Annotated in this window: 44 protein-coding genes and 1 pseudogene (1 of these 45 running past the window's edge); 24 read left to right on the plus strand and 21 right to left on the minus strand. The window is 72.2% G+C overall.

Features of this window, described 5'->3' with window-relative positions; genetic code table 11:
* The 7 genes and pseudogenes from IE255_RS34240 to IE255_RS34270 form a co-directional block, all read right to left on the minus strand.
* Window positions 1-236 (minus strand): ATP-binding cassette domain-containing protein (locus tag IE255_RS34240; RefSeq protein ID WP_373309671.1); only part of this gene is annotated, 236 nt, incomplete at its 3' end.
* Window positions 229-1,320 (minus strand): polyamine ABC transporter substrate-binding protein, encoded by a 1,092-nt coding sequence (locus IE255_RS34245; protein ID WP_190054311.1) that lies wholly within the window; start codon window positions 1,318-1,320, stop codon window positions 229-231. The genes IE255_RS34240 and IE255_RS34245, both read right to left, overlap by 8 nt.
* Window positions 1,321-1,667: 347 nt before the next feature.
* Entirely contained in the window at window positions 1,668-2,348 is a 681-nt protein-coding gene (locus IE255_RS34250) for a haloacid dehalogenase type II (protein WP_190054312.1), read from the minus strand.
* Window positions 2,349-2,402: 54 nt separating this feature from the next.
* Window positions 2,403-3,482 carry a phosphotransferase gene (locus tag IE255_RS34255; RefSeq protein ID WP_229906714.1) on the minus strand — a complete coding sequence of 360 codons (1,080 nt, stop codon included), beginning with the start codon at window positions 3,480-3,482 and terminating at the stop codon, window positions 2,403-2,405.
* A 23-nt stretch (window positions 3,483-3,505) separates the two neighbouring features.
* Entirely contained in the window at window positions 3,506-4,855 is a 1,350-nt protein-coding gene (locus tag IE255_RS34260; RefSeq protein ID WP_190054313.1) for an aspartate aminotransferase family protein, read from the minus strand.
* A gap of 435 nt (window positions 4,856-5,290) precedes the next feature.
* Window positions 5,291-5,661 (minus strand): annotated as a pseudogene (locus tag IE255_RS34265) (FAD-binding oxidoreductase); the annotation flags it as partial.
* A gap of 96 nt (window positions 5,662-5,757) precedes the next feature.
* Complete coding sequence (locus IE255_RS34270) at window positions 5,758-7,035, minus strand: NAD(P)/FAD-dependent oxidoreductase (RefSeq protein ID WP_190054314.1); 1,278 nt, start codon at window positions 7,033-7,035, stop codon at window positions 5,758-5,760.
* 603 nt (window positions 7,036-7,638) lie between these two features.
* Between IE255_RS34270 and IE255_RS34275 the strand changes: the two genes are divergently transcribed.
* From IE255_RS34275 to IE255_RS34285, 4 genes are all read left to right on the plus strand, one after another.
* A complete protein-coding gene (locus IE255_RS34275) occupies window positions 7,639-8,808 on the plus strand; it encodes an ROK family transcriptional regulator (protein WP_190054315.1) in 1,170 nt (389 codons plus the stop codon).
* Window positions 8,809-8,961: 153 nt separating this feature from the next.
* A complete protein-coding gene (locus IE255_RS34280) occupies window positions 8,962-9,621 on the plus strand; it encodes an MFS transporter (protein ID WP_229906715.1) in 660 nt (219 codons plus the stop codon).
* Window positions 9,621-9,971 (plus strand): MFS transporter, encoded by a 351-nt coding sequence (locus IE255_RS39600; RefSeq protein WP_229906716.1) that lies wholly within the window; start codon window positions 9,621-9,623, stop codon window positions 9,969-9,971. The genes IE255_RS34280 and IE255_RS39600 overlap by 1 nt, the downstream gene beginning before the upstream one ends.
* Window positions 9,972-10,010: 39 nt before the next feature.
* On the plus strand, window positions 10,011-10,502 hold the full coding sequence (locus IE255_RS34285) for a hypothetical protein (protein ID WP_190054316.1): 492 nt from the start codon (window positions 10,011-10,013) through the stop codon (window positions 10,500-10,502).
* Between the two features lie 11 nt (window positions 10,503-10,513).
* Here IE255_RS34285 and IE255_RS34290 read toward each other — a convergent pair whose 3' ends face one another.
* Complete coding sequence (locus IE255_RS34290) at window positions 10,514-11,368, minus strand: class I SAM-dependent methyltransferase (protein WP_190054317.1); 855 nt, start codon at window positions 11,366-11,368, stop codon at window positions 10,514-10,516.
* A 105-nt stretch (window positions 11,369-11,473) separates the two neighbouring features.
* Entirely contained in the window at window positions 11,474-12,673 is a 1,200-nt protein-coding gene (locus tag IE255_RS34295; protein ID WP_190054318.1) for a hypothetical protein, read from the minus strand.
* A 93-nt stretch (window positions 12,674-12,766) separates the two neighbouring features.
* On the opposite strand from IE255_RS34295, the gene IE255_RS34300 reads away from it, so the two are divergent.
* The 11 genes from IE255_RS34300 (at window position 12,767) to IE255_RS34345 (ending at window position 25,270) form a co-directional block, all read left to right on the plus strand.
* Window positions 12,767-13,747: an ABC transporter substrate-binding protein gene (locus IE255_RS34300; RefSeq protein ID WP_190054319.1), complete on the plus strand. Its 981-nt coding sequence runs from the start codon at window positions 12,767-12,769 to the stop codon at window positions 13,745-13,747.
* A 92-nt stretch (window positions 13,748-13,839) separates the two neighbouring features.
* Window positions 13,840-14,916, plus strand: coding sequence for a FecCD family ABC transporter permease (locus tag IE255_RS34305; protein ID WP_229906717.1), 1,077 nt, complete (start codon window positions 13,840-13,842; stop codon window positions 14,914-14,916).
* Window positions 14,913-15,920: a FecCD family ABC transporter permease gene (locus IE255_RS34310; RefSeq protein ID WP_190054320.1), complete on the plus strand. Its 1,008-nt coding sequence runs from the start codon at window positions 14,913-14,915 to the stop codon at window positions 15,918-15,920. Before IE255_RS34305 ends, IE255_RS34310 begins: the two co-directional genes overlap by 4 nt.
* Before the next feature lie 17 nt (window positions 15,921-15,937).
* Window positions 15,938-16,759: an ABC transporter ATP-binding protein gene (locus tag IE255_RS34315; protein WP_190054321.1), complete on the plus strand. Its 822-nt coding sequence runs from the start codon at window positions 15,938-15,940 to the stop codon at window positions 16,757-16,759.
* Between the two features lie 59 nt (window positions 16,760-16,818).
* On the plus strand, window positions 16,819-16,932 hold the full coding sequence (amiA, locus tag IE255_RS40050) for a streptamidine family RiPP (protein ID WP_267975460.1): 114 nt from the start codon (window positions 16,819-16,821) through the stop codon (window positions 16,930-16,932).
* A 94-nt stretch (window positions 16,933-17,026) separates the two neighbouring features.
* Window positions 17,027-17,848, plus strand: a complete 822-nt coding sequence (locus IE255_RS34320) for a hypothetical protein (protein WP_190054322.1) — start codon at window positions 17,027-17,029, stop codon at window positions 17,846-17,848.
* A complete protein-coding gene (locus IE255_RS34325; RefSeq protein WP_190054323.1) occupies window positions 17,845-19,326 on the plus strand; it encodes a CocE/NonD family hydrolase in 1,482 nt (493 codons plus the stop codon). Before IE255_RS34320 ends, IE255_RS34325 begins: the two co-directional genes overlap by 4 nt.
* The gene (locus IE255_RS34330; RefSeq protein ID WP_190054324.1) at window positions 19,323-20,702 is read left to right on the plus strand and encodes a YcaO-like family protein; all 1,380 of its coding nucleotides are present in this window, start codon (window positions 19,323-19,325) and stop codon (window positions 20,700-20,702) included. Before IE255_RS34325 ends, IE255_RS34330 begins: the two co-directional genes overlap by 4 nt.
* Window positions 20,703-20,709: 7 nt before the next feature.
* A complete protein-coding gene (locus IE255_RS34335; RefSeq protein ID WP_190054325.1) occupies window positions 20,710-21,795 on the plus strand; it encodes a nitroreductase family protein in 1,086 nt (361 codons plus the stop codon).
* Window positions 21,792-23,531 (plus strand): ABC transporter ATP-binding protein/permease, encoded by a 1,740-nt coding sequence (locus IE255_RS34340; protein ID WP_190054326.1) that lies wholly within the window; start codon window positions 21,792-21,794, stop codon window positions 23,529-23,531. Before IE255_RS34335 ends, IE255_RS34340 begins: the two co-directional genes overlap by 4 nt.
* The gene (locus tag IE255_RS34345) at window positions 23,528-25,270 is read left to right on the plus strand and encodes an ABC transporter ATP-binding protein (protein WP_190054327.1); all 1,743 of its coding nucleotides are present in this window, start codon (window positions 23,528-23,530) and stop codon (window positions 25,268-25,270) included. Before IE255_RS34340 ends, IE255_RS34345 begins: the two co-directional genes overlap by 4 nt.
* A gap of 34 nt (window positions 25,271-25,304) precedes the next feature.
* On the opposite strand, the gene IE255_RS34350 is transcribed toward IE255_RS34345, so the two are convergent.
* The 3 genes from IE255_RS34350 to icmF all read right to left on the minus strand — a co-directional run bounded on the left by IE255_RS34350 (window position 25,305) and on the right by icmF (window position 30,741).
* Window positions 25,305-26,534: a PP2C family protein-serine/threonine phosphatase gene (locus IE255_RS34350; protein ID WP_308280919.1), complete on the minus strand. Its 1,230-nt coding sequence runs from the start codon at window positions 26,532-26,534 to the stop codon at window positions 25,305-25,307.
* 125 nt (window positions 26,535-26,659) lie between these two features.
* Window positions 26,660-27,283 (minus strand): ferredoxin reductase domain-containing protein, encoded by a 624-nt coding sequence (locus tag IE255_RS34355; protein ID WP_229906718.1) that lies wholly within the window; start codon window positions 27,281-27,283, stop codon window positions 26,660-26,662.
* 227 nt (window positions 27,284-27,510) lie between these two features.
* On the minus strand, window positions 27,511-30,741 hold the full coding sequence (icmF, locus tag IE255_RS34360; RefSeq protein WP_190054328.1) for a fused isobutyryl-CoA mutase/GTPase IcmF: 3,231 nt from the start codon (window positions 30,739-30,741) through the stop codon (window positions 27,511-27,513).
* A gap of 168 nt (window positions 30,742-30,909) precedes the next feature.
* Between icmF and IE255_RS34365 the strand changes: the two genes are divergently transcribed.
* Both IE255_RS34365 and IE255_RS34370 read left to right on the plus strand, forming a co-directional pair.
* Window positions 30,910-31,944, plus strand: coding sequence for a type II toxin-antitoxin system Phd/YefM family antitoxin (locus IE255_RS34365; protein ID WP_229906719.1), 1,035 nt, complete (start codon window positions 30,910-30,912; stop codon window positions 31,942-31,944).
* 41 nt (window positions 31,945-31,985) lie between these two features.
* Window positions 31,986-32,534, plus strand: coding sequence for a GNAT family N-acetyltransferase (locus IE255_RS34370; protein WP_190054330.1), 549 nt, complete (start codon window positions 31,986-31,988; stop codon window positions 32,532-32,534).
* Window positions 32,535-32,577: 43 nt separating this feature from the next.
* Here the strand turns inward: IE255_RS34370 and IE255_RS34375 are convergent, their stop codons facing one another.
* The 6 genes from IE255_RS34375 to IE255_RS34400 form a co-directional block, all read right to left on the minus strand.
* A complete protein-coding gene (locus IE255_RS34375) occupies window positions 32,578-35,079 on the minus strand; it encodes a transglycosylase domain-containing protein (RefSeq protein ID WP_229906720.1) in 2,502 nt (833 codons plus the stop codon).
* Window positions 35,080-35,223: 144 nt separating this feature from the next.
* On the minus strand, window positions 35,224-36,378 hold the full coding sequence (locus tag IE255_RS34380) for an NAD(P)/FAD-dependent oxidoreductase (protein WP_190054331.1): 1,155 nt from the start codon (window positions 36,376-36,378) through the stop codon (window positions 35,224-35,226).
* Window positions 36,375-36,620, minus strand: a complete 246-nt coding sequence (locus tag IE255_RS34385) for a helix-turn-helix domain-containing protein (RefSeq protein ID WP_190054332.1) — start codon at window positions 36,618-36,620, stop codon at window positions 36,375-36,377. Before IE255_RS34385 ends, IE255_RS34380 begins: the two co-directional genes overlap by 4 nt.
* Window positions 36,620-37,111, minus strand: coding sequence for a DUF2975 domain-containing protein (locus tag IE255_RS34390; RefSeq protein ID WP_190054333.1), 492 nt, complete (start codon window positions 37,109-37,111; stop codon window positions 36,620-36,622). The genes IE255_RS34385 and IE255_RS34390 overlap by 1 nt, the downstream gene beginning before the upstream one ends.
* Window positions 37,112-37,181: 70 nt before the next feature.
* On the minus strand, window positions 37,182-38,684 hold the full coding sequence (locus tag IE255_RS34395; RefSeq protein WP_190054334.1) for a SulP family inorganic anion transporter: 1,503 nt from the start codon (window positions 38,682-38,684) through the stop codon (window positions 37,182-37,184).
* Between the two features lie 366 nt (window positions 38,685-39,050).
* Window positions 39,051-39,473 carry an arsenate reductase ArsC gene (locus tag IE255_RS34400; RefSeq protein ID WP_190054335.1) on the minus strand — a complete coding sequence of 141 codons (423 nt, stop codon included), beginning with the start codon at window positions 39,471-39,473 and terminating at the stop codon, window positions 39,051-39,053.
* A gap of 68 nt (window positions 39,474-39,541) precedes the next feature.
* On the opposite strand from IE255_RS34400, the gene IE255_RS34405 reads away from it, so the two are divergent.
* The 3 genes from IE255_RS34405 to IE255_RS34415 all read left to right on the plus strand — a co-directional run bounded on the left by IE255_RS34405 (window position 39,542) and on the right by IE255_RS34415 (window position 41,371).
* A complete protein-coding gene (locus IE255_RS34405) occupies window positions 39,542-39,850 on the plus strand; it encodes an ArsR/SmtB family transcription factor (protein ID WP_190054336.1) in 309 nt (102 codons plus the stop codon).
* Window positions 39,847-40,968, plus strand: coding sequence for an ACR3 family arsenite efflux transporter (gene arsB, locus IE255_RS34410; protein WP_190054337.1), 1,122 nt, complete (start codon window positions 39,847-39,849; stop codon window positions 40,966-40,968). The genes IE255_RS34405 and arsB overlap by 4 nt, the downstream gene beginning before the upstream one ends.
* A gap of 100 nt (window positions 40,969-41,068) precedes the next feature.
* Window positions 41,069-41,371: an Rv3488 family transcriptional regulator gene (locus tag IE255_RS34415; protein WP_190054338.1), complete on the plus strand. Its 303-nt coding sequence runs from the start codon at window positions 41,069-41,071 to the stop codon at window positions 41,369-41,371.
* Between the two features lie 20 nt (window positions 41,372-41,391).
* Here IE255_RS34415 and IE255_RS34420 read toward each other — a convergent pair whose 3' ends face one another.
* The gene (locus tag IE255_RS34420; protein ID WP_190054339.1) at window positions 41,392-42,669 is read right to left on the minus strand and encodes an APC family permease; all 1,278 of its coding nucleotides are present in this window, start codon (window positions 42,667-42,669) and stop codon (window positions 41,392-41,394) included.
* A 128-nt stretch (window positions 42,670-42,797) separates the two neighbouring features.
* Window positions 42,798-43,193: an ArsR/SmtB family transcription factor gene (locus IE255_RS34425; RefSeq protein ID WP_190054340.1), complete on the minus strand. Its 396-nt coding sequence runs from the start codon at window positions 43,191-43,193 to the stop codon at window positions 42,798-42,800.
* 140 nt (window positions 43,194-43,333) lie between these two features.
* Here IE255_RS34425 and IE255_RS34430 point away from each other — a divergent pair, with 140 nt between their 5' ends.
* Window positions 43,334-44,704 carry an NAD(P)-binding domain-containing protein gene (locus IE255_RS34430; RefSeq protein WP_229906721.1) on the plus strand — a complete coding sequence of 457 codons (1,371 nt, stop codon included), beginning with the start codon at window positions 43,334-43,336 and terminating at the stop codon, window positions 44,702-44,704.
* Window positions 44,705-44,756: 52 nt separating this feature from the next.
* Here IE255_RS34430 and IE255_RS34435 read toward each other — a convergent pair whose 3' ends face one another.
* Complete coding sequence (locus IE255_RS34435; RefSeq protein WP_190054342.1) at window positions 44,757-52,823, minus strand: type I polyketide synthase; 8,067 nt, start codon at window positions 52,821-52,823, stop codon at window positions 44,757-44,759.
* 198 nt (window positions 52,824-53,021) lie between these two features.
* Between IE255_RS34435 and IE255_RS34440 the strand changes: the two genes are divergently transcribed.
* The 3 genes from IE255_RS34440 to IE255_RS34450 all read left to right on the plus strand — a co-directional run.
* On the plus strand, window positions 53,022-54,008 hold the full coding sequence (locus IE255_RS34440) for a hypothetical protein (RefSeq protein WP_190054343.1): 987 nt from the start codon (window positions 53,022-53,024) through the stop codon (window positions 54,006-54,008).
* A 78-nt stretch (window positions 54,009-54,086) separates the two neighbouring features.
* A complete protein-coding gene (locus IE255_RS34445) occupies window positions 54,087-55,943 on the plus strand; it encodes an HSP90 family protein (protein ID WP_190054344.1) in 1,857 nt (618 codons plus the stop codon).
* A 2-nt stretch (window positions 55,944-55,945) separates the two neighbouring features.
* Window positions 55,946-57,671: the 5' portion of a hypothetical protein gene (locus IE255_RS34450; RefSeq protein WP_190054345.1), read on the plus strand. 1,223 nt of this gene lie beyond the right edge of the window; 1,726 of the gene's 2,949 nt are visible here — the first part of the coding sequence; its start codon is at window positions 55,946-55,948; its stop codon lies beyond the right edge, outside the window.

The following is a 57,671-nucleotide window of genomic DNA, read 5'->3' on the forward strand; positions in this document are numbered from 1 at the left end:
AGCATCATCAGCGTGGTGGTCTTGCCCGAACCGGAGGAGCCGAGGAAGGTGACGAACTCACCCGCCGCGATCTCCATGTCCACGCCGTCGACGACCGTCGTGCCGCTGTAGGACTTCCGCAGGCCCGTCACCGACAGCGACTTACCCGTCAGTGAGGACGACCGTGGAGCCAGCGCAGCGGCGAGATCGTCGGCCGACAGCTTCCCGGCGGTAAGACTCGTGGTCCGCTCAGGCATCGGCCCACTCCTGCCAGCGCTTGATGACGGCGTCACGGTTCTTGTCCCACCACGCGACATCGGCGTCGAACCCGGTCTTCAGGTTCTGCGGCGAGGTCGGCTGGTTGACCAGATCGTCCTCGGAGAGCAGCTTGACGGCCGCCGGGACGACCGGGCTGCCCGAGTACAGCTTGGCGAACGCGGCCTGCACCTCCGGGCGCAGGGAGAAGTCGATCAGCTGGTAGGCGGCGTCCGTGTTGCCCGCGCCCTTCGGGATGCCCCAGCCGTTGGTCATCCGGCGAGCGCCGTTCCACTGGTAGGCGACCGGCTGCCCCTGCTTGATCAGCTCATCCGCGCGGCCTCCCCACAGGCTGGTCGCCACGACCTCCTTACGGCCCAGCAGGACCGCCGGCAGGGCGCCGGTGTTCCAGAACTTCTTCACATCGCCGCGGATCCGCGACATCGACGCGAACGCCCGGTCCACATCCAGCGGGTACAGCTTGTCCAGCGGCACCCCGTCGGCCAGCAGCGCGAACTCCAGCTCCGGCATGTCGGCGTCCGCGCTCTGCAGCGAGCGCGGACCGGGGAAGGCGTCCGGGTTCCAGAAGTCGGCCCAGCTCTTCGGGGCGCGCTTGAGGCTGTCCGTGCGGTAGGCCATCAGGCTGGCCCACACGTTCTTGCCGACCGCGTGCTGCGGCAGCTGAACCTCCGGGATGCCGGAGCCCTTGACGTTCTTCAGCCGGTCGTAGTCCACCGGCTCCAGACACTCCAGGCGCGCCATCTTCTGGAAGATCAGCAGCGAGTTGTCCATCAGGTCGACCTGCGGACGGCCCTGCTTGACCTGGGCGATGACCTGCGCCGACTGGTAGTTGACCGTGGTGACCGTGATGCCGGTCTCCTTGGTGAACGGCTCGTAGATCGCCTTGGTCAACGCGTCGCTGTAGGCGCCACCACTGTTGCTGACGACAAGTCTCTTCTTGCCGCCGCCACTCGACGAGCCGCGGCTTTCGCCGGAACTCGTGCCGCAGCCGGCCAGCGCAGTGGTAGCGGCCAGAGCGCCCGCGGTGCGGAGTACGGTTCTGCGTCCTATCCGGTTGCCTTCCATGGCAGGGCCTCCTGGAAATCGCTGGGGATACGGGGAATCCGTGATGCGGGGACCTGCTGGTCCCGGCGGAGGGGGTTGGAACGCCGTAATGACGGACGGAAACGCGCGGCTCAGGCCGCCGAGCGAGACCGGGGGAAGAGAAGAAAGGAAATGAAACGCGCGGTGGTGCGGCACGCTATCGCCACAGCGGCACTATCACGACGGTGTATTTTCTATCGTTTGATTACCGTTGGGACCGCAGTGCATCAGTGGAATGGGTGCGGGAGGCACCGGATTCGTCCCGCACGGCAGCACAAGCCGTGGGAAAAGCTCGGGTGTCTGCCGTGCGGGACTGGTGTTGCCTCGGGTCAGATGCCGAGCATGGTGTTGAGGTCGTCCAGGGACTTCACGGTCACATAGTCGTAGCCGTGGGTCACCGGGTCGTAGCCGCGGTCCAGCAGGACCAGGTTGCGGAAGCCCATGTCGTGCATCGACTGGTGGTCGTAACGGGTGTGCGAGGCGACGTGCACGAAGTCCTCGGGGGACGCGTCGAGCTTCTCGAGCATGTACTCGAACGCGGCGTACCGGGGCTTGTAGTAGCCGGCCTGCTCAGCGGTGAGGACCGCGTGGAAGTCCGCCCCGAGCTTGGGCACGCTCTCCGCGAGGAAGGAGTCGTCGGCGTTGGAGAGGATGACCAGCTTGTAGTGCTCGGCCATCTTCTTGAGCGGCTCCACCACGTCCGGGTGGGGTCCCCAGCTGCGCACGCCGTCGGCGAAGCGCTTGCCCGCGTCCGGGGCCGCCTTCACGCCCCATTTGCGGCAGACCCGCTCGAAGGAGTCCTGGAGCACCTGCTCGTAGGGGTAGTACTCGCCGCGGACCTGGTCGTAGCGGTAGCCGCGGAACTCCCGGACGAACTGGTCCCACTTCTCGGCGGGGATCTGGTCGCCGACGAGGTCGTACGTGATGGGGGTGATCGGGTACTCGATCAGCGTGCCGTAGCAGTCGAACGAGACGTACTTCGGACGGAACTGCAACGAGGGAATGGCCATGAAGATGCTCCAATCTTTATCTGATGGAAACTGCACAGGGTCGGAACTACCTCTTCAGGAATGCCCGTCATGGGCTTCCGCGAGATGCGCAATGACGTCGTCCAGGTTCACCGTCAAGGAACGCTCGATATTGATCCAGTCGTCCTTGGCGTGATCGAGGAGATACTCGCGCCGTTCGGGGGCGCGCTCCGCTCGCCAGTTGGTGAGCAGCGCGCGCAGGGTGAGTCGTGCCAGCGCGGCGACCGGGAGCAGCGGGAGTTCCGAGGCCTTGATCGGCCGCTCCCGTTGGTAGCCGGCGGCGAAGGCGCAGGCTTCCTGCCAGGGCTGATCCGGCGTCCTGCCGAGCAGGTTCGCCATGGGGACGGCGGGGTCGAAGATCACCGCACTGCGCATGGTGTCGCCGAAGTCGATGACACCGGTGACGAAGCGATCGCTCTTCGGATCCACCACCACGTTGTAGGGACTGAAGTCGCCGTGGATCACTTGCGTTTCGAGATCGCTCAGCCTCGGGACGACGGCTTCCTCGAAGAGCTGGAAGACCGCTCGCGCCAACTGGCGGTGCTCGGGGACCGGCGTGTGCTCGACCAGTTCGGTCAGCTGGTGGAAGTGCCGGATGTCCCATGCCAGACCTCGCCGGTCCGCCGGATGCGTGAACGTCCTGAGCGCCACGTCGATCAGGCCCAGCATCTCGCCCACCTTGGCGAGCTGCTCCGCGTCCGGGTTCGTCCGGGCCAGGACCGGGCCGTCGACGAAGTCGAACACCCTCAGGACCCGAGTCCTGCCGTCCTTGAGCGTGAGCGTGACATTGTCGTCTCCGTCGGCAGTCAGCTTCACCCGCTGGACGGGCAACTGCGGAGCGGTACTTTCGAGGTAGCGCATGGCGGCGGTCTGGAGATCGACGACCGCCTCCGCCTCGTCGGGTGGTGAGACCTTCACGAGGTGGTTGCCCGAGTCGGTGCTGAGCCTGAACGTGTCGTCCTTCTCGGTCGCCAGTCGCTCCAGGCGCCCGCCGAGGTGGTAGTGGTCCTCAAGGAGGATGCTCACCAGCATCAGGTAGATGGGCTCGTGAGACGAGGTCAGGCCGCTCTCCTCGAGCAGCCGTTGCACAAAGTTCGGAGCTGGTGAGGTGCTCACGGTCAGTCCCTTCGGCCGGCCTGCTACAGACGGTTCTTCGCGACCTCGGCGAAGGTCTCCAGGAATCGGGTCACATCGGCGGAGTCGAAGGCCAGCGGAGGGCGGATCTTCAGCGTGTTCGCCGACTCGCCCGTGCCGTTGATGAGGATGCGGCGATCGCGCATGTCGTTGATGACATCCTCGGTCAGTGCGCGGTCGGGCTCGAGGGTCTCCCGGTCCTTGACGATCTCGACGCCGACGAAGAGACCGGCGCCGCGGACTTCGGCGACGTAGGGGGAGTCCTTGGTGATCTCCCGCAGCCCCGCGCGCAGAGCGTTGCCGCTTTCCAGGACGCGCTGCTGCACGTTCTCCTTCTCGAAGACGTCCAGCACCGCGGCGCCGGCGGCCACGGGGATCGAGCTGCCGCCGAAGGTGTTGAAGTAGCGGACGTTCTGTCCGAACTCCTCGCTCACCTCGGGGCGGAACACCACCCCCGAGATCGGCAGGCCGTTGCCCATCGGCTTGCCCATGGTGACGATGTCCGGCAGCACGCCGTGGCGGCTGAAGCCCCACATCGACTCCCCGAGCCGGGCGAATCCCGACTGGACCTCGTCCGCGATGTAGACACCGCCGGCCGCGTGCACCTCCTCCACCATGGCCTGCATGTAGCCGGGCGGGTCGGTGAAGATGCCGTCGCTGCTGTAGGCGCAGTCGGTGATCAGCGCCGCGAGCCGGTAGCCGTGGCGCTCCAGGTCGGCGATCGCGCCGCGCACCTGCTGCCGCATGTGCTCGTCGAGCGTGGATCCGGGCGCGACGAGGCGAGGGTCGGGGGCGTCGATGAGCCGGACGTTCGGGCCCAGCGGGGAGCCCGCGCCCAGGGTCGGCGAGAAGCTCGCCACCTCACGGGTGATGCCGTGGTAGGCCCAGCGGGTGACGATGATGCCCTCGCCGCCCGTGTGGAACCTCGCCACACGCATCGCCAGGTCGTTCGCCTCCGAGCCGCTGCACGCGATGCTCAGCTTGGACAGCTCCTCGGGGAAGGTCGCGAGAAGCCGCTCCGCGTAGTCGACCAGTGCTTCCTGGACGTAGCGCGTGTTGGTGTTCACGGCCGCCATCTGGCGGGAGACGGCCTCGGCCACGTGCGGGTGGGCATGCCCGACGCACGGAACGTTGTTGTAGGCGTCGAGGTAGTCGTTGCCGTCCCGGTCGATCAGGTGGGCCCCGTGACCGGAGACGAACTCGACCGGCTCCTTGTAGATGAGCGTGTAGCCAGGACCCAGCACCTTGTTACGGCGCCGGATGGTCTCCTGGAGATGTTCGGGGAGCTCGCTCAGCACCCCCGGGTCGAACCGGTTGGGGTAGTGGGCAATCGCTCGACTCAGCGTGGAAGTCATCGCAGGCGCACCTTCAGTCTTTTTACGGGTTGCTCGCTGCTGTGGCTGAAACCATACCATCGTTTGTTCCAGTTCCAACCTGAAACTAGAAACTTTTTGGGCGGACTCTGCTACCAGCGCAGTAGCGCTGTCGGGGGTGCGGTGAGGGGCTGTCCAAGGGCTGCTCGACGGCCGCTGAGGCCACTGACAGGCCAATGCCCCGCGCCCGGCCTGGGGGAGGGGGGCCGGACGCGGGGCGGTCCGCGCGGTGCGGGCTGAGGCGTGTGTCAGGGCACGAACGCCGTCGTCGCACGGGCACCGCGGCGTACTGGTACTTCGGGAACTCGTCGATCCCAGTGACGGGCGGACCAGTGACCATGTCGAGGCCCTGGAGATCGTGAAGGCTGACGGCGTGCGGGCCGTTGCCGACCGCTCCGGGCCGCACTCGGTGGATCAGGCGGTCGCCCTGCGCAGCGCGTCCAGGACGACACCCGCCTCCACCCGTGCGGTACGCGCCTGCGAGTCGATATCCAGGTTCCGGTTCGTGTACCGGGGAAGTCCAGGACCACACCGAGCCCGACCGCGTTGCCGGCCATGCTCGTGCCACCGCCCCGGGCCGTGACCGGGACACCCGCCTCCCGGCAGGCCCGCAGCACCGCGACCACGTCGTCAGCGGTACGCGGGAAGGCCACGCCCGCCGGTGGCACACGGTAGTTGGAGGCGTCGTAGGCATACGGGCCCGTCGCCCCAGGGCGGGGGATCTTCACCCGCAGACCGGGCGCGAACTCGGCGAGCCGCACGACCAGGGACGTGACGGCGGCCGTCATCGATGCGCCGCCCTTGATATACCAGCTGCATGCGGCGCGGCGGCACGGAGAACCTCACGGTGCTCCACACATGTGCTGAGCATCTCTGTCCAGCGCCTACTTGATGACGTCGAGGAACTTGTAGAAGCCGCCCGCGAAGGGCAGGAACCAGGGCGGGCCGAAGTGGCCCGGTATCCGCTTGAAGGGCAGGTCGCTCCAGGGGTTGGCGCCCGAGTCGCCGTTCATGTACTCGGCCATCTGCTTGCCCATGTGGGTCGCCATCTGGACGCCGTGGCCGGAGTAGCCGAGCGAGTAGAACAGCCCGTCGTGCTCACCGGCGTGCACCATCCGGTCCATGCTCATGTCGACCAGACCACCCCAGCAGTAGTCCACGCGCGCGTGCGTGAGCTGCGGAAAGACCTCGGTCATCGCCTTGTGCAGGATGCGCCCGCTCTTCGCGTCCGACTGCTGGTTGGACATGGCGAACCGGGCGCGGCCGCCGAACAGCAGCCGCTGGTCGGGAGTGATGCGGAAGTAGTTCAGCAGGTTCAGGGACGTCGATGCCATCCGCCGGTTCGGCAGCAGCAGGTCGCAGACGTCCTTGCCCAGTGGCTCGGTCACGATGATGAAGCTGCCGACGGGCGCGATCCGCACCTGCTGCCAGCGGAACGGCCGGCGGGTGTAGCCGCTGGTCGCGACGAGCACCTGGTCGGCGCGGACGGTGCCGCGCGGGGTGACCAGCTCATGTCGCGTGCCACCCAGCCGCTTGACCTTCTCGACCGGTGCCTTCTCGTGGATGGTGACGCCGATCCGCGCGGCGGCCTCGGCCAGCCCCTTGGTGAACTTGCCGACGTGCAGTCCGGCGCTCCTGGCGTCGACCATCCCGCCGTGGTAGAGGTCGGAGCCGATCTCGGTGTGGAGCTCGCTCTTGGAAATCAGACGGGTCTCGATCCCGAGCCGGCCGGACATGATCTCGTGGGTCTTGCGCAGACCCTCGAAGTGGGCCGGTTTGGACGCCAGGTTCAGCTTGCCCGTGCGGGCGAAGTCGCAGTCGATGCCCTCTTCCTTGACGAGGTTCTCGATCGTGTCGACCGCGTCGTGGTAGGCCAGCAGGTACTGCTTCGCGGTGTCGAAGCCGTACCGGGAGATCGCGGAGCGGAATCCGATCGACATGCCGAGGGTGGCCATGCCGCCGTTGCGCCCCGACGCGCCGAAGCCGACCGTCTCCTTCTCGAAGACGTGCACGTTGGCGCCCTTGCGCGCCAGGTGAAGTGCCGCCGAGAGGCCGGTCAGGCCGGCTCCGATGATCGCCACGTCGACGCGCCCGCCGATGTCGGTCCTGGATCTGTCCGGACCCTGGGGAGCGGTGTCGAGCCAGTAGGGGGTGAACTTCATGTCGCTGCTCTCTCCTGCCAGTGCCGTCAGCCGCTCTGAACGACGTGAGTCAGGCCGTTCGAGGTCCGCCGAGACCAGTTGCTCGCTGCTGCGTTCAGATCATACCATTCTTAGTTCCAGTTCCAATCTGAAACTAAAAACTTCTTGGGGAGGTGCCCCGCCGTAGTGCGCTGACGTCGGCGGAAAGGCGCTGAATGCGAGTGGTACGCTCGCCGACATGCGGTCAAGTCGTCCTGCACACAGGGCGATCCGCCCGGCGACGTCAACGGCGTTGCGGCGGCTGACCGCAGAGGGGTCCACCGTCTGATCGATGCTCGCTGCCGACAATCAGTTGGTCATCGACCCCCCCAGCGTCCTGGCCTGCGCCGCCGTGCGGCGATGCTGCCCAGGAGTGCTCCGGGGACCCTTCGGAGTGCATGACAGATGAGCCGAGATCCTTCCGGCACGGCGAACGGCGTGGACAGGGACCCGCCCCAGCCCGCCCGGGTGAGAACCACGGGCGCACGGGAACAGCCTCGCGTCACCGAGTCGAAGCCCACCACCATCATCACGCCCAAGCCGGTCCCAGCCCGATCGGCATACCGGGCTCGCTATGGTCATCATGTGACCACCAACCCCACCTCTCGCGACTACAACAAGGCGTCGGTCCTCGACGTGCTCCTCTCCCACGCGCCCCTGACACGGAACAAGCTCATCGAGCTGACGGGCCTGAGCAAGGCCACGGTGTCCAGAGCGGTGGAGGAACTGCGGGCCGACGGCTTCGTCGTCGACGGCGGGGTCGACGAGGTCACCGGCCGCGGCCGCCGGTCCACCTATCTGGATCTGCCCGGCACGACCGGGCACGTCGTCGGGATCAGTTTCGGCGCACAGACCACCGGTGTCCTGGTGACCGACCTGAGGGGCCGCGAGATCCACCGCGTGACGGTTCCCACCGCCGAGCACCAGGAGGTCGGGGACGCAGCACGATGGCTGGTCGACCTGGTCGAGCAGACCGCGGCGTCCGCGCAGGGCCCCCTGCGTCAGATCGTCGCCGCCGTGCCCGGCCGGGTCCGGGGCGGCACGGAGATCTTCGGCCCCGCGGAACCCATGCGGATCTTCGCGGGCTCTGACCTCCACCGAGCCATCGAGGACCTGGTCGAGGCCCCCGTGCTCCTCGACAGCGATGCCAACGCGTCCCTGCTCGGGATCCTCACGAACGACGCCACCGTCACCAACGCCGCGCTCTTCAGCGTCAGCACCATACTCAACTTCGCCAGCTGCACCGATCACGAGCTCGCCCGCGGGAACACGCCCACCTTCGGCGACATCGGGGTGCTCTCCTCCGGAGCCGGCGACGAGGTCCTCGACGAGCTGCTGAGCACCCGAGGTCTCCTCCGGTTCGCCCGCAAGCGGGGGCTCGACCTGGAGCGCATCGAGGATCTCTGGCAGGAACCGCACGACGAGGCAGCGCGCGCCGACGTGCTGGAGGCGTTCACCACGGCGATCGTCACCGCCGTCAGCGTCGTCGCCGTGACGCTGGACCCCGAGTCCGTCTATTTCGTGGGCCGCCTGCGTCCGCTCGTCGACGAAGTGCTTCCCGAGGTGCGCAGGCGACTCGACCAGAGCCTTCCGGCGGTGCCGGAGATCAGGACGGGTCCGCACCTGATCGGTCTGTCGACGGCCCAAGGAGCGGTCTACGCGTGCCTGACGATGGCTCAGGAACGGCTGCGCGACGCCATACTCGGAGCGCGGCGCCAGAGCCAGGCCGCCGAGCATTCCGCACCGGCCTTCTGAAGGCAAGGCAGGCCGGACAAGGCAGGTGCTCAGAGTCGGTCGCGGCGTTTGAAGACGGCGTACAGGCCGATGCAGACGGCGGCCATCAGGCCGGCGGCGAAGGGGTGGTCGAGGATCCAGCTTCCGCCAAGGCCGGTACCGGGTGTTCATGGGATGGCCCACGCGCCAGTCCCGTCGCCGGCCGGCCAGACCACCGCCGAACAGGAGCGATGCACCCCGGGCGTCCGCGGGATCGGCACCGCGAGTTTCCTGGCCGACGTCGGCCACGAGATCCCGACCGCCCTGCTGCCGTCGCTGCTGACCTCCACCCTCGGCGCCCCGGCCGCGGCCCTCGCCGGAGCGGCCCGCTTCGGCGGCGGAATGCTCGCCGACGACCCGGCCCGCCGCCGCGCGGTCGCCGTCGGCGGCTACACCACGACCGCCGTCCTGGGCGCCGCGACCGCCGCGGCCGCCGCGGCCACCGCCGTGTGGCAGGTCGGCGTCCTGCGCGCCGCCGCCTGGACCGCGCGCGGCCTGCGCGTCCCCGCGCGCAACGCGCTGCTCGCCGACATCGTCCCGGCCAAGGCCTACGGCCGCGCCTACGGCTTCGAGCGCATGATGGACAACCTCGGCGCCATCTTCGGCCCGCTCCTGGCGCCGGCCCAGGTCGCCTGGCTCGGCGTGAAGTGGGCGATCGGGCTGTCCGTCTCCCCGGAGTGCTCGCCGCCGCGATCATCTACGCGATCCGCCACACTCCCCGGCCCACCAGCCGCGACAAGGTGCCACTGCGCATCCGTATCCGGCCGGTCCTACGCGGCGACCTCGGCACACTGATGGCGTCGGTTGCCGCCTTCGACGCCGGCAACGTCGCCGCGACCCTGCTGATCCTGCGGGCCACCGATCTGCTCGCGCCCGGCCACGGCACACAGACCGCGACCACGATGGCACTGGGCCTCTACACCGCTTACAACGGGGCCGCCACGATCGCCTCGGTCCCCGCCGGGCGACTCGCCGACCGGCTCGGCAGCCGCGGACCAGTGCTCGTTCCGGCGGGCGGCGTCGCGGCGTTCGCCATCGCCTACGGCCTGCTCCGGACTGCCGTGTCCCCGGCCGTCGCCTTCACCTATCTGGCCGTCTGGATGTCCCTGGCCCTCGGCGGTCTCCTGCTCTCCCTCCGAGATTGAACGCCCGCAACTCGGCGTACTCATGGGCAAGATGAGCACATGGTCAACGACGAGAACGCAGGCTTCACTCTTCCGCGGGGAGCGTCGGGCTTCTCCCGCCCGAAGGACGGCCCGCTTCCCGAGACCGACCTCTCGACCTTTCGCACCGCGCTGTACGCAGCCGCCCGGGCTGCCGGAGGCAAGGTGGGTGAGCTGGAGAAGCAGGCGTACCCGCGCACGTTTCACGCCGCGACGGTGTTCGAAGGCACAGGCGAGTGCGTCATCCTGTGTCACGCCCACCACCCTTGGATCGCGTTCGCTCAGGAACGCCGGAACTGGTACACCGAGGAGTTCTCGGCAGTGCCACCTTGGGCCCCCGCCTTCGGCGACCTGGGATTCACAGTGCTCAATCGCGCGCAGCTCACCATGCCTCTCTCAGATGTCGACACCTCGGTCCTGACCCGGGGCGAGTGGCGCGCAGTTCGCTCCTATCGCATCACCACGTTGGGCGGAGTGCTCTTCAACTCTTGGGAGATTTTGGACGGCCGTTGATAACTGAAGCTCTATCGACGCCGCTCAGGACGGGGCAGTTGGACGAGGGTCAGCCGGTACTCCTCGACCTGCGGCAGCCGCTGTTCGGCGAGGCCGGAGAGCATCTCCCGGTAGGTGGTCGGCAGTTCGTCGTACATCTGCGGTGGCAGGCTGGTGAGTGTGTGGGAGGCCAGAACCCGCGTCCCCGGCTGCCAGTCCGCGAGGAGGGCCGGGTCGGCGCAGGCCCACCGCATCTTGGCCTCGACCTTGCTCAGCGCGTCGTGTTCGTCCTGGTGGGAGATGATCCAGGGGCCGGCGGTGTCCAGTGCGAGCAGCGCGCCGGGGAAGCGCTCGGCGAGCAGGTCGACGACGTGCCGTACGTCCGGTTCGGCGAGGTACGGCAGGACCGCTTCGGCGGCGAAGAGGTACGGGCCGTCGCTCTCGGCGGCCACGGCGTCGGCCCACGTCTCGTCGGTCACCGAGGCGGTGACCATCGTCCGGCGCGATGTGTCGTCGAAGAAGGTGCGGCGCAGCTCGATGACGTCGGGCAGGTCGAGGTCGAACCAGCGGGTCCGGCCGTTGTCGACGCGGTCGTAGCGCGCGTTGAGGCCGGTGCCGATCTCCACCACGGTGCCGTCGGGGTGCTCGGCGAGGAACTCCGCCACCCATCGGTCCAACAGGCTGGTGCGCAGTACGGCGCCGATGAGGCTGGGCAGGTTGTCGAAACGGCCGAAGTCGTAGTCGATCGAGGCGACGATCTCCTCGGCCCGTGGGTCGCGCAGGACGGCGTCCTGCTTTCGGTTCTCCACTGCCCGGCCGTACAGCGGTATCAGCAGGGTCTCCTGGACGGTTCCCAGACGTACGCCGTGCTCCGTGCTCTCCGTCATGGCGGTCCCCCTCGCTCGTCCAACGCTACATGAAAATGGATCCCATAACTAACAGTGTGTCAGGCTACCGTGCGTGCGGCCTCGCTGTCCGTTGCGGATGCGCTGTCACCGGCCCAGAGGGTCGCTTTCGGCCCTGTCGGTCCGCGTGCGCAGCATCGCGTGGCCGCCGTGGTGCAAGGGCGTGTCCAGGGTGAAGCGGGCCGTCTCGCTGCCCGTTCGGGCGTCGAAGAGGTGCACCTCGCCGTGGCCGCCGCGGGTGACGGCAACCCAGTCCGCGCCCGGTGAGGCCGCCACCGCCCGGCGCTGGACGCCGTCCCAGGGGGTGCCGCCGCGGCGGGGCGCGCCGTCCATGGCCGGGAGGGGGACGCGGTGGGCGGTCTTGCCGTCGGCGTCCAGCAGGATCAGTTCGTCCCCGTCCGGGTGGACGCGGGTGAAGGCGGTGTGGTCCTGGGCGAGGGCCAGCCGGAAGACGAGTCCCGGGCCGAGCTCTGTCAGGGTCGTGCGGTCGGCGTCCAGGTCGTGGCACCACGCCTGGTTCGTCCACTCCGGCCAGCGCAGGGGGTCCGCCGGGCCGCCCCGCAGCGTCGACCACAGTGCCGGCCGCCGCGGGTCGAGCCGCAGATACCAGCCCCGGGCGGGGGAACCCCACGGGATCACCGGCTCCGCCACGAGTGCGTCTCCTGCACGGCGCGCCCGGTGCACCCCCTCGCCGGTGGCCGCGAAGACCTGGCTGCCGTCAGGGGATTGGGCGTCTCCGTGTCCGTCGTCCGGCAGCGGGAGGTGGGCGTGCGGTGCTGCCGTCGGGCAGCCGGGCGGCGCGCCGAGCAGGTCGGCGAACCGGTGGACCGCCAGGGAGCCGGGCTCCCTGTGCCGCAGGACGACGAGGGGGTCCCCGCCGCCCAGTACGATCACTCCCGGCTCGCCCACGCGGGTGCGCACCCGGGCCGCGTCCCCCGTGGTGAGGTCGACGACCGTCAGCAGATCCGACCACGGCTCGCCGTTCTCGCCCAGGCCCGTCGTGATGGCCGCCCACCGGCCGGAGGGGTCGACGGCGAGGTGCTCGGCGGGCACGGCGACCGGAATCGCGGCCTCGACCAGCTCCTGGCCGAACGGGTCGAGCACCAGCAGCTCGCCCCTGCGGTCGTCGACGCAAGCCGCCCGCCCACCCGGCAGCGCCAGGAATCCGGCGTGCTCGGAGAGGTGGCGGCCCGTCAGGCGGCCCCTCTCGGTGCCGCCGGGCACGGTCAGTACATGGAGGTGCCCCGCCACGTGGTCGGAGACGAGCAGCAGTGGAGCCGTGGTCATCGGTCCCTCCATCGCAGAAAAGGGTCAACTGAAAACGATTATCAGGTATGTTTACCGGGTCTGGGGACCAACAAGGAAGAAGCGAGGGCATCGATGCTGCGCTCACCGTCGAGATTCGTCCGAAGCTGCGTCGCCGCAGCGGTAGTGGGGTCGGTCCTGGTCGGATGCGGCGCGTCCACCGAACCCGCGAGCGAGCAGCGCGCTGCCGCGGCCGGGCCCAAGACCGACGTCACCGTCGAACCCATCGAGGCCACGCGGGAGGTGACGGACGCGAACGGCGTCAAGATCTCCCTGAAGAAGGAACCGGAGCGCATCGTCTGCCTCTTCGCGCTCTGCGACGACATCCTGACCGAGCTGGGCATCGTCCCCACGGCCACGAACAGCGCTCTTCTCGCACATCCCGACTTCCTGGGCGAGGAGAAGGCGAAGCAAGTCGCCGTCATTCCCGGCGGGTTCATCGCTCCCGAGGTGGAGGCGATCCTCTCCCACAAGCCCGATCTGGTGATCGGCCTGGAGGACACCCACGGCAAGCTCGCCCCGGCGCTGAAGGGCGCGACCACGTTCTGGCCCATGCAGCCGGAGACCTGGCAGGACAGCGTGGGTTACCTGCGTGATACCGCCGCGCTCACCGGCCGTGCCGCCGAGGGCGAGAAGGCCGAGAAGACCTTCCGCACCAAGCTCGCCAAGGCCGAGCAGACCAGGAGCGACAAGACCGCGATCGTCATCTACGGCAGTGACGAGAACTTCGGCGTGGCCACCCCGGAGACGGACGTGGCCGCCAGCCTGTTCCCCAAGCTGGCCGACTACCCCTGGAAGTCGCGTGGTGTGGAGGGGAGTTACAGCCTCGAAGAGATCCTCGCGGCGGACGTCGACGTGATCTTCTCCGAGACGATCAGCTTCGGCGAGACGGACGGCAAACTGTCTCAGAAGCTGGCCAAGAACCCGCTGTGGGGGAAGATCCCGGCCGTGAAGAACGGGGACGTTCACGAGGTCGACTCCGAGGTGTGGGCCAAGGGGCGCGGCACCCGCTCGCTGGGGATCGTGCTCGACGAGGCCACGGCCGCCCTGCGGTGAGCGCACCCCCTGCGACCAAGGCCGCAGCGGGTGACGTGACCACGCGGGGGCGAAGCGCTGTGCCGTGGCAACTGCCCTTGCTGGTCTCACTGGTGGCCCTTGCCTCCGGCTGCGCACTGACCCTCGGCACGCCCTATGTGCCGCTGTACCAGCTGCCCAGCGCGCTGCGGGACGCCGACGCCACCCTCGCCGGGATCGTCGTCACCGAACTGCGCGTGCCCCGGCTGGTGCTGGCGTTGGCCGCCGGGGCCTGCCTGGGTGCCGCGGGGCTCGTGCTGCAGGAGGCGCTGCGCAATCCCCTGGCCATCCCCGAGATGCTGGGGGTGTCGTCGGGAGCCGCGTTCGGGGTCGCCGCACCGTTGGTGCTGGCGGTGTCCATCCCCGCCGCCGTCCAGCCGCTGCTGGCGATCGGCGGGGCCGTGCTCGGCGGCGGACTCACGCTGCTCGCGGCCGGGTTGGGACGCAGCCCGTCCGCCGTGCTGCTCACGGGTGCCGCGGTCGCCGCCGCGTTGCAGGCCGCGCTGCTCGTGCTCATGGTGATGGCCGACCAGCTCGACCTTCAGCTGATCTACCGTTACCTGCTCGGCTCCCTCTCCGCCCGTACCTGGGACGACGTCACCGGGCTGTGGCCCTGGCTGCTCGTCGCGGCACCCGCGCTCGTGCTGTGCGCGCCGGTGCTCTCGGTGCTGCGGCTGGGGGACGAGGACGCCGAGGCGCTGGGCGTCCGGGCGCAGCGGGCCCGGTTGGCCGCGCTGGCCATCGCCATCGTGCTGATCGCGCCCGTGACGGCCGTGTGCGGGCCGGTCGCGTGGGTCGGGTTCCTCGCCCCGCATCTGGCGCGACGGCTCAACCCGACTGCGGACGCGGTGCGTTGGCTGCCCTGGTCGGCGGCGTGGGGCGCGGTCGTGGTGGTCGTCGCCGACATTCCGGCCCGGCTGGCCCTGGCGCCCGTCGAGACACCGGTCGGTGCCTGGACGGCTCTGCTCGGTGTGCCGGCCGGAGTCGCCCTGCTCCGGTCGGGCCACCGGAGGCCGGCTGCCCGGCGACGGGCGGAGGGTTCCGATGCCGTTCGCTCGGAGCCGTCGGACAAGGGCCCTTCCCCGGAGACCCGTGGGCAGGGCCATGAGCAAGAGTCCGATGAGGCAGCCGCAGCAGGGGAGGCCCGATGAACCGGCGTTTCTGGGCGCTCGCCGCGCTCGTCGTCGTGTGCGCCTGCGCCGAACTGCTGGCGGGGCGGGGCCTGTCCCCGGCCGTGGTCTGGGACGTTCTCGGCGGAGGCGGCGACGCGACGGAACGGCACGTCTTTTTCCAACTCCGGCTACCCCGGCTGCTGGTGGCCCTCGGCGCGGGAGCGTGCCTGGGCGTCGCGGGCCTGGTCCTGCAGTCCGCGCTGCGCAACCCCCTGGCCGGACCCGAGGTCACGGGTGTGACGCCGGGCGCGGTGCTCGGGGCCGTCACCGCGACCGCCCTCGGCCTCGCCGGCTGGGAGTCGCCCCTCGCCGTGGTCGTCGCCGCCTGTGCGGGCGGCTGCGCCGGGGCCGCCCTGCTGTGGCTGCTCGCCGGACGCGGCCGGGGCGACCCGGAACAGACCGCTCTGCACGGGGTCCTCGTATCGGCGGTGCTCGGCGGACTCACCGCCATGGTGCTGCTGGTCGCGCCGGGTGAGCTGGGCAGCGTCGTGCAGTGGCTCGTCGGCACGACCGAGGGCAGGGTGTGGCAGCACTGGCACCTGCTGTGGCCCTGGGCGCTGGCCTGGGGCGCCGCGGCCTGGCTGCTCGCCGGGCCCCTGACGCTGTTGCGCTGCGGGGACGAACTCGCCACCGCCGCAGGGCTGTCCACGCGACGGGCCCGGACCTCGGCCCTGCTGTGCGCGGTGGCGCTGACGGCGGGTGCGGTGGCCGCCGTGGGGGCGCTGGGGTTCGTCGGTCTGCTCGTGCCGCATGTCGCCGTGGCCGTGTTCGGCTCTGACCTGCGGGTGTCGCTGCCCGGTGCCGCCCTGGTGGGGGCGGCCGTGGTGTGCGGGTCGGACGCGGCGGCGCAGCTGCTGTCACGGCTGCTGGCGGCCGCCCTGGACTTCGGGCGGCTCACCTTGCCGGTCGGGGCACTCACCACCTGCCTCGGGGCCGCGCTGCTGCTGGTCGTCGTGCGCCGCGCGCCGAGCCGTACGTTCTGATGCCGACGGAGGGAAACATGACCGAGCCCGTGGGGATCCGCGTCGAGGGGGTCCGCTTCGGCTACCCCGGCCGACCCGTGCTGCGCGGCGTCGACATGAGCGTCGAACCGGGGGAGCTGACCGCCCTCATCGGGCTCAACGGGTGTGGAAAATCCACCCTGTTGCGGATTGCCGCGGGGCTGCTGCGGCCGGACGAGGGGCGCGTCCTGCTCGGCGGGGACGACCTCGCCCGGCTCTCCCGGCGCGCCACCGCCCGGCGGGTCGCGCTGCTGCACCAGTCGGCCCCGGCCGTCCCCGGCATGACCGTACGGCAGCTCGTCCGGCAGGGGCGGTACGCGGCCCGGGGCCCGCTCGGCATGCTGCGTGAGGGCGACGACCCCGTGGTGCGGCGGGCCCTGCGCGACGTCGGCGTGGCGGACTGGGCCGAGCGCGACGTCGACGCGCTGTCCGGGGGCGAGCGGCAGCGGGTGCGGCTCGCGATGGCACTCGCCCAGGACACCCGCGTCCTGCTGCTCGACGAGCCGACCACCTACCTGGACCTGCATCACCAGCTGGATGTGCTGCAGACCGTGGTGCGGCTGCGCGAGGAGCGCGGTCTCACCGTCGTGCTGGTGCTGCACGACCTGGCGCACGCCGCCCGGTTCGCCGAGCGGATCGTGGCGCTGCGGGACGGCCGCGTGGTGGCCGACGGGCCGCCGAAGGAGGTGGTCACGCCCGGACTGCTGGCGGATGTCCTCCGGGTGGCGGGCCGGGTGGGCCAGGACCCCGAGGGCGGCTGGCCGGTGTGTTACCCGGATCACCCTCTCCAAGGGCTAGCAAATGATAATCGTATTCATTAAGTTCTGCTTGTGGCGTTCACCGGAACGCCGCGCACTTCCCTTGCGAACAAGGAGAGTTCATGGAGAACGAGCAGGTCTTCGCGCCGATCGCCGACCCGGGTCAGCTGGCCCACGCCTCGGCCACCCACTCCAACGCGCTCGTCGAGAACCCCTTCGACGACAACGAGGAGTGAGCAAGGGCTAGTCGCTCTTGACCGTGGGCCCGCCCGCTGCCTTCCGGGCGGGCCCACACCCACCTCCACGGCCCTTCCCGACAGGAGAACCGACGTGTCCCGCAGCCAGCTCGCACCCGGAGTCGAGGTCGTCGCCGTGCCCGGGCGGGGTCTCGCCGTCCGAACCGCCGACGGGGAGTTCCTCAGCGTGCGGGCCGGCGAGACGGAGCGGGACGCGCTGCTCGCCAGGCTCTCCGGCGCGGCGACGGGCGAGCCGGACGCCGAACTCGACCGCCTCGTCCGTGCCTTCGAAGACGCGGGATACCTGACGGAGGGTGTGCAGCGTCCGGCGTGGCCCGCCGAGCGCCGGGACGTCCGGCTGGTGGGCGACCCCGTGCTGACCGGACCACTGGCCGCCTGCCTGCGGGCCGAGGGCGCCGAGCCGCAGCCGGCAGCACCCGGGGAAGCGGCGGACGGACAGCCCGCCGCCGTCGTGTGGTGCCTCGACGGGCCCGTGCCCGAAGGGCTGTGGGACGCGGCCGACCGGCTGCCCGAGCGCGGTGTCGCCTGGCTGCGCTGTCACCGCGAGGGCTGGCAGGCGTACGTCGAACCCCTCGCGGTCGCCGCCGGTGACGTCACCTCCGCCCACGTCCGCGCCCGCCGGCTCGCCGCCACCCCCGCCCACCGCGAGCTGGACGCCTACTGGAGCGGCCCGCGAATATCCGGCCGATCCGTCCGCCTGACGGCTCCCGCGGCCGGTTTGCTCGCCGCCCTGCTCGCCGACGACCTCACCCGGTGGGCCACCGGCGCCCCCGACAGCGGCGGCCTGCCCGCCCGGCGCCGGCTTCGGCGTGTCGACCTGCGCACGCTGACCGTCACCGAGCATCCCGTCCTGCCCGTCCCCGCGGTCGCTCCGATGCCCGAGACGACCGGATGACGCCGTTCACCACGGCCGTCGAGGGCCTCGTCACCGACGTCCAACTCCCGGACGGCGACGGGCCCTTCCCAACCGTCCTCATCCGCACGCCCTACGACCGGCGACGCCACCACGCCGAGCTGCGTGGCTGGGCGCGGCGCGGGTTCGCCGCCGTGGTCCAGGACGTGCGGGGGCGGCACGCCTCGGCAGGGGAGTGGCACCCGTACGAGAACGAGGCCGCCGACGGAGCGGCGACCGCTCGCTGGATCCGCCGGCAGCCCTGGAGCGATGGCCGGCTGGTGGCGGCGGGCGCCTCCTACGCCGCGCACTGCGCGCTCGCCCTGGCGCTCGACGCGCCCGAGGGCGCCCGCCCCGACGCCGTCATCGCGGCCGTGCCCGCGCTGGGCGCCGCAGAGACGGCCCGCGAACCCTCGGGCGTGGAACGGCTGGCGGCCCGCGCCGGGTGGTGGGCGGCCCACGGCGACCGGCGCGACTCCGACGAGGAGGCCCTGGAGAAGGCCCTCGCCGCCGACCCCGGGCTGCTGGCCCACCTGCCGGTGAGCGACCTCCCCGCGCGACTGGGCCGCGCGTTTCCCTCCTGGCCGGACCTGTGGCGGCACCACGAGCGCGGCCGGTTCGGCTCCCGGGCAGGCGGTGCCGCGATGCCCCTGCTCGCGGTGGGCGGCCACCACGACCACTTCACCGAGGACACCGTCACACTGTGGAACCGCTGGGGCGGGCCCGCGCCGCGCCTGCTGATGGGCCCCTGGGGCCACGGCCTCGTCGCGACCCCGGGACCCGACGCCACGCCGGCACACCGGGCGAGCCTCGGCGACCTCTACGCCCGCTGGGCCCACCTCGCCCTCGCCGGGGAACTCGGACACGGGCACCGCGGCGCGATCGGGCTGGGCGGCAGCTCACTGTGGATGTCCGCCGACACGGAGGGAGAGCCGTACAGTCCGAACGTACGGCTGCTGCACGGCGCCTCCTTCACCGCCGACCCCGAACGCCCGGTGAATTCCCACGGATTGACCGTCCCCGTCGACGGCACGCCCGACCGCTGCCTGCTCGTCACCGCGCCGCTGCCCCGCCCGCTGGACGTCGTCGGGCCCGCCGAGGTGCGGCTGCGGGCCACCGCCGACACACCGTCCGCCGACTGGTTCGCCAGGCTCGCCGCGGTCACACCCGACGGCACGGCCGAGCGGCTGACCGTCGGTGTCGTGCGGCGGGCGGACCCCCCGGGGCAGGCCGCCGAGTTCAGCGTGGCGCTCGGCCGGCTCGCACGGCGGCTGCCGGCGGGCACGCGGCTCCGCCTCGAAATCGCCGGGCACCACTTCCCCGCCCACGCCCGTAACCCCCACACCGGCGACGACCCGGTCACGGCCACCCGCTTGCTCGCCTCCCGGCGCACGGTCGACTCCGGGCGCGTGGCGCTGCGGCTGCCCGTGCTCCGTACCCGTCCCACTCCCACCGATCCCGCAGAGGAGATCCTGCGATGACGGCGTTGCCGCTGGAAGCTCTCGTCGACCCCGTCTGCGGCATCGTCCGCAGGGTCGAGCCCGTCGAGCACCCGGCGGGCGCGCCACCCCGCTACACCGCGCTCACCGCCGAGATCGCCGACGCGCGCAAACTCGGGCTGTGGCCTGCAGACCGAGTCTCGCTCGGCACCACCTTCGGCGACCCCGAGGGCGCCCGAATAGCCGCCATAGCCGAGGGCATCGAACGGTACTGCGGCAACCGCGTACCGCCGCCCGGCCACCCCGACGCGCCGCTGCGTGCCACGGCCGCCGAGCTGGCCGAGAAGGGCCTGCGGCTGTACGGGCCGGACGAGCTGCCGGCCTACGCCGACTGGCAGTACGCCCGCGACAAATTCCCCTACCGCCGCCTCACCCCCGACACCCCGTCCCTGTGGACGCGCGGCCAGGAGCGGCTGCCCGGCGGGGAGACGGCCGAGGTCTGGGCGCCCGTGGCGCTCACCCACCTCAACTGGCGCCAGGGCGACCTGCGTTCGCTGCCCCGCACCCACCACCTCAACTACGCGGGCATCGCCACCGGGCAGGGGATCGAGGACGCTGCCGAGCGCGGTCTGCTGGAGATCGTCGAGCGGGACGCGCTGGAGGTGTGGTGGCATCTCGACGGCCCGACCCGCGGCATCGACCCGGCCAGTGTGCCCGGTCTGACCGACGACCTGGCCGGATCCGGGCTCGACGTATGGCTCGCCGAGATGCCCTCGGAGTTCGCCCCCTGCATGGCCGCGCTCGTCCGTGATCCCCGGCTCGGCATCCATGCGGCCGGGTTCGCCTGCAAGTACGACCCGGCCGAGGCCGCCCGCAAGGCCGTCCTCGAAGCCGTCCACACCTGGGTGTTCACCCAGGGCCTCACCGACCCCGACGGCTGGGTGTTCCAGGCCGTCGAGGCCGGGCTGCTCGCCCGTGGCCTCTACCTGGACCACCGCGAGGACGGCCGCTACCTCGATGCCTGCGGGGAACACTTCGAGCACGTACGGGACTTGGGTGCGCACGTGCAGGTGTGGCTGGACGAGCGGATGGCGCCCGAGGCACGGCGGTTCACCGATCCCGCGCACGGAGTCGTGTCCATCGAGGCGGTCGAGTCCGGCAGCCGGGACCGGCTCGAGCGCGCGCTCCGCGACGGGGGCCATCGCGTCATGACGTTCGACGTGACCACCGAGGACGTGGCCGAGACCCCGCTGCGGGTCGCCCGGGTCCTCGTCTCCGGGCTCATCCCCAACGCGCCCGCCGCCTTCGGGTACTTCGGCTGTCCGCGTCTCGCCGAGGCCGCCGTCGGACGTGGCTGGCGTACGACCGCGCCGACCGGGCCGGAGGACTTCACGCTGGCTCCTCCGCCCCACATGTGAGGGCCCCGTGGATCTCGTCACCGCCCTCGCCCGCGCCCGTCGTCCCGAGCAGCCAGGCCCGGACACGCCCGCAGGCCGTGCCGTCCGCACGTGGCCGGGACCGCCGGGCCGCCTGCCGGAGCCCGGCCCCGGGGAACTCGATCTGAATCTGCTCCTCCGCCTCTCGCTCGCGGCCTCCGACGCCGCCGGGCGGCTGCGGCCCGCCCCGTCCGCGGGCGCACTCCACCCGGTGGACGCCCGACTCGCCGTCGGCACCGACTGCCCGCTGCCGCCCGGACGCTACGGCTACGACCCCCTGGCCCACCGCGTGCACCGCCTCGGCCCCGGACCCGACGAGGCGTCGCCCGGAGCGACCGTCGAACTCTCCGTCACCCCGCGGCGCACAACCTCCCATTACGGCCACCGCGCCTGGCCGCTGATCCTCCTGGACACCGGGCACGCCGCCGCGGCACTGCTGCTCGCCGGGCGGGCGCTGGGCCTCGCGGAACCCGTACTCCGCTTGGACGGGCTCACGGAAGACCCCCTGGCCACGGTGCACTTCGGCCCGCCCGAGGGTGCGCACCGTCTTCGCCCGGACGGGCCCACACCTGACCAGCTGCTCGCCCGCCGCAGCGCCCCGCCACCGCTGCGGGGCACCCCGCCCCACGATGCCCTGAGCGCGCTGCTCGCCACCGCCGTGGACGCGAGCGGCGGTGAGCTGTCCTGGTGCGTGGCCGTCGACGAACCGCAGCCCCACCTCGCCGAGTTGGCTCCGGACGGCACGCTGCGGCGACTCGCCGCGGGGGAGGCCCGGCCGACGCTCGCCGCCTGGGCCGCGGGCCAGGCATGGATCGCGGAGGCGGGCGCCGTCCTGCTCGGTTACGGCTGTCCCACGGACGCCCGAGCACCGCTGATCCGCCGGGCACACCTGCGCGCCGGACTCGCCGTCCACCTGGCCCACGTGGCCGCCGTCCGACAGGGGCTGGCAGCCCGTCCCGTCGGCTCCTGGCAGCAGGCCGACCTGGGCGCCGCGCTCGGCGCCGCGCCCGGCAGGGACTGGGTCGTCCACGGCCTGGCCCTCGGCGCCACCCATCCCGAGGAGAGGACCCCGTGATCGTCCACCCCGAGCTGCGCCGCGCCGCAGGGCACGCCCGGCGCCCCCTGCTGGCGGCCGCCGCCTTGCAGGGCGCCGTCACCCTCACCCACCTCGCGCAGGCCGCGCTGCTCGCCATTGCCCTCGCCGACGTGGCCCGGGGCGACACCAACCGGATCCCCCTCCTCCTCGGAGCCGTGCTCGGCGTCGTCGCCGCCCGGGCCCTGCTCGGCACCTGGCAGCGGCGTACCGCCACCCGGGCCGGCGCACAGGTCAGGGTGCGCCTGAGGGACGAACTCCTCGCCCACCTCGGACGGCTGGGACCCGCACACCTGACCACCGCACGCGCCGGGGCCGTCCGCACCACACTCGTCGACGGGGTGGAGGGCGTCGACGCCTACGTCTCCCGCTACCTGCCCCAGCTCCTCATCACCCTCACCGTGCCGCCCCTGCTGCTCGCCGCCCTGGCCGTCATCGAACCGCGCGCACTCCTCGGCCTCGTCCCCGCCCTGCTGCTCGCCCTCGCCGGGCCGCGCGCCTGGGACCGGCTGCTCGCCAAGCGCGGCAAGGAGCACTGGGACACCTACGAAGGTCTGGGCGCCGACTACCTGGAGGCCCTGCAGGGCATGCCCGCCCTACGGGCCGCGGGCGCCGTCGGGCGTGCCCGGGAACGGCTCCAGGAGCGTTCGGCGGCACTGCACCGGGCGACCGTCGCCAAGCTCCGCGTGTCGCTCGTCGACACCGGCCTGACCGATCTGGCCATCCAGGGCGGCGTCGTGGCCGCCGCGCTGCTCGGCTGCTGGTCGGCCGTCACCGGATCCACCACGGCGACGGGCACCTATCTGGTGCTGCTCCTGGCCTCCGAGTGCTTCCGGCCCGTCCGCGACCTGTCCCGCGAGTGGCACGCCGGGTACCTGGGCGTGTCGGCCGCGGACGGGCTCGCGGCGCTGCGTACCGCCGAACCCGCGGTCCCCGATACGGGAACAACGCAGGCGTACTGGCCGACCCCGCCCGAAGTGCGCTTCCGGGGCGTCGAGTTCACGTACGACGGTGCGGCGGCTCCCGCACTGCACGGGGTCACCTTCACCGCCGAGGCAGGGCGCACCACGGCCATCGTCGGCCCGTCGGGCGCCGGCAAGTCCACGCTGCTCGCCCTGCTCCTGCGCCATCGCGACCCGCAGCGGGGCCGGATCACCATCGGCGGCCGCGACGTGTCCGAGTACGCGCTCGCCTCGCTGCCGCAGGGCATCGCCGTCGTCTCACAGGAGACGTACCTCTTCCACGCCACCATCGCCGAGAACCTGCGCCTGGCCCGGCCGGCCGCCACGGACGACGAGCTGATACGGGCGGCACGCACCGCCGGCATCCACGACGAGATCATCGCCCTCCCCGACGGCTACGCCACCGTCCTCGGCGAACGCGGCGCCACCCTGTCCGGCGGCCAGCGCCAGCGACTCGCCCTCGCCCGCGCCCTGCTGGCCGATGCTCCGGTCCTCGTCCTCGACGAGGCCACCAGCGCGGTCGACGAACGCCGCGAGGCGGACATCGTCCGCGAACTGCTCGACGCCGCGGGCGGCCGCACCGTCCTGGTGGTCGCGCACCGGCTCGCCGCCGTCCGGCACGCCGACCGCATCGTGGTGCTGGACGGCGGGCGCGTGGACGCCGTCGGCGAACACGCCGCCCTCGTGGAAGCCGGAGGCGTCTACGCAGAGCTCGTCGAGGCGGGCCGCACCCATGAAGAAGGGCTCGCCGCATGAGCAGCACCCAGGCCGACTCCCTGCCCGCGCGCGGCTCGCTGCGCGCCCTGCTGCCCGCGCTCGCCGGGCACCGCGCCATGATGGCCCGCACCTGCGCCGCCGCCCTCGTCGAACAGGGCTCGCTGGTAGCCCTGTTGACGCTGGCCGCGCACACCGTCGGAACCGCCGTCATCGAGGACCGCGCCCCCTCGGCCGGTACGGTCACCGCCCTCGTCGTCCTCGTCCTCGTACGCGCCCTGACGACCTGGCACGAGATGGACCTCTCGCACGACCTGGCCTACCGGGTGCTGGCCGAACTCCGCGTGCGGATCTTCGACGGGCTCGCCCGCAGCGCACCCGCCCGGGTGGCCGGCAAGCGCAGCGGAGACCTGGCCGCCACCGCGATGGCCGACGTGGAAGCCCTGGAGTTCTTCTACGCCCACACCACGGCCCAACTCCTCGCTTCCGGCGTGGTGTTCACCGGCGGAGTCACGGCACTGGCCACCGTGGAGCCATGGCTGCCGGCGGCGGTGCTGCCGGTCGCCGCAGTGCTCGCCGTGGCACCCTTCGCCGAGGCGCGCGGGCGCGCGACCCGGGGAGCCCGCACCAGGGCGGCCTCCGCGAAGCTCTCGGCCGACACCGTGGAGACCGTCGACGGGTTGCGCGAGCTGCTCGCCTTCGGAGGACTCGCCGAGCGGCGGCGCCGGCTCGCCGGACAGGGCCGGAAGGTGGGCGAGGCCCAGCGGGCCGAGGCCACCTGGGAGGCCACGGCCGCCGCCGTCCGTGACGCCCTCATCGTCGTCGCCGTCCTGGGCGTGGTGGCCGCCGCGGCCCAGTCCGTGACCTCCGGGCGGCTGCACGGCGCATGGGCCCCGGCGGCGATGGCACTGGCCCTGTCGGTGCTCGGCCCGGTCGCCGAGTCGGCCCGGGCACTGAGCCAGGCCGTGGGACTGCGCGCCGCGGCCGCCCGCGTCGACGCGGCCCTGAAAGCCCCCGCGCCCGCCCCGCCGCCCGCCTCACCCCGCCCGCTTCCCCCGGGCCCACTGGGCGTCCGGCTGCACCGGGTGAGCTTCGACTACGGGGGCCTGCCCGTACTGGACGGCGTCGACCTGACGGTTCCCGCCGGCCGGACCCTCGCCTTGGTCGGCTCCTCGGGGGCCGGCAAGTCGACCTGCGCCCACCTGCTGGCCCGCTTCTGGGACCCCTCCACGGGAGCCGTCCAGCTGATGCCCGACGGAGACGACCCCGTCGATCTCCGTGACCTGACCGACGCCCAACTCCGCAGTGCCGTCGCCGTGGTCGGCCAGGACACCCCCCTCTTCCACGGAACCCTCGCCGACAACCTGCGCCTCTCGGCACCCGATGCGGACGAACAACTGCTGGCCGAAACAGCCCGGTTGTGCGGCGTCGACCGGATCGCCGCCCTGGACACCCTCGTGGGCGAGCGAGGAGCCACCCTCTCCGGCGGCCAGCGGGCCCGTATCGCTCTCGCCCGCGCCCTGCTGGCCGAGCCCGAGATCCTCGTGCTCGACGAGACCACCGCCCACCTGGACAACCTCTCGGACGCCCAACTCGCCACCGCGCTCGGCAAGGGACACCGCACCACGATCGTCATCGCCCACCGCCCCGCCACCATCCGCCGCGCCGACCGCATCGCCGTCCTCGAAGCCGGCCGTATCGCCGAGGAAGGAACCTGGGAGGAACTCACCGCCCGCCCCGACAGCGCACTCAGCCGTGTACTGGCTGTGACGGCGTCCTGACGCCACCGCGTTCGGCGGTGGTGCCGGCGCCGTTTCACGGTGAGCCGCGGTGCCGGATGCGGGCCGCGAGGGCGGCGACGTCGTCGTCGGCCTGGTGAGCGCCCAGCCGGCCCAGGATCTCGTCCAGCAGGCGGGAGACCGGCTGGCCGGGGCGTACCCGGAGGGTGGCCAGCCGGGCGAGGGAGGTGTCGATGTCCTCGCCGCGCCGCTCGACCAGTCCGTCGGTGAACAGCACCAGCGTGTCGTCCGCTGCGACCGGCACGGCAGCCACCTCGTAGGCGCCGAACCCCGTGCCGAGGGGAGGACCGACGGGGGCCGGGACCAGCTCGGCGGTGCCGTCGCGGTGGAAGACGACCGGCGGAAGATGACCCGCGCTGGCGAAGGCGACGGTCTCGCGTGCCGGGTCCAGCAGCGCCAGCAGGCACGTCGCCGGGCGGCGCCCGCGCTCCTCGCACATGGTCGCGTCCACCCGGCGCAGGATGCGGTGGGGCGGCAGGTCGGTGGCGGCGACGTAGCGCAGCAGCGTGCGGTAGGCGTTCATGTCGACCGCCGCGTCCAGCCCGTGCCCCATCACGTCGCCGATGACCAGCAGCGTGCGGCCGAAGTGCAGTCGCACGGTCTCGCACCAGTCCCCGCCCACCAGCGCGCTCCTGCCGACGGGGAGGTAGCGGGTTGCCAGCTCCACGTTCGGGTGTGGGCGGCCAGGGTCGGCCAGCAGCACCTGCTGGAGGTCCCACACCCGCGCATTGACCTCCTGGTACTCGTGGGCGTGCCGCAGATGCGCGGCGGCCAGCCGGGCGGTGTGCTGGACCGTCGCCGTCTCGTCGTCGTCGAACGGCCGACCGGTTCGCAGCGCGAGGACCACCCCGTAGGTCCGGCCCCGGGCCGGCAGCGGCACCGCCAGGGCGGCCAGCCCGGCGCCGCTGGGCGGAGTGAAGCAGGCGGCAATGGGGTGGCCCGCGTCCAGGGCACGGACGCGCACGTCCTCGGGGCGCTGGATCTTCTCCAGCCTCTCCAGAAGATCATGTCGGCCGGCTGTCGCGGCACGACGCAGGAAATCTCCTGGTTCGGTCAGCTGCTCGTCGGGACTGACGAGTTCGACGGTCGCGGATTCGCAGAGCTCCTCGGTCAGAAAGGCGGCCAGTTCGGCGGCCGTCGTACGCGCGTCGAGGGTCGTACCGATCGCGGCGACCGCCCGCTCGGCATGCCGGAAACCTTCCGCAGCGGGCCTCCCGGGCCCGGCTGCCTGGTCGCGCTCCACCACCGTCCCTTTCTCCCGCACCCATCACAACACCGGACACGGGGGGTCGGCGACCCGGGCGCATGACGGGCGGCACGCGGCGAGAGCACACGTCGGCCACGGGGTGTCAGGGCAAGGTCATGCGTCGATCACGACGTTTTCCGTCGGTTTCGAGCAGCAGAGGAGGATCTTGTTCTGGGCGATCTCGCGGGGGCGGATACCACCGTTGTGCTGCATGTCGAGGTGCGGTCGCTGCGGGTGAACTCGACCTTGAAACCGGAGCCCGTGGCGGTGGCGGTCGCCGCGTCCGAAGGCGTGGTCGGTATCTCGAAGGTGAAGCTCTCCTCGTGGTAGTGGTCCATGTCGAGGCCCGCGTCGGACAGCATCCGCCGTACGGCGGCCATGTAGGGGGCGGGTCCGCAGGTGAAGACCTCGCGTTCGAGGAAGTCGGGCGCGACCTGCCGGAGCGTCTCGATCGTCAGCCGGCCGCGGTATCCGCCCCAGGGTTCGTAGGGGCGGACCTCCTCGCAGACGTGGACGACCCGGATGTTGGGCGCGGTCGCGGCGATGAGGTCGAGTTCGTGGCGGAAGACGATGTCGCGCGGGGAGCGGGCGCTGTGCACGAACACCACGTCGGCCGGGTCGGCCAGGTCGTACAGCGTCCTGGCCATCGCCATGGACGGGGTGACTCCGACGCCGCCGGACAGGAAGAGGTACTTCGAAGCCGGGTGCCGGGCCGTGGTGAACTCGCCGAGCGGGCCGTGTGCCCGCACGGTGTCGCCCGGCTTGAGGCGAGAGCAGGAAGGGGCGGGTGGGCGGTGAGGAGAGGGTGTAGCAGCGCTGCACCGGCCGGCCGTCGATGTCGACGGTCAGCGTCACGAACTGGCCCGGATCATGCCGGAACAGCCGGGGTTCGGCGTACTCGAACACGAACGTGGTGGCGTCGTGCGTCAGTGGGTGGACCTGACGGCAGACCAGCGGAGCGGCCGTTGTCGGCGGGTCAGACGTTGCGCCGGTACTGGCCGCCGACCTCGAAGAAGGCCTCGGTGATCTGCTGGAGGGTGCAGACCCGGGCGGCGTCCATGAGCACGGTGAAGACGTTGTCCCCGCCGACCGCCGCGGCCTTGAGGGCGGTCAGCGCGGTGTGTGCCTCGTCGTGGTGGCGGGTCTGGAAGCCTCGTACGCGCTCGAGTTGGGAGAGCTTCTCCTCTTCGGTGGCACGGGCCAGTTCTATGACGCCGGGCTCGGTGGTGTCCGACTGGGGGTTGCGGAAGGTGTTGACCCCGATGAGGGGCAGGGTGCCGTCGTGCTTGCGCTGCTCGTAGAGCATCGACTCGTCCTGGATGCGCCCCCGCTGGTAGCCGGTCTCCATGGCGCCGAGCACGCCCCCGCGTTCGCTGATCCGCTCGAACTCCAGGAGGACCGCTTCCTCGACCAGGTCGGTGAGCTCGTCGATGACGAACGACCCCTGGAGAGGGTTCTCGTTCATCGCCAGGCCCCATTCCCGGTTGATGATCAGCTGGATGGCCAGGGCCCGGCGGACGGATTCCTCGGTGGGGGTGGTGACCGCTTCGTCGTAGGCGTTGGTGTGCAGGCTGTTGCAGTTGTCGTAGATGGCGATGAGTGCCTGGAGGGTGGTGCGGATGTCGTTGAAGTCCATCTCCTGGGCGTGCAGCGAGCGGCCGGAGGTCTGGACGTGGTACTTCAGCTTCTGCGAACGCTCGTTGGCGCCGTACTTCTTCTTCATCGCCACGGCCCAGATCCGGCGGGCGACCCGGCCGAGCACGGAGTATTCGGGGTCCATGCCGTTGGAGAAGAAGAACGACAGGTTCGGGGCGAAGTCGTCGACGTGCATGCCGCGCGCCAGGTAGGCCTCGACGTAGGTGAAGCCGTTGGCGAGGGTGAAGGCGAGCTGGCTGATCGGGTTCGCGCCCGCCTCGGCGATGTGGTAGCCGGAGATGGACACCGAGTAGAAGTTGCGGACCTGGTGAGCTATGAACCATTCCTGGATGTCGGCCATCATCCGCAGCGAGAACTCGGTGGAGAACAGGCAGGTGTTCTGGCCCTGGTCCTCCTTGAGGATGTCGGCCTGCACCGTGCCGCGCACGTTCGCCAGTGCGCGGGCGCGGAGTTCGGCTGCCTCGTCGGCCGAAGGGGCGCGGCCTTCGGCGGCCCGGAACCGGTCGAGCTGCTGGTCGATGGCGGTGTTGAGGAAGAACGCCAGCACGGTGGGTGCCGGACCGTTGATCGTCATCGAGACCGAGGTCGTCGGTGCGGTCAGGTCGAAGCCGTCGTAGAGCGCCTTCATGTCCTCCAGAGTGGCCACCGAGACGCCGGAGGTGCCGACCTTGCCGTAGATGTCGGGGCGCTCGTCGGGGTCGCGGCCGTAGAGGGTGACCGAGTCGAAGGCGGTGGACAGCCGGGTGGCGGGCTGGCCCTCGGAGAGCAGCTTGAAGCGGCGGTTGGTGCGGAACGGGTCGCCCTCGCCGGCGAACATGCGCGCCGGGTCCTCGCCGTCCCGCTTGAAGGGGAACACCCCGGCGGTGAACGGGAAGTACCCGGGCAGGTTCTCCCGCCGCCAGAACCGGACCAGCTCCCCGTGATCGGTGTACCGGGGCAGTGCCACGCGGGGGATCTTGTTGCCCGACAAGGACTCGCGGGTCAACCGGGTGCGGATCTCCCGGTCCCGTACCTTCACGACCTGCTCGTCGCCCGAGTAGGACTCGACGACGGCGGGCCAGTTCCCGATCTGCTCCGCGATGTCGTGCGGGAGGCGCTTGCGGGCGTCGTCGAGCAGCGCGTCCACATTGCCGGCGTCGGCGCCGGAGTCGACGAGCTCGCCCTTGACGAGGTCCAGACGCTGTACCCGCCGGGCCGCCTCGGCGAGCAGTTCCGTCTCGGCGTGGTACGCGCGGACCGTCTCGGTGATCTCGGCCAGGTAGCGGACGCGGTCGGCGGGCACCACCTGCCGGATCCCGGAGGAGTGGCGTACCTCGACCGGTGCCAGCGTGCCCTGGGACAGCGGCAGTCCTCGCTCGCTCAGGGCCGTCTTCAGATGCTGGTAGAGCGCGGTGACGCCGTCGTCGTTGAAGGTCGCGGCAGAGGTGCCGTACACCGGCATGTCCTCGGGCCTCTTGTCGAAGGCCTCCCGGTTGCGCACGAGTTGCCGGCTCACGTCGCGCAGGGCGTCCTTGGCACCGCGCCGCTCGAACTTGTTGACCGCGACCACGTCGGCGAAGTCGAGCATGTCGATCTTCTCCAGCTGTGAGGCGGCGCCGAACTCCGGCGTCATCACGTACAGCGAGGTGTCGACGAACGGCACGATCGCCGCGTCGCCCTGGCCGATGCCCGGCGTCTCCACGATCACCAGGTCGAATCCTGCGGCCTTGACCACATCGATCACGGCGGAGAGGTGCTCGGGCACCTCACGGCTGCCGCGCGTGGCCAGGCTGCGGAAGAACACCCGGTTGCCGTCGAGGGAGTTCATCCGGATCCGGTCGCCGAGCAGGGCGCCCCCGCCCCGGCGGCGGGTCGGGTCGACCGCGATCACCGCGATGCGCAGCTTGTCCTGCTGGTCGACACGGAACCGGCGCACCAGTTCATCGGTCAGCGACGACTTCCCGGAGCCGCCGGTGCCGGTGATGCCGAGCACCGGCACCACCCGAGCCGCCGCGGCGGCACGCAGCTGGTCCAGGAACCCCGGGGGCAGCTTGCCGAGTTCCGCGCCGGTGATGGCCCGGGCGGTCGCGAACCGGTCACCCGAGAGGACGGCAGCCGCCTCGGTGGGCTTGCCGTCCCAGAGGTCGAAGTCGCAGTCCCGCACCACCGAGTTGATCATCCCCGCGAGGCCCATCCGCTGCCCGTCCTCGGGGGAGAAGATGGTCACCCCGCTCGTGCGCAGCCGGGCGATCTCCTCGGGCACGATCACCCCGCCCCCGCCGCCCACCACGCGGATGTGGTCCGCTCCCCGCTCGCGCAGCGACGCGACCAGGTACTCGAAGTACTCGACATGGCCACCCTGGTACGAGGAGACCGCCACACCGTGCGCGTCCTCCTCGATCACCGCGTCCACGACCTCCTGCACCGACCGGTTGTGTCCGAGGTGGATCACTTCGGCGCCCTGCGACTGGAAGATCCTCCGCATGATGTTGATCGACGCGTCGTGCCCGTCGAACAGCGCTGACGCCGTGACCAGGCGGACGGGGTGCACGGGACTGTGCAGATCGCTCATCGGGGGGCCTCTCGGGCGGGGTGACGGAACACCGGCTACCGAGATACTAGGACGTCCTAATAAATCGCAGAAGGTCATGCCGGTGTGACCGGAGGCACAGCCCGGGCATGCTGTGGACCGTGGCGTACGCCACTTCCAGTAGTGTCCGGGCATATGAACAGCGTTGACATGGGCGAACTCTTAACGGACTTCGAGCGCCTGGTCGGCCGGGTCGAGGAGACGGGCGAGCGGGTGCGCGTCACCGACGGCGGTGAGCCGACGGGCGTGCTCCTCCCGGCGGCCGAGCTGGCCGAGGTGGAGCACTTCGCGCAACGCCTGTACGGCGGCCCGAGACCCCGGCCGAGATCGGTGCAGGAGCGCCCGGTCGGCCCGGAGCGGCAGGGCTCATACGTGCGGTACGTGTACAACGACGGGGTGCGGATGACGTTCACACGGGACCGTGTGATCGTGGCCGAGCTACGGTCCGTGGACGAGCTCGAGTGGCTCGAGACCAACGCGCGCATCGGCCGCCAGGGCTACATGGACCCGAAGCAGGCGGCCGCGTTCGAGGAGTTTCTCGCCCGCCAGCCCCCGGTCGGCGACGGCATAGCGTGGATCGCCGACGACTGGAGACATCAACAGCCCTTCACGGTACTCGAGTTCATCAAGGGACCCGCTCCCGAAGAGATCGCCCTCGCCTACGGGGCCGACGCTCAGGACATCACCGACGGGCTGCTGCTGCATCAGGTGCGGGAGCGAGACGAGCGCGAAGGCACGGACGACCTCCATCGCGTGCTCGCCTTCGGAGAAGGCGGCGAGTGGACGTGGCTGGGCTACCACGACTTCCGCAACGCCTTCTCCCGCACCCTGGACCCGCCTCCCGCGCAGCGGATCACGCTGACGGCGACCATGGCCAGGGGCATCTACAACTTCAGCTACACCAAGGACGGGGTGTACCAGAACCCCTTCCCGCTCGAGGACAGCAGCGACGTACGGCGAGACATGTACGAACTCATCTGGTACACCCCGGGGGAGACACCCTTCGCCCCGAACGCGCCGCTGGCCTTCCTCAACCCGCACATCCGCCGCGCGGAAGAGGCCACCGACTGGACGGACGGCATCGCGCTGTTCTTCGCCGGACTGGAACGAGCCTTCGGCCTGTCCCTGCCAAGGGACGGAATCACGTCCGGACACGTGCGCTGCGCCCGCCCGGCCCAACGCTGAGCAGACCTCGTCGGCGAAGCGCGTGCGATAGGTTGCCCGCCATGACTCAACTCGGAGCCGTCGCCTGGCCGCCAGCCCCGATCAGGACCGCACGACTCGTGCTCCGCGAGTCGGAGGCCCGGGACCGAGCGGCGTTCATCGAGCTGTTCGCGTCGCCGGAGGTGGGCACCTACGTCGGTGGCTCTCGACCGCGTGACGAGCTCGAACGCGCGGTGCCCGAGGTGCCCGGGCGGCGCCCCGGCCTCTTCGTGGTCGAGCTCGACGGAGCGATGATCGGCATGGTCACGCTCGATCGGCGCGACGCGGAGCGTCCGGGGCACGTCCGTCCGGATGCCGGGGAGACCGAACTCGGCTACATGTTCCTGCCCGAGGCGTGGGGATGCGGGTACGCCGCCGAGGCGTGCGCGGCGGTACTCGACTGGTTCGCCGTCGCGCTTCCCGGTGAGCCGGTCGTGCTCTCCACGCAGACCGCCAACGACCGCGCGATGCGCCTCGCGGCGAAGCTGGGGTTCACCGAGGTGGCGCGGTTCGAGGAGTACGGCGCCGAGCAGTGGTTCGGCGTGTGGTCCTCGGGCACGCCGTCCGGCTGAGCTCGGCCGTTGGCCCTCCGAGCGGCCCTTCGTTGGTCCAGCCTCAGTGCTGCGGACGCATCGACGGCCCCGGGACGACTCCCTGCCCCCGGCCTCCGGTTCCCGGGCCGAAGAGACCACCCGTGGAGTCCGTGCCGGTCTGCGAGGGGGAGGGCGACGGGGTGGGTGAGCCGCATCCGCCGGGGAGGTCGCCGCACGGTGGGGACGGTGTGGGAGAGGGCGTCGACGGGGTGGGTGTGGGGGCAGTGGGTGCGCTGGGGGACGGCGACGGGGGTGCGGAGGGCGCGCCGTTCTCGTTCGCGCCCTTGCCGAGTTGTGGCGCGGCGGGGAAGGAGAGGACCGGCCGGCCCTGGAGTGCCGCGGTCATGTATCCGAGCCAGACCTGGGTGGGCATGTCGGCGCCGAAGACCTTGCTGTAGCCGCCGACCCCGGCCATCGACTGCAGGCCCGTGTCCTTCGGGTTCTCCTTGAACATGGCGACCGCTGTGGACAGTTGCGGTGTGTAGCCGATGAACCAGGCGGACTTGTAGTCGTCGGTCGTGCCGGTCTTGCCGGCGGCGGGCCGCCCCAGGGCGAGGGCGTTGGTGCCGGTGCCGTGCTTGACGACGTCCTGGAGGACGCCGGTCACGGTGTTCGCGGTCGAGGCGGGCATGGCCCGGGCGCCGGCGGGTGCCTGGAACCCGGGCAGTTGCCGGCCGGCGTGCAGGACCTTGGTGACGGAGTAGGGCTGGTGGCGGATGCCCTGGTCGGCGAAGGTGCCGTAGGCGTCGGCCATCCGGATGGCCGAGGGCGTGGAGGTGCCGATGTAGAAGCCGGCCGTGTCGTACTGGAGGCTGCTGCGCAGCAGACCGGCATCCAGCGCCTCGTTCTCCACGTTGTCGTAGCCGACGTACTCGCCGAGCTGGACGTACGGGGTGTTGACCGACTGCTCCATGGCCTTGCGCAGGGTGATGTAACCCCACTTGGTGGGCGTGTCGTTCTGCTGGTGCAGAAAGCCGGTGGGGTCGCTGCCGTCCGGGAGGTACTGGCCCTGCTGGTTCTTGATCCTGATGCCGTCGTCGCCGTCGAACTTGCTCTCCGGCGTGATGGGGGACGGCGGTTGGCCGGGGGAGAGCACGGCGCCGTGGTCGAGCGCGGCGGCGAGGTCGAAGGGCTTGAACGTGGAGCCGACCGGCACGCCGGAGCTGTCGGCGTTGTCGGTGTAGTGCCCCTTGTTCCACCCGTCCCCGCCGTACAGGGCGACGATCGCGCCCGTGGTCGGGTCGACGGAGGCGGCACCCACCTGGACGTTCCGGTCGGCCGCCCGGTGGGCCGGGTCGAGGTGCTGCTTGCGCATCGCGGCCACCGAGGCGCTCAGCTCGGCCACCCGGTGCTTGTCGAAGGTCGTGTAGATCTGGTAGCCGCCCTGGTTCAGTTCCTGGTCGGAGATCGACGAGTGCTGCTCGACGTACTGCTCGGCGGTCTGGACCAGGTAGCCGATCTGCCCGCCCATCGAGCCGCGCCCGCGCATCGGCTCGGGCGTCGGGAAACCGGCGCGCAGGTAGTGGTCCTTCTGCGCCGCGCTGATCTTGCCGATGGCCGCCATCCGCCCCAGCACGTACTTCCAGCGGGCCAGGGCGGGTGCCCGCTGCTGCGGGTCGTCGGCGTTCATCATCACGCTGGGCGCGTTCACCGTGGCCGCGAGGAACGCGCCCTGGCTGACGGTCAGTTTCTGCACGGGAATGCCGTAGTAGGCCTCGGACGCCGCCTCGATGCCGTAGGCGCCCCGGCCGTAGTAGCAGGTGTTGAGGTAGCCCTGGAGGATCTGCTGCTTGCTGAGCTTCCCGCCGATCTTCAACGAGATCATGATCTCGTCGAGCTTGCGCGAGAGGGTCTGGCTCTGGTTGAGGTACGTGTTCTTCACGAACTGCTGGGTGATGGTCGACCCGGACTGCACCTCGCCGCCCTCCGCCATGTGGTACACGGCCCGCAGGATCCCCTCCGGGTCGACACCGGGGTCGGTGTAGAACGAGGCGTTCTCGGCCGCGAGGAAGTCCCACTGGACGGAGCGGGGCACCTGGGAGAGGGTCACGTTCTGCCGGTCGACCTGGCCGACTTCCGCCATCTGGGAGCCGTCCGACCAGTAGAAGGTGTTCGCCTGGGTCTGCGTGTCCGGATTGACGCTGGGAATCGACACGGTCGCGTACGCGTAGACCGCCGCACCGAGCAGGCTGCCGCACACCGTCAGGAACACGCCCGCCAGTTGCTTCCACGACGGCAGCCAGCGCCGCACGCCGCGTCTGCCCGCCCGCGGATAGTCGATGAGCCGCCGCCTGCCCGAGGGCCGTCCCTGCGACGAGGTTCTGGCACTCCCCGGGACGCCTCGTGCCGGGCCCCTGCCTTTCCGGCGCGCCGACCCCCGGTTCGCCGCCTGGGCGGACCTGCGCATCTCCGCACGCGTCATCCGGGCCTGCCCGCCCGCGGGCGCTGCCTCCTGGAGGCCGCGGCCGCGGTGTGCGGCGTACTCGCCGTCCGGCCAGGGGGATTCGCTGCGGCCATCGCTCATGCTTGCTTGCCTTCGGTGAGATGGGAGGGCATGAGCGTAAGCGGCCGTATATGCGCGGGGCGGACGGTTTGGGCTGATGTTGACCGGCTTATCGCGCAGATATTCCGATCCTGTGCACCGCCTTGACCGGCAGCGGGCTCGTGGTCATCTGCGTGCGGGGGTGGGGAAGGACTTGTCGCCGAAGAGGACCCGGCCGGCCGCGGCCCGGCCGAGCGGCGTGCGCAGCAGGGGGAAGGCCGCCGCCGCCATGGCCGGTGTGCGCACCTGGGCCAGAGCCCTGCGCAGCGTGAGCCGACCTCGGAAGCGAGCGCGCAGCGCGGCACCGTCGTAAGGGGACAGGGCGTCCGGCCGCCCGGTCCGCAGCGCGTCGTCGAGGACGGCGGCCGCGAACTCCGACAGCCGCAGGCACGGATCCAGACCGCCGGCGGTGAGCGGGGAGACCGCGCCCGCCGCGTCCCCCACCAGAAGCCCGTCGGCGCAGCTGATCCGGCGCAGCACGCCACCGACGGGGATCGGGCCGCCGCGCCGCTCCACCGCTTCCGGTCGGTCCGCGGAGGCCAGCCCGGGCGCCGACGCGCTGAACCGGCGCAGCGCCTGGCGCAGTCCCTCCGGGAAGCGGTCGGCATAGCCGGCGACGCCGACATGCGCGTGCTCCCCGTCGTTGATCACCCAGGCCAGGTAGCCGGGAGCGAGCGTGGGGTCGAGCACGCAGTGGAAGGTCGGCGGCTCGTCGTGCCCGGGCAGATCGAAGACCTCCTCGGCCCCGACCAGCAGGTGGTGGTTCCGGTCGAGCGCGAGGTCCCGGGCGACGCTGGAGCGGGCTCCGTCGGCGCCGACGACGAACCGTGCCGAGACCGCGGTCGGCCCGTCGCGGCCCACCAGGCGGAAGGTGCCGTCCTGACGGCCGGCGTAGCGCGTGCCCAGCGCGATCCGCACCCCGGCGGCGGCCGCGGTGGCCGCCGTCGCCGTGTAGAGGGGCGCCATGTCGCCCACGCGGTACTCGTCGCGGGCGCTGACCAGGCTGACCGGGCGGCGCAGGTCAGGGGGGTAGAGGAGCACCCGTCGAATCGGCGGGCCGAGGTGCTCGGGGGGCAGCGGGAAGTCGTCGAGCGTCTTCCGTACGAAGATTCCCGTGGTGCGGATCGCGCCGGCGAGACTGGTCCGCCGGTCGACCAGGAGCACCTCGTGGCCGTGCCGGGCGAGGAGCGTGGCGGTGTGGAGGCCGGCCAGTCCCGCGCCGACGACGAGGACGTCGGTACGGGCAGTGGCCCCGAGGCTGTGGATGTCGGCTGGTTTCACAGCCGGCGTCCCGCAGGCGTGGCCTCGTCCGCGAGGTCCTCGGCCTCCCAGCGCAGCAGGTCCCCGGGCTGGCACTCCAGCACCTCGCAGAGCGCGCTCAGCGTGGTGAAGCGCACCGCCTTGGCGCGGCCGTTCTTGAGCACCGCCAGGTTGGCGGGGGTGATCCCGACGCGTTCGGCGAGCTCGCCCACGGACATCTTCCGCCTGGCCAGCATCACGTCGATGTCGACGACGATCGGCATCAGATCACCTCGGCCAGTTCTGCCTGCATCCGTGCCGCCTCGACGTCCCGCGCGACGGCCTGGGCGAGCAGCATCCGCAGCACGAGCACGATCAGGGCGACCGCGAAGACCCCGAGGGAGACCCCGCCCAGCAGGAGCACGATGCCCGGTGCCACGGCCTCACCCGGCGCCAGCACCACGCCCAGCGCGAAGACCAGGAGCGCTGCCGCGACGAACGCGCCGATCACGATGTGCACGTACCGGAAGGCGCCGTCGGAGAACACGTTTCCGCGTCGCACCATCGTCACCAGCTGCCATACGCAGACCAGGGTGACCTGGGCCGTCAGGATGCCCAGGACCACGATCAGCGCGATCGGCACGCGCCGGCCCGCGAGGACGCCGTCGTCCATGCCGTTGGCCAGCAGCGCGACCATCACCGTCTGTACGAACACCGAACCGGCGAGCAGTGCCACCAGTACGGCACGCAGCGCAAGCACTGTGATCTTCCCCATCATTGCCCCTTTGATCGAAACGCGATGGGAATCTATCGAGTTTCGATAGGTAGGGCAAGGGGGAGACGCCTTACCCGGCGAGTTCGCCGCTGAGCGTGCCGTGCATCCGTGCGCTGGGCTCGTTCAGCCCGGTGATCTCGACGGTCCTGCCGCGCTGTTCGTACTTGGCCTGGACGGCGTCCAGGGCGGCGACGGAGGAGGCGTCCCAGATGTGCGCCTCGGACAGGTCGATGACGACCTTGCCGGGGCCGGCGGCGTAGTCGAACCGGCCCACGAGGTCGTTGGAGGAGGCGAAGAACAGCTCGCCGGTGACCCGGTAGACGACGGTGGAGTCGTCGGGGCCGGTGACGGCGGTGACCTCGGTGAGGTGGGCGACGCGCTTGGCGAAGACGGCCATGGCGGTGATCGAGCCGACGACGACACCGACCGCGAGGTTGTGCGTGGCGACCACGCACGCCACGGTGACCACCATGACGGTGATCTCTCCGGCCGGCATCCGCTTCAGCGTCTTCGGCGCGATGGAGTGCCAGTCGAAGGTGCCCACCGACACCATGACCATCACGGCGACGAGCGCGGCCATCGGGATGTCGGAGACGACCGGCCCGAAGACCACGCACAGCACCATCAGGAACGCGCCGGCCAGGAACGTCGACAGCCGGGTGCGGGCCCCGGACACCCGTACGTTGATCATCGTCTGGCCGATCATCGCGCACCCGCCCATGCCGCCGAAGAAACCGGTGACGATGTTGGCGACGCCCTGGCCGACGGACTCGCGGGTCTTGGAGGAGCGCGTGTCGGTGATGTCGTCGACCAGCTTGGCCGTCATCAGCGACTCCATCAGGCCGACCAGGGCCATGGCGAGGGCGTACGGGGCGATCGTGGTGAGCGTGTCCAGGGTGAACGGCACGTCCGGCAGACCCGGCACGGGCAGGGACGACGGCAGGGTGCCCCTGTCTCCCACGGTCGGCACCGCGATCCCCGCCGCGACGGTGAGGACGGTGAGGATGACGATGGACACCAGCGGCGCCGGGACCACGGTGGTGACCTTCGGGAAGAACACCATCAGGGCCAGCCCGGCGGCGAGCAGCGGATAGACCGCCCAGGGCGCGTCCGTCACCTCCGGTACCTGCGCCATGAAGATGAGGATCGCGAGGGAGTTGACGAAGCCGACCATGACGCTGCGCGGCACGAACCGCATCAGCCGGGCGACGCCGACCGCGCCGAGGACGATCTGGAAGGCGCCGGCCAGGATGACCGCCGCGACGAGGTAGCCGAAGCCGTGCTCGCGGTTGAGCGGGGCGATGACCAGGGCCACGGCACCGGTGGCCGCGGAGATCATGGCCGGCCGGCCGCCGACGATCGCGATGGTCACGGCCATCGTGAACGAGGCGAACAGGCCGACCGCCGGGTCGACTCCGGCGATGATCGAGAACGAGATCGCCTCCGGGATCAGCGCCAGGGCGACCACGAGCCCGGCCAGCACCTCGGTGCGCAGCACCTTCGGATCGGACAGCCAGGACGGACGTCGGGAGCCGCGCAGCCACGCGGCCGGGGACACGGCGGAGGAGGACAAGACGAGAGAAACCTGTCGTGCTCGGGCACGCCCGGCATCACGACGGGCGCGCGGGAAGGCGGGAAAAAGCCGGAGCGCCCGGCTACGGAGTCGCAGGCGGCGGACCGGCGGTGGGGAGCAGCGCGGTGACCGCGAGGGACACGGCTACTGCTGGAGGGCGAAGGGTCACGGTGGGCAGGCAGCGGCGCCGGGCATCAGGGGCATGCGCACGCTCTCTCCTGCGGACCTCGGTCTTCGCCGGGGGCTTCGTCGGCCCCGACACGGCTGAAGGTGTCAACGGGACTTACCCCGGCACGACCAGGAGACCGGCCTCGCGGTTCCCGCCGCCCGCTCCGAGGTCCTGAGGCCGTGTGTCCTACTGGAGATTCACGCCTCTTGCTCGGCGTCGATCTCGGCGATCAGGGCCTCGATCCGGGTCCTGATCTCGTCGCGGATCGGGCGGACGGCCTCGACGCCCTTGCCCGCCGGGTCCTCCAGGGCCCAGTCGAGGTACTTCTTGCCGGGGAAGAGGGGGCAGGCGTCGCCGCAGCCCATGGTGATGACGTAGTCGGACGCCTGGACGGCCTCGGTGGTCAGGATCTTCGGCCGGGCGTCGGAGATGTCGATGCCGACCTCCCGCATGGCCTCCACGGCTGCCGGGTTGACCTTGTCACCCGGGACGGAGCCGGCGGAGCGGACCTCGACCCGGTCGCCCGCGAGGTGGTGGAGGAAGCCGGCGGCCATCTGGGAGCGCCCGGCGTTGTGAACGCAGACGAACAGCACGGAGGCGAGCGGGCTGGAGGAGGGCATCGGTTCTTCCTTCTCGGCAGATCAGGCCCGACTGGTATCAGTTCAGGGTGATGTGACAGTATCAGCCCATGATGACGTCAGTCGACACTGACCTGATCCGGGTTCTGGCCGACCCGCTCAGGCTCCGGATCGTGACCCTGCTCGCCCGAGAGACGCTGTGCACCACCCACCTGGTGGAGGAGACCGGCGCCCGGCAGACCAACCTCTCCAACCATCTGAGAGTGCTGCGCGAGGCCGGGGTCGTCGAGACCGAGCCGTGCGGCCGGTACACGTACTACAAGCTGCGCCCGGACGTCATCGCCTCGCTCGCCGGCCAGTTCGCCGACCTGGCCGAGTCCGCCCGGACCGCCGCCGACAACAAGAGGGCCTGCCCGTGACCCGCACCGAAGCGTCCGCGACCGCCGAAGAGTCCTCGGTCGTCGCGAAGCTGTCGACGCTCGACCGTTTCCTCGCCGTCTGGATCCTCCTCGCCATGGCCGTGGGCCTGGGCCTCGGCCGCGCCGTCCCAGGCCTGAACGACGCGCTGGCCAAGGTCGAGATCGGCGGCATCTCGCTGCCGATCGCCCTCGGCCTGCTGATCATGATGTACCCGGTGCTGGCCAAGGTCCGCTACGACAAGCTCGACGCGGTCACCGGCGACAAGAAGCTGATGATCTCGTCGCTGGTCGTCAACTGGCTGATCGGCCCGGCGGTGATGTTCGCGCTGGCGTGGATCTTCCTGCCGGATCTGCCCGAGTACCGCACCGGCCTGATCATCGTCGGCCTGGCCCGCTGCATCGCCATGGTCATCATCTGGAACGACCTCGCCTGCGGCGACCGCGAAGCCGCCGCCGTGCTGGTCGCCCTCAACTCGGTCTTCCAGGTCCTGACGTTCGGCCTGCTCGGCTGGTTCTACCTCGACCTGCTGCCCGGCTGGCTGAACCTGGGCCACGGCGAGCACCTCGACATCTCCATGGGGAAGATCGCCCTGAACGTGGTCATCTTCCTCGGCATCCCGCTGCTCGCCGGGTTCCTCACCCGCCGTATCGGCGAGCGGAAACTGGGCCGGGAGACGTACGAGTCCGGCTTCCTGCCGAAGATCGGTCCCTGGGCGCTGTACGGCCTGCTGTTCACGATCGTCATCCTCTTCGCCCTCCAGGGGAGGACGATCACCTCGCAGCCGCTGGACGTGGCCCGCATCGCCGTCCCGTTGCTGGTCTACTTCGCGGTGATGTGGTTCGGCACCTTCGCCCTGGGCAAGGCGATCGGCCTGGCCTACGACCGCACCGCCACCCTGGCCTTCACGGCGGCCGGGAACAACTTCGAGCTGGCCATCGCGGTGGCCATCGCCACCTTCGGCGTCACCTCCGGCCAGGCCCTCTCCGGGGTCGTCGGCCCGCTCATCGAGGTGCCGGTGCTGGTCGCGCTCGTCTACGTGTCGCTGGCCTGGCGCAGGAAGTTCACCGCCCGTTCCGCCGAGCGGCACGGCCTGCCGATCCGCCGGGCGGACACGTGATCCGGCTGTGTGACCGGACCGCTCCCTCCTGGAACACCGCCTAGACTTGCGGTTCCGATATCGGATGCGGAACAGCCCGGCGGGGCGGGGAGGGGAACAGGTGCGGGAGTTCCAGCGGGGTGCGGTGCGGCTGCACATCCTGCACCACGCCGCCGAGGGCGAGGTCCACGGCGCGTGGCTGACCAAGGAACTGGCCGAACACGGCTACGACATCAGCCCCGGCACCCTCTACCCCACCCTGCACCGCCTGGAAGCGGACGGGCTGCTGGTCTCCGAACAGCGAGTCGTGGACGGCCGTACCCGCCGCGTCTACCAGGCCACCCGAGCCGGGGAAGAGGCCTTGGCCGAAGACCGCAGGGCCCTGCGGGAACTCGCCCGCGAGGTCCTCGGCGACGAGGTCTGAGAGCCGGCGACCGTGCACCGTCACCGGGTACGGCGCGCGGCGGTCACGCGGCGTACGCCGTACCACCCGGCCCCGGCGGCCAGCACCGCGGCGCCCGCGACGACGGAGGTTCCCGGCAGGGCGAAGGCCAGGGCCGCGCAGCCGATCAGCCCGATCACGGGTATCGCCCGGGCCGGGCGGCCCTCCTCGGGTGACAGGGTCCAGGCGGAGGCGTTGGCGATGGCGTAGTAGGCCAGGACGCCGAAGGACGAGAACCCGATCGCCCCGCGCACGTCCGCCGTCGCCGCGACCGCCGCCACCACCGCGCCGACCGCGAGCTCGGCCCGGTGCGGCACCTGGAACCTCGGGTGCACGGCGGCCAGCACGTGCGGCAGGTGCCGGTCGCGGGCCATGGCCAGGGTGGTACGGGAGACGCCGAGCACCAGTGCCAGGAGCGTGCCGAGCGCGGCCACCGCCGCCCCGCCCCGCACGACCGGCGCCAGCCAGTCCGCGCCCGCGGCCCGCGCGGCGTCCGACAGCGGCGCGGTCGCCTCCGCCAGCTTCTGCGGCCCCAGCACCGTCAGCACCGCGACGGCGACCACCGCGTAGACGGCCAGCGTGATCCCCAGGGCCAGCGGAACGGCCCGCGGGATGGTCCGCTGCGGGTCCCGTACCTCTTCCCCGAGCGTGGCGATGCGCGCGTACCCGGCGAACGCGAAGAACAGCAGCCCCGCCGCCTGGAGCACACCGCCGAACGTCGCGTCCGAGCCGACGTCCAGCCGGGCGCCGTCCGCCGCGCCGGAGGTGAACGCGGCGACCGCCACCGCGGCGAGCACCGCCAGCACCACCGCGACGATGGCGCGCGTCAGCCAGGCGGACTTCTGCACCCCGGCGTAGTTCACCGCGGTCAGCGCCACGACCGCGGCCACCGCGACCGCGTGGGCCTGGCCGGGCCACACGTAGGCGCCCACGGTCAGGGCCATCGCCGCGCACGAGGCGGTCTTGCCGACCACGAAACCCCAGCCCGCCAGGTATCCCCAGAACGGGCCCAGCCGCTCCCGGCCGTAGACGTAGGTGCCGCCCGAGGCCGGATAGCGTGCCGCGAGCCGGGCCGAGGAGGTGGCGTTGCAGTAGGCGACCACGGCCGCCAGGGCCAGTCCCAGCAGCAGTCCCGACCCGGCCGCGTGCGCGGCGGGGGTGAGCGCGGCGAAGATGCCGGCGCCGATCATCGACCCCAGGCCGATCACCACCGCGTCGGACACGCCCAGCCGCCGCCGGAGTTCGTCGGGGATACCGGTGGCGGTCGGGGATGTGGTCATGGCGCACTCCTCGGTGGCACGGCCGATCGTCTTACGGGCTCCGATATCGGCTGACGATACGCGAGGGCCCGGCGGCCGCTCACCCCGCCCGGGGGTCGAGGGAAACCGCCGTATCCGGAGGAGGGCCGTCAGTTGCCGGTGGTGGCGCCGGCCGGGCCCGCGGCGGGTGACGTCAGGAGCCTGCCCATCGCTGCGAGTACGGACGGTTCCACCCGGTAGTACACCCAGGTGCCACGCCGCTCGGAGGTCAGCAGGCCAGCCTCCTTCAGCTTCTTCAGGTGGTGCGAGACCGTCGGCTGGGAGACACCGACGTCGGAGATGTCGCACACGCACGCCTCCCCGCCCGCGTGGGAGGCGACCGCCGAGAACAGCCGCAGCCGGACCGGGTCGCCCAGTGCCTTGAACATGCGCGCGGCCGTCTCGGCCTCCTCGGCGGTGAACGGGCGCTCGGTGAGCGGAGGGCAGCACGGCACGACGCCTTGGCCGTCGGGCTCCAGCAGCGGCAGGGTCCTGGCATTCGACATGCGTCTATGTTGACACACGTCGAAACAAGGGTGGGACGGGAGAGCGGCTTCGATGGATGTCTATGTTGACGGCTGTCGAAGCAGGTGCCATGCTGGCCGCACAAGACATCGACAGTTGTCGAAACACGCAAGGAGTCGCCGTGAACACGTCCACCACCGAGCTGCCGGTCGCCGTGATCGGAGCCGGACCCGTGGGTCTCGCCGCCGCCGCGCATCTCCTCGACCGGGGAATCGAGCCCCTGGTACTGGAGGCGGGTCCGGTCGCCGGCGCCGTGGTGCGCGAGTGGGCACACGTCCGGCTGTTCTCCACCTGGGGCGAGGTAACCGACCCCGTGGCCGAGAAGCTCCTCGCCCCGACCGGCTGGACCAGGCCGGACCCGACGACGTACCCCACCGGTGGCGACTGGGCCGAGCAGTACCTCCAGCCGCTCGCCGAGGTCCTCGGCGACAAGGTCCGTACCGGCGCCCGGGTCACCGGTGTCTCCCGCGCCGGCCGCGACCGCCTCGTCGACGCCGACCGCGAGACCCAGCCCTTCGTCGTCCACGTCACCCATGCCGACGGCCGAGAGGAGCGGCTGCTCGCCCGCGCCGTCATCGACGCCTCCGGCACCTGGGCCACCCCCGGCCCCGCCGGCGCCGGCGGCCTGCCCGCCCTCGGCGAGAAGGCCGCGGCCGACCGCATCACCTACCGCGTCCCGGATCTGAAGGACCCGGCGGTGCGGGCTCGTTACGCGGGCAGGCGCACCGCGGTGGTCGGGGCCGGCGCCTCCGCCTTCACCGCCCTCGCCTACCTGGCCGACCTGGCGAAGGAGGATCCGGGCACGCACGCGGTGTGGATCCTGCGCCGAGGCATCGGCGCCAACACCTTCGGCGGCGGCGAGGCCGACCAGCTCCCCGCCCGTGGCGCCCTGGGCCTGCGCGCCAAGGCCGCCGTCGAGGAGGGCCGGGCGAGCGCGGTCACCGGCTTCCGCACGCAGGCCGTGGAACGCGACGGCGACCGTCTGGTCCTGGTCGCCGAGGACGGCCGCCGCCTGGACCCGGTCGACGAGGTCATCGTGCTCACCGGCTTCCGCCCCGACCTGTCCTTCCTCTCCGAGATCCGCCTCGGCCTCGACGAGCGCCTCCAGGCCCCGACCGCACTGGCCCCGCTCATCGACCCCAACGTCCACTCCTGCGGCACGGTCTACCCGCACGGCGTGAGGGAACTGTCCCACCCGGAGAAGGACGTGTACCTCGTCGGCATGAAGTCCTACGGCCGCGCCCCCACGTTCCTCGCCATGACCGGCCACGAGCAGGTCCGTTCCATCGCCGCCGCACTCGCGGGCGACCAGGAGGCCGCCGAGCGCGTGGAACTGACACTGCCGGAGACCGGCGTGTGCGGCGGCGCGGGCCTGTTCGACGAGCCCGACGCCGCGCAGAACGGCGAAGGAGGGGAAGGAGGGGGATGCTGCGCGGCCCCGGCCACCCTCCAGATCGGCGTGGGCGCTCCGAGCAGGTCCGGCGGCTGCTGACCGGTGTGACCGACGTCGACTCCGGTGGGGCCGTCATGACGCCTCCCGGTGCTCATTGGACGGCCTTCGCCGTGCGCGCCTCGATCCAGGCGCGGACCGCCGACGCGGTCGTCTCCGCGTGGTCCCGCATCATCGTCAGGTGATCACCGGGGACGTCCACGACGTCCTGCGCCGATGGCCAGGACGCGCGCCAGTCGTCCGAGTCCGCGGCGGCGGCCATCGCGGGCGTGGGCCGCAGGGCGCGCACGAGGAGCGTGGGCGTGGTGAGCGGCTCGGGGTCCCAGCCGAGGAAGATCCGGTTGTAGGCTCCCAGGGCGGCCAGGGCGCTGTCGTCGTCCCCGGTGAAGACGGGCTGTCCGGTCTCCTGCGGCGGGGGAGCGGCCAGGGACAGCAGCCAGTCCTTGCCGCTGTTGCCGGGCGTGATGTGGTACGTGTCCAGCAGGACCAGACCGGACGGCGCCCGGCCCATGCGCTCCAGCCGGTGGGCCACGAGGTGCGCCACATTGCCGCCCGCGCACCGTCCTACGATCACGAAGGGCCCGGCGCCGACGTGCCGCAGCACGTTCTCGGCCTGCGTGCGCGCCAGCGCGGCGCGGTCCTCCGGCACGGCGGCCCCGGCGCCGATACCGGGATGCGGGAACTCCAGGATCTCCAGGTCGTCCTGGAAGGCGCGGTGGAAGCGAGGGAAGTCCCCGCCGCCCGACGTGAGCGAGGGACAGTAGGCCGGGACGTAGACGATCGTCGGCCTTCCGGAGCCGGGGCGGCCGGGGGAGCGGCGGATCGGGGGCAGCGCGTGCGCGCGGCCCTGCGCGGCCGTGAAGGTGGGCAGCGCCCAGGACGCGGTGACGAGCAGGTGCATCGCCGCCAGCGGGTGCCCGGCGGCACGGACCTTCCGGAACAGCGAGGACAGGGTGTGGGCAGGGCGCTCGGCCTCGGTGGTGCCGGGGGCGGCTGCGGCGGCCGGGTCCGTGGTCTCGGAAGCGGCTACGGCGGCAGCCGGGACATCGGGCAGCAGGCCGAGCAGGTGGCGTGCCAGGTCCTCGGCCGTGCGGTGCTCGAACACCACCGCCACCGGCAGCCGGAGCCCCAGCGCCATGCTCATCCGGTTGCGGATCTGCACCGCGGTCAGGGAGTCGAATCCCAGCTCGGTGAGGGACTTGCCGGCCGGCAGCGCGTCGGCGTGCGGGTAGCCCAGTACCGCCGCCACGTCGGCCCGCAGCAGTTCCACGAGCGCTGCCTGCCGGTCGCTCGCGGGCAGCGGGTCCAGCCGCGCCCGCCAGGCTCCCGGCTCCAGCATCTGCCCGGTAGCACCAACTGAGCCGGACGCGGTCGGCCGCTTCGGACGGACGATGCCGCGCAACGGCGGTGGCAACTGCCCCCCGTGGGACCGGAGTACGGCCCGGTCCAGCAGGACCGGCGCCAGCACCGGCTCGGTGGTGCGCACCGCGGCGTCGAACAGGGCCAGGCCCTGCCGCGTGGACAGCGGCACGAGCACGTCCCGCGACTGCCCCGCCGCCATGCCGCCGGCCTGCTCCCACGGGCCCCACGCCAGCGAGAGGGCCGGCAGCCCTTCGGCGGCGCGCCGCCGGGCGAGGGCGTCGAGGAAGGAGTTGGCGGCCGCGTAGTTGCCCTGGCCCGCCCGGCCCAGCAGACCGGAGACGGAGGAGAACAGGACGAACGCCGAAAGCCCCATGTCCCGGGTCAGTTCGTGCAGGTTCCAGGCCGCGTCGGCCTTCGGCCGCAGCACGGCGGCCATCCGCTCGGGGGTCAGCGAGTCCAGCACCCCGTCGTCGAGCACCCCGGCGGCGTGCACCACGGCCGCCAACGGCGGCTCGCAGCGCCGGACCACCTCGGCCAGCGCGGCACGGTCGGCCGCGTCACAGGCCACGATGCCGACCCGCGCCCCCAACTCCTCCAGTTCGCCGCGCAGTTCCTCGGCCCCGGGCGCCTCCGGCCCACGGCGTGCGGTCAGCAGCAGATGCCGTACGCCGTGTTCGGCGACCAGATGACGGGCCAGTGCGGCGCCCAGCGCGCCGGTGCCCCCGGTGATGAGCACCGTGCCGCCCGCCCCGAAGGAAGCCCCGGCGTCGGCGACATCGCGGACCGCGGCCAGCCCGGGGGCCGTCACCTGCCCGTCCCGCACCCGCAGTTGTGACTCGCCGGTGGCGACGGCCGCGGGCAGCATCCGCAGCGACTCGGGCCGCCCGTCCACATCGACCAGGACGACTCGACCGGGCAGCTCGGACTGGGCCGTACGCACCAGGCCCCAGACCGCCGCCCCCGCCAGATCCGGCACCGGCGCGGTGGCGTCCCGCGTCACCACCACCAGCCGTGAGCCCGCCGCACCGGGATCGTCCTGGAGGTCCTGAAGCGTCGCGAGCACCCTGCCGGTCAGCTCGCGCACGGCGACCAGTGGATCGGAGTCCGTCGCGCGGGCCACGGCGGTGACGGCGACGAACTCCGGCTTCCCGGCGCCGGGCAGGACCGCGGCAAGGCCGAGCTCGTCCGGCCCGCGCACCGCCCAGGCGCGCTCGTTGACGTCGCCGGAAAGGTCGAGGGCGGCCCATTCGGGGCGCAGCAGGGCACGTCGTACGACGTCACCCGACGCGTCATTCGTCATGTCGGCCCGGACGGCCGGGAGTTCCCTGGTGGTCAGGGAGCCCACGTGGGCCACCAGCCGGCCGGCCGGGTCGGTGAGGGTGAGCGCGACCGTGTCCGTGCCGGTCCGCGTCACCCGGACCCGCAGGTGGGTGGCTCCGGAGGCGTACAGGCGCACTCCGCTCCATGCGAACGGCACCCGGATCGCGCCCCCGTCGGCGGGCGCGGCGAGCAGCGGCGCGTGCGACGCGGCGTCGAACAGGGCCGGGTGGAGCCCGAAGCGGCCCGCTTCGGAGGTCTGCGGCGCGGGCAGCCTGACCTCGGCGAAGACGTCCTCGCCGCGTCGCCATACAGCGCCGACTCCCTGGAAGGCGGGCCCGTACGCGAGTCCGGCGTCGGCGAGGGCGGCGTACGCCCCGGTGAGATCCACGGCCTCGGCGTCCTGGGGCGGCCACGGGGCCGGCTCGTCCTCGGCCGCAGGGATCCGGCCCAGCTGCCCGGAGGCGTTCCGGATCCACGGGACCTCCTCGGCGGACTCCTCCGGCCGGGAGTAGATGTCCACCGGCCGCCGGCCCGAGTCGTCCCGCGCGCCCACCACCACCTGGACACGCACCCCGGCCGCACCGGGCAGGGCCAGCGGCGACAGCATCACCAGTTCGTCGACCGCGCCGCAGCCCACCGCGTCGCCCGCCCGCACGGCCATCTCCACGAACATCGTCGCCGGCACGATCACCCGCCCGGCGACGACATGGTCCGCGAGCCACGGATGCGCCCCGAGGGACAACAGCCCGGTCAGCACGATCCGGTCGGTGTCCGGCACCGGGAAGGCCGGGCCCAGCAGCGCCTGGGTACCGGCCGCCGGGCGCGCTTCGTCGAGCCAGTACCGCTGCCGCTGGAAGGCGTACGTCGGCAGGTCCACCCGTCGCGCGCCGGAACGCGCGTACACCGCCGGCCAGTCGACGGCGGCCCCGGCCACGTGCAGCCGCGCCACGGCCGACAGGAGCGTCTCAGCCTCGTCCGTACCGCCCCGCGTGGCCACGGTGAGCACGGTGCCGCTCGCGGCCGCATCGCCCAGACAGTCGGCGGCCGCCGCGGTGAGCACGGGCCCCGGGCCGAGTTCCAGGCAGGCCGGGACTCCGTCGTCCGCGAGCCGCCGCACGGCGTCGGCGAAGCGCACGGGCAGCCGGGCGTGCCGTGCCCAGTACTCGGGGGAACACAGGTCCGCAGGCTCGGCGGGGCGGCCCGTCACGGTGGAGACGATCGGGATGCGCGGCGGCCGGAAGGTCAATTCCCCGGCGACGCGCCGGAACTCGTCGAGCATCGGCTCCACCAGGGGCGAGTGGAAGGCGTGAGCCACCCGCAGCCGCACGGCCCTGCGGCCGTCCGCCTCGAAGCCGGCCGCGACCGCGAGCACCGCTTTCTCCGCGCCCGAGACCACCACCGAGCGGGGCCCGTTGACGGATGCGATCGACACCGGCGCGCCCAACTCGACCAGCACCGCGAGGACTTCCTCCTCGGTAGCGTCCAGCGCCACCATCGCCCCGCCGACGGGCAACGCCTGCATCAGCCGGCCGCGCGCGGCGACGAGTGCCGCGGCATCGGGCAGATCGAGCACGCCGGCGACATGCGCGGCCGCCAGCTCGCCGACGGAGTGGCCCACCAGGCGGTCGGCTCGCACGCCCCAGGACTCCAGCAGCCGGAACAGGGCCACCTCGAAGGCGAACAGCCCGGCCTGGGTGAAGTCCGTACGGTCCAGCAGAGCCGCTTCCGGTGAGCCCGGCTCGGCGGACAGCACCGGGCTCAGGGGCTGGGGGAGACGGTCGTCCAAGTGCCGGCAGACCTCGTCGAAGGCCGCTGCGAAGACGGGGAAGGGGGCGCGCAGCCCGGCGCCCATCCGGGGGCGCTGGGCGCCTTGCCCGGTGAACAGGAAGGCCGTACGGATCTCCGGGTCCGCCACCCCTCGCACGACCCCCGGTGCGTTCCGGCCCGAGGCGAGCGCGCGCAGCCTCTCCAGCATGCGGGTCCGGTCACCGCTCGGCACGAGGGCCCGATGGGCGAGGGCGCCGCGCGACACGGCCAGCGAGCAGCCGATGTCGGCGGGCCGCAGGCCCGGCCTCTTCGACACCTCGGCCGCGAGCCGTCGGGCCTGCGCGCGCAGGGCGGTCTCGTCGGCGGCGGAGAGCAGCCACGGAACGGGCAGGGCCGAGGCCGGCTCCGGGGAAGCAGCCGTCTCGGGCGGCGCCTCTTCCAGGATCACGTGCGCGTTGGTCCCGCCGATCCCGAAGGCCGAGACGCCCGCACGCCGCGGTCGGCCCGCGGCCGGCCAGGGCCGCGGGGCGGTCAGCAGTTCCACCCGGCCCGAGGACCAGTCGACGTGCGGTGAGGGCGAGTCGGCGTGCAGGGTCCGGGGCAGTTCGCCGTGCCGCATGGCCTGCACCATCTTGATGACGCCGGCGACTCCGGCCGCTGCCTGGGTGTGCCCGAGGTTGGACTTGACCGACCCGAGCCACAGCGGCTGCTCGCGGCCCTGCCCGTACGTGCTCAGCAGGCCCTGCGCCTCGATGGGGTCGCCCAGCCTGGTGCCCGTGCCGTGGGCCTCCACCGCGTCCACGTCACCGGCGCGCAGGCCCGCGTCCGCCAGCGCCTGCCTGATCAGCCGCTGCTGGGCGGGGCCGTGGGGCGCGGTGAGCCCGTTGGACGCGCCGTCGGAGTTGACGGCGGAGCCGCGCAGCACGGCCAGGACCGGATGGCCGTTGCGCCGCGCGTCGGACAACCGCTCCAGCAGCACGAGTCCCACGCCCTCGCCCCAGGCCGTGCCGTCGGCCGCCGCCGAGAACGGCCTGCAGCGTCCGTCCGGTGACAGCCCGCGCTGCCGGCTGAAGACGAGGAACGGCTTGGGCGTCGCCATCACCGTGACGCCGCCGGCCAGCGCCAGTGCGCACTCGCCCGAGCGCAGCGCCCGCGCCGCCCAGTGCAGGGCCACCAGGGAGGACGAGCACGCGGTGTCGACCGTGACGGCGGGACCGCGCAGACCGTACACGTACGAGAGCCGACCGGAGGCCACACTGCCCGTCGAGCCCAGGCCCAGGTGCGCCTCCAGCTCGTGGGGGCGGGTGAGGCGGGTGGCGTAGTCGCCGTACATCACGCCGACGAACACGCCGGTGTCGCTCTCGCGCACCGACGCCGGGTCGATCCCGGCCCGCTCCCACACCTCCCAGGACGTCTCCAGCAGCAGCCGCTGCTGCGGATCCATCGCGAGCGCCTCACGCGGCGAGATGCCGAACAGCCCCGCGTCGAACTCCGCGGCCCGGTGCAGGAATCCGCCGTGCCGCGTGTACGACGTGCCGATCGTGTCGGGGTCCGGGTCGTACAGGGCGTCGAGGTCCCAGCCGCGGTCGGCCGGGAACTCCGAGACGGCGTCCCGCCCCTGCGACACCAACTCCCAGAGATCCTCGGGGGAGTCGACGTCACCCGGATAGCGGCAGGCCATGGCGACGATCACGACGGGATCGTCCTCGGGAGACCGGACCTGCCCGCCGCTCGGCCGTGGGCCGCCCGCGGGCTCCGCCTCGAAGAGCGCGACGCGCAGGAACCGGGCCACCTCCTCCGGCGTCGGATGGTCGAAGACCAGCGTCGACGGCAGGCTCAGCCCGGTCAGCGCACCGAGCCGGTCCACCAGCTCGACCGCGCCGACGGACGTCATGCCGAGATCGGCGAAGGGACTGTCCGCGCCGGGCGGAGCGTCCGGAGCGAGCCGGCACACCTCGGCCGTCTCGGCGAGCACCGACGCGCGTAACGCGCGCTGCCGGTCGTCGGGGGAGAGGGACGCGAGCCGCTCGCGCAGGGCGGCGGGCGCGGTGCCGGCCGGGCCGGAGGCGGCCGGAACTGGGACGGAGGCGGTCGGAGCCGCGAGAGAGGCGGTCGGTGCCGCGAGAGAGGCGGCCGGAGCCGCTGCGGAGGCGGTCGGCACCGGGACGGCCAGCTCGTGCCGGGCGATCTTGCCGGAGGCGGTGCGCGGCACGGCGGCGATCTCCCGGATTTCGGCCGGCACCTTGTAGTCGGCCAGGAGGGTCCGGCACTCGGCGAGCACCCGCCGGGCGTCCACCCCGTCCGGACCCGGTACGACGTACGCCACCGGCACCTCGCCGAGCACGTCGTGCGGCACGCCCACGACCACGGCGTCGGACACGCCGGGACACCGCAGCAGGGCCTGCTCGATCTCCGTCGGGTGGATGTTCTCGCCGCCCCGGATGATCAGCTCACTGACCCGGCCGGTGAGTGTCAGATGGCCGTGCTCGACGCGGCGGCCGAGGTCCCCGGTGCGGTACCAGCCGTCCCGCAGCGCGGCGGCCGTCGCCTCGGGCTGCTCGTGGTAGCCGGTCATCAGGCCCGGCGAGCGCACCCAGACCTCGCCCTCGGCGCCGTCCGGGACGTCCTCGCCGCTCCCCGGATCGACGATCCGTACGTCGACGCCCGGGACGGGCGGACCGCAGGAACCCTCGACCCGGGTCCCTGGGGGACGGTTGGCCGTGATCATGCCGCAGGTCTCGGTGCTGCCGTAGGCGTCGAGCAGCGGTGCGCCCAGGGTCTCCTCCACGGCCGCGCGCAGCGCGGGACCACTCGGCGCACCCGCCACGACGCACATCCGCAGCGCCGGCGGGGCGTCACCGGCCGCGTCGACCAGCCGGTGGTACGTCGCGGGCACGCCGGCCAGCATGGTGAAGGGACCGCCGAGTCCCTCGTACGCCGTGAGCAGTTCCCGCCGCAGACCGCCCGGCGCCGGGAACTCCCCGGCGATCCGGGCGCTCGCGCCCACGGCCGTCACGCCCAGGATCGCCAGCGAGTGGCTGAAGCTGTGGAACAGCGGAAGCGGCCACAGCAGCCGGTCCTCGCAGGAGAGACCGAAGAGCGGGGCGTAGCAGGCGGCCACGGACCACAGCGCGGCCCGCTGCGTGGACAGCACGCCCTTGGGCCGGCTGGTGGTGCCGGAGGTGTAGAGCATCCAGGCCGGATCGTCGAGGTCGAGCGTGTCGATCTGGGCGGCCCCGTCGCTCCCGGTCCCGTCGCTCTCGGCCGCTCGCTCGAACAGCTGAACGCCCTCCGGGACGGGTCCGGTCCCGGCGACCAGGACGCCCAGGCGGTCGTACGGCGGTCCCAGGCGCCGCAGTTGTGCCAGGCGCGGGGCGTCGGTGATGACGAAGGCGGCGCCGCTGTCCAGGAGGAAGTGGACCAGCTCGGCGTCGGAGGACCGCGGATCGAGCGGGACCCCGACCATCCCGGCCCGCAGCACGGCGAGGCAGCTCTCCACCGTCTCCACCCGGTTGCCGAGGCAGATCGCGACGCGGTCGCCGCGGCGGAGTCCCGTCCGGGTGAGGTACGCCGCCAGCCCGCGTGTGCGGCGCTCCAGCTCGCCGTAGGTCACGCCGCGCGAGGAGTCGGCGTACGCGACCCGTTCCGGCGCCGACTCGGCGTGCCCCTTCAACAGTCCCGCCACCGGCCGGACCAACTCGTCACGCACCATGTCCCCCCGTCCTCCAAGTCCCTCACGGCACAGCGGAGTTGAGCCTACGCGGATCCGGCGCGCCGCCCCGGTGCCGCCCGGGGCCTGGCGGCCGCGTGCCCGGCTCGTGAGACACCGGTGAAAACCCTGTGGAAGCGGTGTCCGCGGGGGCGTTTATGCTGCACCGGACGATCACGCGGGACCAGGGGAGGGCGCGGCATGTTCGGCAAGCTGTTCGGCAGGGGTGCGGAGAGACCGGTGGCGGATCCGCACGCCCTTCCCGTGCCGCGCAGGCAGAAGAACGGGACGTACACGCTGCGCGCACTCGGCGACACGCGGGTGCTCGCGCTGGTGGAGGCGGCCGACGCGGGGGACTGGGAGGCGGTCAAGGAGGCGCTGGCCCCCTTCGATCTCGGCCGCGACCACCAGGTCCTGGCCGAACTCGCCGACCTCGACGGCGTGCAGGACTGGATCGGCCGGGCCGTCGAGGAGGACAAGGAGCACCGGGCGACGGCCCTGCTGATATCCGGGACGCGCCACATCAGCTGGGGCTGGGAGGCGCGCACCGCCGCGCGTGCCGTGAACGTCACGCAGGAGCAGTGGCGGGTCTTCCACGAGCGGCTCCAGATCGCCGAGGAGCAGCTGCTCGAGGCCGCCGAGTTGCGGCCGGAGTGGGTCACGCCGTGGCGCCGCCTCCTCACCTCCGGCCGCGGCATGTCGCTGGGCCGCGCCGTCAACGAGACCCGGCTCGACGCCGCCCTGCGCCGCGATCCGCTGGACCTGGAGACCCATGTCGAGTGGGTGTCGCAGTTGCAGCCCCGGTGGGGCGGCGAACCGGGGCAGGCCCTGGCGTTCGCCCAGGCGGCGTTCGCCCGCGCCCCGGAGGGCCACCGCCTCGGCTGTGTGATCGCCATGGCGTACATCGAGGAGTGGGTCGAGGCGGACCGCGGGGACTACCTCGAAACCGACGAGATCCGGGCGCAGTTGCGGGAGGCGGCGGACTACAGCATCCTCCACCCGGCCTATGTGTGGCGCCCGGGCTGGCAGCAGGACTTCAACATGTTCGCCATGGCCCTGTCCCTGGCCGATGAGCGCCACACCGTCCGGCGCGTCTTCCAAACGCTGGACGGCGCCTACACCAAGTGGCCCTGGACCTACTTCGGGGACCCCGAGAAGCAGTTCGCACGCGCCCACCGCCGGGCCTGAGCGCCATCGCCTGAGCGGCCAGCGCCCGAGCACCCGAGCCCTCCCCGTCGCCCCTCCCTCCCAGCCCCGGACTGCCCGATGACTCTGCCCGACACCGCCGTGAACCCGGCCGGCGCCGACCGCACCTTCCAGGTGGATCTGCGCGGCCTCGTCGACCTCCTCTCCCACCACCTCTACTCCAGCCCCCGCGTCTACCTGCGCGAACTGATGCAGAACGCCGTGGACGCGCTGACCGCCCGCCGCGCCCTCGAACCGGCCGCCCCCGCCGACGCCTTCGGCGTCCGCCTGTACGCCGACGGCTCGGTGGTCCGCGTGGAGGACGACGGCGTCGGTCTCACCGAGGCCGATGTCCACAGCTTCCTCGCCACGATCGGCCGCAGCAGCAAGCGTGCCGACCGGATCGCCGAGCAGCGCGGCGACTTCATCGGCCAGTTCGGCATCGGCCTGCTCTCCTGCTTCCTGGTCGCGGACGAGATCCACGTCCTGAGCCGCTCCGCCCGCACCCCGGACGCGCCCGCCGTGGAGTGGCGGGGGCGCGGCGACGGCAGCTACACCGTCCGCACCCTGCCCGGCTCCGCCCGCCCCCGGCCCGGCACCACCGTCACGCTGACACCGCGCGCCGACGCGGGCGAGTGGACCCGCCCGGCGCAGGTGCACGCGCTGGCCCGCCACTTCGGCTCCCTGCTGCGCCACCCGGTGACCTTCGACGACGGCACGGCCAGCTGCGATGCCCCAGGCGCGTCCGTCAACCCCGAGCCCGCCCCCTGGGCGCGCACCTACCCCACCCCGGGCGCCCGTTCCCGCGCCCTCGCCGCCTACGGCGAGGAGGTCTTCGGGTTCACGCCGCTGGACACCATCGAGCTGGACCTGCCGGCCGTTGGCCTCAAGGGCATCGCGTGCGTGCTGCCCGAGACGGTGCCGGCCGGGCGCCGCCACGGCCACCGCGTGCACGTCAAGGGCATGCTGCTGTCCGAGCAGGCCGAGGAGATCCTGCCCGACTGGGCGTTCTTCGTCCGCTGCGTCGTCGACGCCGAGAGCCTGCGCCCGACGGCGTCCCGGGAGTCCCTGTACGAGGACGACACCCTCGCCGCCGTCCGCGACGCCCTCGCCGAGCGGCTGCGCGCCTGGATCGCCCGGGCCGCCGCCAGCGACCCGGACCTGCTCCACCGCTTCCTCCAGGCCCACCACCTGGCCGTGAAGTCCCTCGCCGTGCACGACGACGAGATCCTGCGGATGCTGCTGCCCTGGCTGCCGTTCGAGACCACCGACGGGCACTGCACCCTCGACGAGTTCGCGCGCACCCACCGCACCGTGCTGGTGACGTCGACCGTGGAGGAGTTCCGCCAGGTCGCGGCGATCGCCTCGGCCGCCGGACTCGGCGTCGTCAACGGCGGCTACACCTACGACCGCGAACTGGTCCACCGCCTGCCCGAGGTCAGGCCCGAGACCGCCGTCGCCGACCTCGACCCGGCGACCCTCACCGCCCACCTCGACCCCGTCGACCGCGAGACGGAACTCGCCGCCGCGGCCTACCTCGCCCAGGCCCGCGACGCCCTCGCCGTCTTCGACTGCGACGTCGCGCTGCGCACCTTCCAGCCCGCCTCCGCCCCCGCCCTCCTCGTCGACAGCCGCGAGGCCCGGCACGAGCGCACCCGCTCCCAGCTCGCCCGCGAGCAGGAGGGCGGCCTGTGGGGCGACATCCTCGGCGCCCTGCGCCAGGAGGCCCCGCGGGCCCAGCTGATCCTCAACCAGCTCAACCCGCTGGTGCGCACCGCCGTCACCATCGACGAGCCCGAGCTGGCCCGCACCAGCGCCGAAGCCCTCTACGGACAGGCCGCGATGCTGTCCCGCCGCCCGCTGAGGCCCGCCGAGTCGAGCCTCATCAACCGCTCCTTCCTCGACCTCCTCGCCCACGCCCTCCGCAAGGACAGCTGACGATGCCGACGACCGCACCCCAGACCATCGACGAGCTGTACCAGGCGCTCCAGGAGAACCAACAGCGCCCCTACGGCCGCGCCCGCACCGTCATCGCCGAGGAACTCGTCGACGCCGCCGAGCAGTTCGCGCAGCCCCTGCCGCTCGTCCGCACGCTCCTCGAACTCCAGGAGGCGTACACCTACGGCTCCGAACCCCGCAAGTCGCCCGTCGTCTTCGCGCGCCTGCTCACCCTCTTCGACGAGCAGCCCGACGTCTTCACCGAGAATCTGCGGCACCTGCTGTTCTGGCGGTTCAAGTGGGTGGCCAACGCCCTGCGCCAGCTGCCCGAGATACCGCTGCCCAGCCTGCGCCAGTGGCTGACGGAGATGCGCGACCGCTACGAGAAGGAGGGGCTCGGCCTCCAGCCCTACTACGGGCAGGCGTACCAGCTCGCCGCCCACGTCGGGGAGGACACCACCCTCGCCTACGAGCTGTGGGCGGGCCGCACCCGCACCCGGCTCAGCGACTGCGAGGCGTGCGAGACCTGCCAGCGGGCCCTGTACCACCTCGCGGCGGGCGACGACGAGCGGGCGCTGCGCGCCTGGGAGCCCGTCCTGGCCGGCCAGGAGTCCTGCCAGGAGGAGCCGGCCCGTTCCGTCTCGTACGCGCTGCTGCCCCTGCTGCGCACCGGCCGCACCGACCGGGCGCGCGAACTGCACCTCGCCGGCTACCGCGGCTGCCGCCGCAACCCGTCGATGTCCGGGGAGGTCGGCCGGCACCTGGAATTCTGCGCGCTGACCGGCAACGAGGCACGCGGCCTGGAACTGCTCGCCGAGAACCGGAGCCTGTTCGACGAGGTCGACTCGCCGCTGGACCAGCTCGACTTCCTCACCGGCGTGGAGGTCCTCCTCCAGCGCGTCGAGGGGCTCGGCCACGGCGAACTGCCCGCCGCCGGATACGCGGGCCGCACCTGGACGGCGGCCGCCCTGCGCGCCGAGGTGCAGGGCCGCGCCGACGACCTCGCCGCCCGCTTCGACGCCCGCAACGGCACCACCGCCCACACCGACCGCCGCCGGGCCCGCCTCGACCGCGCCCCGCTCCTGGACACGCTGGAGCTGACCCTGCGCCCCCGCGCACTCGACGACGTCGCCCCGGCCGCCCCGGTCGCCGCGCCCGCCGCCCGCACGGCCACCGCCGTCCCCGAGTCGCTGCCCGAACTCATCGTTCGTACAAGGGAGTTGGAGGAGCAGGGGCATCCGGACGCACGGGCCTGCTGGGCGCGGCTGCGCACGCTCGTCACCGCCCGCGGCTACACCCACCCCGACGACCCGGCCGTCGGCCCGCTCGTGCAACTGCGCGCGGACCTGCTGGCCGACGAGGCGAGCCGGGCGGGCGACAGGGACGAGTTCGCCGACTGCGCCGCCCTCTACGAGGAGGCCGCGGCCCTGTACGACGACGCCGGCCTGCCCGGTCATGCCGCGGTCGCCCGCGCCGGCGCCCTGTTCGCCACCGCCGAAATCCCCGCCGAGGGCCCCGCCGGGGACGCGGAGCGGGCCGAGGCGAGGGCCGCCGCGCTGACCGCCGCCCACGCTGCCATGGTCCGCCTGCAGGAGGAGACGCCCGGCCTCGCTCCGCAGCAGGAGTCCCGCCTGCTGCGGATGCGGGCGACCGTGCTCGGCCTGCGCCTGCAGACCTCGGGGAGCGAGGAGCACGCCGCCGCGGCCTTCGCCGAGGTGGACCTGCTGC

Source organism: Streptomyces lomondensis (assembly GCF_014651035.1).
In the GTDB taxonomy this organism is placed as follows: domain Bacteria; phylum Actinomycetota; class Actinomycetes; order Streptomycetales; family Streptomycetaceae; genus Streptomyces; species Streptomyces lomondensis.

Bases quoted from the DNA above. Each gene is read 5' to 3' on its own strand.
- IE255_RS34245 (WP_190054311.1), bottom strand. From the start codon at position 1,320: ATGGAAGGCAACCGGATAGGACGCAGAACCGTACTCCGCACCGCGGGC.
- IE255_RS34250 (WP_190054312.1), bottom strand. From the start codon at position 2,348: ATGGCCATTCCCTCGTTGCAGTTCCGTCCGAAGTACGTCTCGTTCGAC.
- IE255_RS34260 (WP_190054313.1), bottom strand. From the start codon at position 4,855: ATGACTTCCACGCTGAGTCGAGCGATTGCCCACTACCCCAACCGGTTC.
- IE255_RS34270 (WP_190054314.1), bottom strand. From the start codon at position 7,035: ATGAAGTTCACCCCCTACTGGCTCGACACCGCTCCCCAGGGTCCGGAC.
- IE255_RS34280 (WP_229906715.1), top strand. From the start codon at position 8,962: ATGGCCCACGCGCCAGTCCCGTCGCCGGCCGGCCAGACCACCGCCGAA.
- IE255_RS39600 (WP_229906716.1), top strand. From the start codon at position 9,621: ATGGCGTCGGTTGCCGCCTTCGACGCCGGCAACGTCGCCGCGACCCTG.
- IE255_RS34285 (WP_190054316.1), top strand. From the start codon at position 10,011: ATGGTCAACGACGAGAACGCAGGCTTCACTCTTCCGCGGGGAGCGTCG.
- IE255_RS34290 (WP_190054317.1), bottom strand. From the start codon at position 11,368: ATGACGGAGAGCACGGAGCACGGCGTACGTCTGGGAACCGTCCAGGAG.
- IE255_RS34295 (WP_190054318.1), bottom strand. From the start codon at position 12,673: ATGACCACGGCTCCACTGCTGCTCGTCTCCGACCACGTGGCGGGGCAC.
- IE255_RS34300 (WP_190054319.1), top strand. From the start codon at position 12,767: ATGCTGCGCTCACCGTCGAGATTCGTCCGAAGCTGCGTCGCCGCAGCG.
- IE255_RS34310 (WP_190054320.1), top strand. From the start codon at position 14,913: ATGAACCGGCGTTTCTGGGCGCTCGCCGCGCTCGTCGTCGTGTGCGCC.
- IE255_RS34315 (WP_190054321.1), top strand. From the start codon at position 15,938: ATGACCGAGCCCGTGGGGATCCGCGTCGAGGGGGTCCGCTTCGGCTAC.
- amiA (WP_267975460.1), top strand. From the start codon at position 16,819: ATGGAGAACGAGCAGGTCTTCGCGCCGATCGCCGACCCGGGTCAGCTG.
- IE255_RS34325 (WP_190054323.1), top strand. From the start codon at position 17,845: ATGACGCCGTTCACCACGGCCGTCGAGGGCCTCGTCACCGACGTCCAA.
- IE255_RS34330 (WP_190054324.1), top strand. From the start codon at position 19,323: ATGACGGCGTTGCCGCTGGAAGCTCTCGTCGACCCCGTCTGCGGCATC.
- IE255_RS34345 (WP_190054327.1), top strand. From the start codon at position 23,528: ATGAGCAGCACCCAGGCCGACTCCCTGCCCGCGCGCGGCTCGCTGCGC.
- icmF (WP_190054328.1), bottom strand. From the start codon at position 30,741: ATGAGCGATCTGCACAGTCCCGTGCACCCCGTCCGCCTGGTCACGGCG.
- IE255_RS34365 (WP_229906719.1), top strand. From the start codon at position 30,910: ATGGGCGAACTCTTAACGGACTTCGAGCGCCTGGTCGGCCGGGTCGAG.
- IE255_RS34370 (WP_190054330.1), top strand. From the start codon at position 31,986: ATGACTCAACTCGGAGCCGTCGCCTGGCCGCCAGCCCCGATCAGGACC.
- IE255_RS34375 (WP_229906720.1), bottom strand. From the start codon at position 35,079: ATGAGCGATGGCCGCAGCGAATCCCCCTGGCCGGACGGCGAGTACGCC.
- IE255_RS34385 (WP_190054332.1), bottom strand. From the start codon at position 36,620: ATGCCGATCGTCGTCGACATCGACGTGATGCTGGCCAGGCGGAAGATG.
- IE255_RS34390 (WP_190054333.1), bottom strand. From the start codon at position 37,111: ATGGGGAAGATCACAGTGCTTGCGCTGCGTGCCGTACTGGTGGCACTG.
- IE255_RS34400 (WP_190054335.1), bottom strand. From the start codon at position 39,473: ATGCCCTCCTCCAGCCCGCTCGCCTCCGTGCTGTTCGTCTGCGTTCAC.
- IE255_RS34405 (WP_190054336.1), top strand. From the start codon at position 39,542: ATGATGACGTCAGTCGACACTGACCTGATCCGGGTTCTGGCCGACCCG.
- IE255_RS34420 (WP_190054339.1), bottom strand. From the start codon at position 42,669: ATGACCACATCCCCGACCGCCACCGGTATCCCCGACGAACTCCGGCGG.
- IE255_RS34425 (WP_190054340.1), bottom strand. From the start codon at position 43,193: ATGTCGAATGCCAGGACCCTGCCGCTGCTGGAGCCCGACGGCCAAGGC.
- IE255_RS34435 (WP_190054342.1), bottom strand. From the start codon at position 52,823: ATGGTGCGTGACGAGTTGGTCCGGCCGGTGGCGGGACTGTTGAAGGGG.
- IE255_RS34440 (WP_190054343.1), top strand. From the start codon at position 53,022: ATGTTCGGCAAGCTGTTCGGCAGGGGTGCGGAGAGACCGGTGGCGGAT.
- IE255_RS34445 (WP_190054344.1), top strand. From the start codon at position 54,087: ATGACTCTGCCCGACACCGCCGTGAACCCGGCCGGCGCCGACCGCACC.